Annotated in this window: 53 protein-coding genes and 3 pseudogenes (2 of these 56 cut by a window edge); 47 read left to right on the top strand and 9 right to left on the bottom strand. The window is 41.6% G+C overall.

Going from position 1 to position 57,671, the window contains the following annotated elements; all coding sequences use genetic code 11:
- The 7 genes in view from C6Y06_RS17105 to C6Y06_RS17075 are tightly spaced (at most 18 nt apart) and all read left to right on the top strand, a layout consistent with a single transcriptional unit that may run on beyond the window.
- A protein-coding gene (locus C6Y06_RS17105) for an AMP-binding protein (protein ID WP_106037288.1) crosses the window boundary here: on the top strand, positions 1 to 1,350 show its 3' portion. Its footprint begins 288 nt before the window's first position; the window shows 1,350 of its 1,638 coding nt (coding positions 289-1,638); its start codon lies off the left edge, out of view; it ends in the stop codon at positions 1,348 to 1,350.
- 8 nt (positions 1,351 to 1,358) lie between these two features.
- Entirely contained in the window at positions 1,359 to 2,708 is a 1,350-nt protein-coding gene (locus C6Y06_RS17100; protein WP_106037287.1) for an acetyl-CoA carboxylase biotin carboxylase subunit, read from the top strand.
- Complete coding sequence (locus C6Y06_RS17095; RefSeq protein ID WP_034660850.1) at positions 2,705 to 2,920, top strand: acetyl-CoA carboxylase biotin carboxyl carrier protein subunit; 216 nt, start codon at positions 2,705 to 2,707, stop codon at positions 2,918 to 2,920. Before C6Y06_RS17100 ends, C6Y06_RS17095 begins: the two co-directional genes overlap by 4 nt.
- 11 nt (positions 2,921 to 2,931) lie before the next feature.
- Positions 2,932 to 3,840 (top strand): hydroxymethylglutaryl-CoA lyase, encoded by a 909-nt coding sequence (locus tag C6Y06_RS17090; protein WP_106037286.1) that lies wholly within the window; start codon positions 2,932 to 2,934, stop codon positions 3,838 to 3,840.
- A 14-nt stretch (positions 3,841 to 3,854) separates the two neighbouring features.
- Positions 3,855 to 4,637 (top strand): enoyl-CoA hydratase, encoded by a 783-nt coding sequence (locus tag C6Y06_RS17085; RefSeq protein WP_034660848.1) that lies wholly within the window; start codon positions 3,855 to 3,857, stop codon positions 4,635 to 4,637.
- Positions 4,638 to 4,655: 18 nt separating this feature from the next.
- On the top strand, positions 4,656 to 6,179 hold the full coding sequence (locus C6Y06_RS17080; RefSeq protein WP_106037285.1) for an acyl-CoA carboxylase subunit beta: 1,524 nt from the start codon (positions 4,656 to 4,658) through the stop codon (positions 6,177 to 6,179).
- Positions 6,180 to 6,192: 13 nt separating this feature from the next.
- The gene (locus C6Y06_RS17075) at positions 6,193 to 8,127 is read left to right on the top strand and encodes an AMP-binding protein (RefSeq protein ID WP_106037284.1); all 1,935 of its coding nucleotides are present in this window, start codon (positions 6,193 to 6,195) and stop codon (positions 8,125 to 8,127) included.
- 30 nt (positions 8,128 to 8,157) lie between these two features.
- Here the strand turns inward: C6Y06_RS17075 and cysI are convergent, their stop codons facing one another.
- Positions 8,158 to 9,876, bottom strand: a complete 1,719-nt coding sequence (gene cysI, locus C6Y06_RS17070) for an assimilatory sulfite reductase (NADPH) hemoprotein subunit (protein WP_106037283.1) — start codon at positions 9,874 to 9,876, stop codon at positions 8,158 to 8,160.
- A 37-nt stretch (positions 9,877 to 9,913) separates the two neighbouring features.
- Positions 9,914 to 11,734 carry an assimilatory sulfite reductase (NADPH) flavoprotein subunit gene (locus C6Y06_RS17065; protein ID WP_106037282.1) on the bottom strand — a complete coding sequence of 607 codons (1,821 nt, stop codon included), beginning with the start codon at positions 11,732 to 11,734 and terminating at the stop codon, positions 9,914 to 9,916.
- A 180-nt stretch (positions 11,735 to 11,914) separates the two neighbouring features.
- Here C6Y06_RS17065 and C6Y06_RS17060 point away from each other — a divergent pair, with 180 nt between their 5' ends.
- Positions 11,915 to 12,589 carry a hypothetical protein gene (locus tag C6Y06_RS17060; protein ID WP_106037281.1) on the top strand — a complete coding sequence of 225 codons (675 nt, stop codon included), beginning with the start codon at positions 11,915 to 11,917 and terminating at the stop codon, positions 12,587 to 12,589.
- 173 nt (positions 12,590 to 12,762) lie between these two features.
- Here the strand turns inward: C6Y06_RS17060 and C6Y06_RS17055 are convergent, their stop codons facing one another.
- A complete protein-coding gene (locus C6Y06_RS17055) occupies positions 12,763 to 14,190 on the bottom strand; it encodes an aldehyde dehydrogenase family protein (RefSeq protein ID WP_106037280.1) in 1,428 nt (475 codons plus the stop codon).
- A 211-nt stretch (positions 14,191 to 14,401) separates the two neighbouring features.
- Between C6Y06_RS17055 and C6Y06_RS17050 the strand changes: the two genes are divergently transcribed.
- Genes C6Y06_RS17050 through C6Y06_RS17040 form a run of 3 tightly spaced genes read left to right on the top strand, consistent with a single transcriptional unit; the run spans position 14,402 to position 16,028 of the window.
- Complete coding sequence (locus C6Y06_RS17050; RefSeq protein ID WP_060596692.1) at positions 14,402 to 14,827, top strand: DMT family transporter; 426 nt, start codon at positions 14,402 to 14,404, stop codon at positions 14,825 to 14,827.
- 13 nt (positions 14,828 to 14,840) lie between these two features.
- Positions 14,841 to 15,521 (top strand): Crp/Fnr family transcriptional regulator, encoded by a 681-nt coding sequence (locus tag C6Y06_RS17045; protein ID WP_060596478.1) that lies wholly within the window; start codon positions 14,841 to 14,843, stop codon positions 15,519 to 15,521.
- 21 nt (positions 15,522 to 15,542) lie between these two features.
- Entirely contained in the window at positions 15,543 to 16,028 is a 486-nt protein-coding gene (locus C6Y06_RS17040; RefSeq protein ID WP_106037279.1) for a DMT family transporter, read from the top strand.
- A 10-nt stretch (positions 16,029 to 16,038) separates the two neighbouring features.
- On the opposite strand, the gene C6Y06_RS17035 is transcribed toward C6Y06_RS17040, so the two are convergent.
- Entirely contained in the window at positions 16,039 to 17,445 is a 1,407-nt protein-coding gene (locus C6Y06_RS17035; RefSeq protein WP_060596476.1) for a phospholipase D-like domain-containing protein, read from the bottom strand.
- 159 nt (positions 17,446 to 17,604) lie between these two features.
- On the opposite strand from C6Y06_RS17035, the gene C6Y06_RS17030 reads away from it, so the two are divergent.
- From C6Y06_RS17030 to C6Y06_RS17010, 5 genes are all read left to right on the top strand, one after another.
- Entirely contained in the window at positions 17,605 to 18,381 is a 777-nt protein-coding gene (locus C6Y06_RS17030; RefSeq protein WP_066030821.1) for a MurR/RpiR family transcriptional regulator, read from the top strand.
- A gap of 130 nt (positions 18,382 to 18,511) precedes the next feature.
- Positions 18,512 to 19,426 (top strand): 1-phosphofructokinase, encoded by a 915-nt coding sequence (pfkB, locus tag C6Y06_RS17025; RefSeq protein WP_106037278.1) that lies wholly within the window; start codon positions 18,512 to 18,514, stop codon positions 19,424 to 19,426.
- Positions 19,427 to 19,439: 13 nt separating this feature from the next.
- Entirely contained in the window at positions 19,440 to 20,855 is a 1,416-nt protein-coding gene (locus tag C6Y06_RS17020) for a PTS fructose transporter subunit IIC (protein WP_066030822.1), read from the top strand.
- A gap of 15 nt (positions 20,856 to 20,870) precedes the next feature.
- Positions 20,871 to 21,329: a PTS sugar transporter subunit IIA gene (locus C6Y06_RS17015; RefSeq protein WP_106037277.1), complete on the top strand. Its 459-nt coding sequence runs from the start codon at positions 20,871 to 20,873 to the stop codon at positions 21,327 to 21,329.
- A 2-nt stretch (positions 21,330 to 21,331) separates the two neighbouring features.
- Positions 21,332 to 22,201 (top strand): class II fructose-bisphosphate aldolase, encoded by an 870-nt coding sequence (locus C6Y06_RS17010; protein WP_034660835.1) that lies wholly within the window; start codon positions 21,332 to 21,334, stop codon positions 22,199 to 22,201.
- A gap of 43 nt (positions 22,202 to 22,244) precedes the next feature.
- Here C6Y06_RS17010 and C6Y06_RS17005 read toward each other — a convergent pair.
- Positions 22,245 to 23,763, bottom strand: a pseudogene (locus C6Y06_RS17005) (MDR family MFS transporter); the annotation flags it as partial.
- Positions 23,764 to 23,882: 119 nt separating this feature from the next.
- Here C6Y06_RS17005 and C6Y06_RS17000 point away from each other — a divergent pair.
- The 16 genes from C6Y06_RS17000 (at position 23,883) to C6Y06_RS16925 (ending at position 43,487) form a co-directional block, all read left to right on the top strand.
- Positions 23,883 to 24,353: a MarR family winged helix-turn-helix transcriptional regulator gene (locus tag C6Y06_RS17000; protein WP_034660833.1), complete on the top strand. Its 471-nt coding sequence runs from the start codon at positions 23,883 to 23,885 to the stop codon at positions 24,351 to 24,353.
- A gap of 303 nt (positions 24,354 to 24,656) precedes the next feature.
- Positions 24,657 to 25,718: a dimethylarginine dimethylaminohydrolase family protein gene (locus tag C6Y06_RS16995; RefSeq protein ID WP_223249853.1), complete on the top strand. Its 1,062-nt coding sequence runs from the start codon at positions 24,657 to 24,659 to the stop codon at positions 25,716 to 25,718.
- A 429-nt stretch (positions 25,719 to 26,147) separates the two neighbouring features.
- Positions 26,148 to 28,220 (top strand): BglG family transcription antiterminator, encoded by a 2,073-nt coding sequence (locus tag C6Y06_RS16990; RefSeq protein ID WP_223251478.1) that lies wholly within the window; start codon positions 26,148 to 26,150, stop codon positions 28,218 to 28,220.
- A gap of 15 nt (positions 28,221 to 28,235) precedes the next feature.
- A complete protein-coding gene (locus C6Y06_RS16985; RefSeq protein ID WP_034660831.1) occupies positions 28,236 to 28,502 on the top strand; it encodes a PTS sugar transporter subunit IIB in 267 nt (88 codons plus the stop codon).
- A 25-nt stretch (positions 28,503 to 28,527) separates the two neighbouring features.
- Positions 28,528 to 29,790, top strand: coding sequence for a PTS ascorbate transporter subunit IIC (ulaA, locus tag C6Y06_RS16980; protein ID WP_034660830.1), 1,263 nt, complete (start codon positions 28,528 to 28,530; stop codon positions 29,788 to 29,790).
- Between the two features lie 17 nt (positions 29,791 to 29,807).
- Positions 29,808 to 30,500 (top strand): D-allulose 6-phosphate 3-epimerase, encoded by a 693-nt coding sequence (gene alsE / locus C6Y06_RS16975; RefSeq protein WP_106037275.1) that lies wholly within the window; start codon positions 29,808 to 29,810, stop codon positions 30,498 to 30,500.
- A 182-nt stretch (positions 30,501 to 30,682) separates the two neighbouring features.
- Positions 30,683 to 31,723 carry a LacI family DNA-binding transcriptional regulator gene (locus C6Y06_RS16970; protein WP_106037274.1) on the top strand — a complete coding sequence of 347 codons (1,041 nt, stop codon included), beginning with the start codon at positions 30,683 to 30,685 and terminating at the stop codon, positions 31,721 to 31,723.
- A 217-nt stretch (positions 31,724 to 31,940) separates the two neighbouring features.
- The gene (locus C6Y06_RS16965; RefSeq protein WP_106037273.1) at positions 31,941 to 33,197 is read left to right on the top strand and encodes an ABC transporter substrate-binding protein; all 1,257 of its coding nucleotides are present in this window, start codon (positions 31,941 to 31,943) and stop codon (positions 33,195 to 33,197) included.
- A 30-nt stretch (positions 33,198 to 33,227) separates the two neighbouring features.
- Positions 33,228 to 34,160, top strand: coding sequence for a carbohydrate ABC transporter permease (locus C6Y06_RS16960; protein ID WP_060596464.1), 933 nt, complete (start codon positions 33,228 to 33,230; stop codon positions 34,158 to 34,160).
- Positions 34,160 to 34,990, top strand: a complete 831-nt coding sequence (locus C6Y06_RS16955; protein ID WP_060596463.1) for a carbohydrate ABC transporter permease — start codon at positions 34,160 to 34,162, stop codon at positions 34,988 to 34,990. The genes C6Y06_RS16960 and C6Y06_RS16955 overlap by 1 nt, the downstream gene beginning before the upstream one ends.
- Before the next feature lie 31 nt (positions 34,991 to 35,021).
- Positions 35,022 to 36,353 (top strand): alpha-glucosidase/alpha-galactosidase, encoded by a 1,332-nt coding sequence (melA, locus tag C6Y06_RS16950; RefSeq protein ID WP_106037272.1) that lies wholly within the window; start codon positions 35,022 to 35,024, stop codon positions 36,351 to 36,353.
- Positions 36,354 to 36,700: 347 nt separating this feature from the next.
- Positions 36,701 to 38,161 carry a CoA-acylating methylmalonate-semialdehyde dehydrogenase gene (locus C6Y06_RS16945; protein WP_106037271.1) on the top strand — a complete coding sequence of 487 codons (1,461 nt, stop codon included), beginning with the start codon at positions 36,701 to 36,703 and terminating at the stop codon, positions 38,159 to 38,161.
- 223 nt (positions 38,162 to 38,384) lie between these two features.
- Entirely contained in the window at positions 38,385 to 39,920 is a 1,536-nt protein-coding gene (locus tag C6Y06_RS16940; RefSeq protein WP_106037270.1) for a glycoside hydrolase family 43 protein, read from the top strand.
- Between the two features lie 53 nt (positions 39,921 to 39,973).
- Positions 39,974 to 41,242, top strand: a complete 1,269-nt coding sequence (gene xynC / locus C6Y06_RS16935; RefSeq protein WP_095285226.1) for a glucuronoarabinoxylan endo-1,4-beta-xylanase XynC — start codon at positions 39,974 to 39,976, stop codon at positions 41,240 to 41,242.
- A 131-nt stretch (positions 41,243 to 41,373) separates the two neighbouring features.
- Positions 41,374 to 42,081 (top strand): response regulator transcription factor, encoded by a 708-nt coding sequence (locus tag C6Y06_RS16930; RefSeq protein WP_034660819.1) that lies wholly within the window; start codon positions 41,374 to 41,376, stop codon positions 42,079 to 42,081.
- Between the two features lie 2 nt (positions 42,082 to 42,083).
- On the top strand, positions 42,084 to 43,487 hold the full coding sequence (locus tag C6Y06_RS16925; protein WP_106037269.1) for a HAMP domain-containing sensor histidine kinase: 1,404 nt from the start codon (positions 42,084 to 42,086) through the stop codon (positions 43,485 to 43,487).
- A 54-nt stretch (positions 43,488 to 43,541) separates the two neighbouring features.
- Here C6Y06_RS16925 and C6Y06_RS16920 read toward each other — a convergent pair whose 3' ends face one another.
- Positions 43,542 to 43,850 (bottom strand): magnetosome magnetite crystal formation protein family, encoded by a 309-nt coding sequence (locus C6Y06_RS16920; RefSeq protein ID WP_034660817.1) that lies wholly within the window; start codon positions 43,848 to 43,850, stop codon positions 43,542 to 43,544.
- A gap of 399 nt (positions 43,851 to 44,249) precedes the next feature.
- On the opposite strand from C6Y06_RS16920, the gene C6Y06_RS16910 reads away from it, so the two are divergent.
- On the top strand, positions 44,250 to 45,176 hold the full coding sequence (locus tag C6Y06_RS16910; protein ID WP_106037268.1) for an alpha/beta hydrolase fold domain-containing protein: 927 nt from the start codon (positions 44,250 to 44,252) through the stop codon (positions 45,174 to 45,176).
- A gap of 255 nt (positions 45,177 to 45,431) precedes the next feature.
- Here C6Y06_RS16910 and C6Y06_RS20370 read toward each other — a convergent pair whose 3' ends face one another.
- Complete coding sequence (locus C6Y06_RS20370; protein WP_223251117.1) at positions 45,432 to 45,587, bottom strand: pentapeptide repeat-containing protein; 156 nt, start codon at positions 45,585 to 45,587, stop codon at positions 45,432 to 45,434.
- 164 nt (positions 45,588 to 45,751) lie between these two features.
- Between C6Y06_RS20370 and C6Y06_RS16900 the strand changes: the two genes are divergently transcribed.
- The 3 genes and pseudogenes from C6Y06_RS16900 to C6Y06_RS16890 form a co-directional block, all read left to right on the top strand.
- On the top strand, positions 45,752 to 46,411 hold the full coding sequence (locus C6Y06_RS16900; RefSeq protein ID WP_106037267.1) for a TetR/AcrR family transcriptional regulator: 660 nt from the start codon (positions 45,752 to 45,754) through the stop codon (positions 46,409 to 46,411).
- A 108-nt stretch (positions 46,412 to 46,519) separates the two neighbouring features.
- Positions 46,520 to 47,665 (top strand): alpha/beta hydrolase, encoded by a 1,146-nt coding sequence (locus C6Y06_RS16895; protein WP_106037266.1) that lies wholly within the window; start codon positions 46,520 to 46,522, stop codon positions 47,663 to 47,665.
- Positions 47,666 to 48,062: 397 nt separating this feature from the next.
- Positions 48,063 to 48,155 (top strand): annotated as a pseudogene (locus C6Y06_RS16890) (arsenate reductase); the annotation flags it as partial.
- 248 nt (positions 48,156 to 48,403) lie between these two features.
- Here C6Y06_RS16890 and C6Y06_RS16885 read toward each other — a convergent pair.
- Positions 48,404 to 48,604, bottom strand: a complete 201-nt coding sequence (locus C6Y06_RS16885) for a hypothetical protein (RefSeq protein ID WP_106037265.1) — start codon at positions 48,602 to 48,604, stop codon at positions 48,404 to 48,406.
- Between the two features lie 267 nt (positions 48,605 to 48,871).
- Here C6Y06_RS16885 and C6Y06_RS16880 point away from each other — a divergent pair, with 267 nt between their 5' ends.
- The 11 genes and pseudogenes from C6Y06_RS16880 to C6Y06_RS16820 form a co-directional block, all read left to right on the top strand.
- On the top strand, positions 48,872 to 50,041 hold the full coding sequence (locus tag C6Y06_RS16880) for an FAD-dependent oxidoreductase (protein ID WP_034660800.1): 1,170 nt from the start codon (positions 48,872 to 48,874) through the stop codon (positions 50,039 to 50,041).
- A 42-nt stretch (positions 50,042 to 50,083) separates the two neighbouring features.
- Positions 50,084 to 50,764 (top strand): TetR/AcrR family transcriptional regulator, encoded by a 681-nt coding sequence (locus tag C6Y06_RS16875; protein WP_034660799.1) that lies wholly within the window; start codon positions 50,084 to 50,086, stop codon positions 50,762 to 50,764.
- Positions 50,765 to 50,928: 164 nt separating this feature from the next.
- Positions 50,929 to 51,579: a helix-turn-helix transcriptional regulator gene (locus tag C6Y06_RS16870; protein ID WP_034660798.1), complete on the top strand. Its 651-nt coding sequence runs from the start codon at positions 50,929 to 50,931 to the stop codon at positions 51,577 to 51,579.
- Positions 51,580 to 51,590: 11 nt separating this feature from the next.
- Positions 51,591 to 51,965, top strand: coding sequence for a RidA family protein (locus tag C6Y06_RS16865; RefSeq protein WP_034660797.1), 375 nt, complete (start codon positions 51,591 to 51,593; stop codon positions 51,963 to 51,965).
- A gap of 72 nt (positions 51,966 to 52,037) precedes the next feature.
- Positions 52,038 to 53,141: a threonine synthase gene (locus C6Y06_RS16860; RefSeq protein ID WP_034660795.1), complete on the top strand. Its 1,104-nt coding sequence runs from the start codon at positions 52,038 to 52,040 to the stop codon at positions 53,139 to 53,141.
- Between the two features lie 559 nt (positions 53,142 to 53,700).
- Positions 53,701 to 54,048 (top strand): ArsR/SmtB family transcription factor, encoded by a 348-nt coding sequence (locus tag C6Y06_RS16850; protein WP_034660794.1) that lies wholly within the window; start codon positions 53,701 to 53,703, stop codon positions 54,046 to 54,048.
- Between the two features lie 12 nt (positions 54,049 to 54,060).
- Positions 54,061 to 55,359, top strand: coding sequence for an arsenical efflux pump membrane protein ArsB (locus C6Y06_RS16845; protein WP_041109269.1), 1,299 nt, complete (start codon positions 54,061 to 54,063; stop codon positions 55,357 to 55,359).
- Between the two features lie 14 nt (positions 55,360 to 55,373).
- Positions 55,374 to 55,793, top strand: coding sequence for an arsenate reductase (thioredoxin) (gene arsC / locus C6Y06_RS16840; RefSeq protein ID WP_034660792.1), 420 nt, complete (start codon positions 55,374 to 55,376; stop codon positions 55,791 to 55,793).
- Positions 55,794 to 56,008: 215 nt separating this feature from the next.
- Positions 56,009 to 56,383 carry a ParB N-terminal domain-containing protein gene (locus C6Y06_RS16830; RefSeq protein ID WP_106037264.1) on the top strand — a complete coding sequence of 125 codons (375 nt, stop codon included), beginning with the start codon at positions 56,009 to 56,011 and terminating at the stop codon, positions 56,381 to 56,383.
- A gap of 39 nt (positions 56,384 to 56,422) precedes the next feature.
- Positions 56,423 to 57,004 carry a GNAT family N-acetyltransferase gene (locus tag C6Y06_RS16825; protein WP_034661951.1) on the top strand — a complete coding sequence of 194 codons (582 nt, stop codon included), beginning with the start codon at positions 56,423 to 56,425 and terminating at the stop codon, positions 57,002 to 57,004.
- 184 nt (positions 57,005 to 57,188) lie between these two features.
- Positions 57,189 to 57,437, top strand: a pseudogene (locus C6Y06_RS16820) (transposase); the annotation flags it as partial.
- 35 nt (positions 57,438 to 57,472) lie between these two features.
- Here C6Y06_RS16820 and C6Y06_RS16815 read toward each other — a convergent pair.
- Positions 57,473 to 57,671, bottom strand: the 3' portion of a protein-coding gene (locus C6Y06_RS16815) for a LysR family transcriptional regulator (protein WP_106037263.1). 656 nt of this gene lie beyond the right edge of the window; 199 of the gene's 855 nt are visible here — the last part of the coding sequence; the start codon falls outside the window, past its right edge; it ends in the stop codon at positions 57,473 to 57,475.

Here is a 57,671-nt window from a genome sequence, read left to right as displayed (position 1 = left end):
GAACTCGCTTACTTACTAAAGCACTCTGATAGCAGCATGCTGTTTATCGTTGACGGGTTTAAAGAGACATCATATGTCAGGATGCTTGAAAACCTCATTCCAGAGCTTCAAACAGCTCATCAAGACGAGATCACTTCATCATCATTTCCATATTTAAAAAGTGTTGTATATATTGGCGAGCACACGCCAAAGGGCATGCGCAGCTGGGACAGTATTCAAGCTGCTGCTAAAAGAATGGAGGATGATGCATGGGAGAAACGAATGGATGAGCTGGCGCCTGATGACGTTATTAATATGCAATATACCTCTGGCACAACCGGCTACCCAAAAGGCGTCATGCTCAGCCATACAAACATCGTCTGCAATGCCAGTCAGATCGCAGATTGCATGAAGCTCACCCATGAAGACCGCATGTGTATCCCCGTGCCGTTCTTTCATTGCTTTGGATCTGTTCTTGGCGTACTTGCTTGTCTCGCAAAAGGAGGCACGATCATTCCAATTGAATCTTTCCACCCAGAGCGAGTCCTTCAAACAGTGGAACAAGAGAAGTGCACTGTTCTTCACGGCGTCCCGACAATGTTCATTGCAGAGCTCGATCATCCGAATTTCCACCAATACGAACTGTCCACATTACGAACAGGCATTATGGCAGGATCTCTTTGCCCATCCCATGTGATGAAAGCAGTCATTGAACAAATGGGCCTGAAGGAGCTCACGATTGCCTACGGTCAGACCGAAAGCTCACCTGTCATTACCCAAACAAGAACAGATGATTCATTTGAAAGGCGGGTTCAAACAGTCGGTCGGGCACTTCCTCACATCGAGGTAAAAATCACCGCCCCAGGTACGCCGGATGAAGTACAAAGAGGAGAACAAGGCGAGCTGTGTACAAGAGGCTATCATGTGATGAAAGGCTACTATAAAAATGAAGAAGCCACAAATGAAGTCATTGATGAGGACGGGTGGCTTTATACAGGGGATTTAGCGGAGATGGATGAGGATGGCTATGTGAAAATCACAGGACGGCTGAAAGATATGATCATTAGAGGCGGGGAAAATGTTTATCCAAAAGAGATTGAAGACGTTCTTTACACGCATCCAGCCATTCTTGATGCACAGGTCGTTGGTATTCCTGACGAGACCTATGGAGAGGAAGCCGCCGCATTCATTCGGCTCAAACAAGGTCACACAGTGACGATTGAGTCATTAACCAGCTATTGTCAGTCACAAATGGCTCGCTACAAAATTCCAAAATATTTTTTCATCACAGACGAGTATCCGATGACCGCATCAGGGAAGATTCAAAAATTTCGTCTGAAAAAACAGGCGCTTGATCTAATAAAGGAGTGAGGGCAGCGATGTTCAAAAAAGTACTCATTGCGAATCGAGGCGAAATTGCTCGTAGAATTATTCGGACTTGTAAAAGGCTCGGGATCAACACCGTGGCTGTTTATTCAGAGGCAGATCAGCATGCGCTTCATGTGCAAGAAGCAGACAGCGCCTATCTCATTGGAGGCGCGAAAGTATCTGAAAGCTATTTAAACATGGAAGTGATCATCGAGGTTGCCAAGCAGACAAATACAGATGCCATCCACCCTGGATATGGCCTTTTATCAGAAAATGCGGGCTTTGCTGAACGCTGCCGCAGCGAAGGAATTATTTTTATTGGACCATCCGCACAGGTCATTCAGCGAATGGGGAATAAAATTGAAGCGAGAAAAACGATGGACCATGCGGGGATTCCCATTGTACCAGGCGTTTCAGCCCCGCTCCATGACGCAGAAGAAGGAGTCAGTAAAGCCCAGTCACTCGGTTATCCGATCATGCTCAAGGCATCAAGCGGAGGCGGGGGAATTGGCATGCAGCTTGTGCGAAATGACGAGGAGCTGCATAAAGCTTTTGAAGGAAATCAAAAAAGAGCGCAAAGTTTTTTCAACGACGGGACGCTTTATATGGAAAAGGTCATTGAAGACGCGCGGCACATTGAAATTCAAGTCCTCTTTGATTCCTTCGGCCATGGGGTTCACTTATTTGAGCGCGACTGTTCACTCCAAAGAAGACACCAGAAAATCATCGAAGAAGCACCAGCTGTCTGTCTCGATGAATCAGTGAGACAACAGATGGGACAGATGGCCGTCAAAGCAGCCAAAGCCATTGGCTATGAAAATGCAGGGACGATTGAATGTTTAGTCGATCAAAACCAACAATTTTATTTTCTAGAGATGAACACGAGATTACAAGTAGAGCACCCTGTCACAGAAGAAATTACAGGTATTGATCTTGTCGAGGAGCAGCTGAAAATCGCTGCATCAGAGCCGCTTTCCTTCATTCAGGAGGATATTCATCAAATTGGGCATGCCATCGAGGTCAGAATCTATGCGGAGGACCCCGTTACCTTTTATCCGTCACCAGGAACAATCACTCGGCTATTTATGCCAGAAGCTCCCTATATACGCCATGAATCAAGTGTGACAAGCGGGAGCGTCATTACCCCATATTACGATCCAATGATTGCGAAGATGATCGTTTACGGTGATACACGAAAACTTGCAATAGAACGATTAAAAAATGCGTTACAAGCATATGAAATAGAAGGGATCAAAACCAACTTACCGCTTTTAAGGGAAATGGCTGGATCTTCTGCTTTCTTACATGGCAGCATCACAACCGATTTTCTCATGAAAAAAAGGGAGGGGAACCGTTCATGAAAATGGTCACGATACAAATGGCCGGAAACTTATGGAAGCTTCTTGTGAAACAAGGCGATGAAGTGCAAAAAGGACAGGAGGTCGCTATCTTGGAATCAATGAAAATGGAGATTCCAATTGTTGCAGAAGAGGCTGGTGTCATCAGCAAAGTGTATAAGGCAGAGGGGGAATTTGTCGATGAAGGAGAGGTCCTTCTAGAGCTGACAGAATAGGAGGGAGCGAGATGGCATTACCAAAGCGTGTACTTATCAGAGAGGTCGGCCCGCGGGACGGACTGCAAAATGAATCCACTTGGCTGGACACAAGCGAGAAGCAAAGGTGGATTGAACTGCTCACAGCAGCCCGGCTCCCTTATATTGAAGTCACCTCATTTGTTCATCCTAAATGGGTCCCAGCCTTAAAAGACGCCAAAGAGTTAGCTCAATCCTTACACAAAAATGACAACATCACCTATGCAGCACTCATTCCTAATGAAAAAGGCTTGGCTCACTTTTTTGAAGCAAATCTTGACGCAGGCGCTATGTTTATCTCTTCGAGTGAAACACATAACAAAAAAAATATGAATCAATCCATCCACGAAACACTTCCTGTCATCAAACAAATGACAGCTGATTTAAAAGCAGCAGGAAAGATCACGCGCGTATATATTTCTACCGTGTTTGGCTGCCCTTATGAACATCAAGTGCCAATGGATCAAGTTCTGCGGTTAACGGATATTCTGCTCTCTTATGGCATTGATGAAATATCACTCGGCGACACCATTGGAGAAGCCCATCCGCTTCAAGTAGAAAGGCGATTAGACATTTTACTTGAACGTTTTCCTGCTGATAAAATCGCTCTACATTTTCACGATACGAAGGGGATGGGTCTTGCCAATATTTATACGGCATTAAAAGCGGGAATCACAACATTTGACTCCTCTAGCGGCGGGCTTGGTGGCTGCCCATATGCACCTGGCTCTAGCGGAAATGTCGCGACAGAAGATGTAGTGCATATGCTTCAAAAACTAGGAATTAAAACAAATATCGATTTTCCTGCATTGATAAAAGCGGCAGAATGGATCGAAACAAAAGTAGATCGAACCCTGCCTAGTCATTGTTTACGTGCTTTTCACTCTCATACTACTTCATAAAGGATGAATGTGACATGACATCATTGGTTAATTTTATGATACAAGATGAACGGATTGGGATCATGACCTTAAACAGGCCGAAACAAGCGAATTCCCTATCCGCTGCGATGCTTGAGGAGATCAATCAAATCATTCAAGAAATCAAACACGATGAAAGCATCCGCTGTCTGCTCATTACAGGAGCTGGTTCTAACGTCTTTTGCGCAGGAGCTGATTTAAAAGAGCGACGATTGATGACAGAAGAAGAAGCAAAAGCGGCGGTTCTGTCGATTCAGCAAACCTTTACAGAAATTGACTCCCTTCCTGTGCCTGTCATTGCCGTGATGAATGGACACGCACTCGGCGGAGGCCTTGAGCTCGCACTGGCTTGTGATCTCCGCATCGCACGAGCCGGAGCAAGATTCGGCCTGCCAGAAACTGGACTAGCCATCATACCAGGAGCCGGAGGAACCCAGCGGCTTCCGCGCCTGATTGGACTCGGTAAAGCAAAAGAACTGATTTTCACAGGTGGTTCATTACAAGCTGAAGAAGCCATTCAAATCGGGTTGATTGAGCACCTCTCTTTAGCAGATTCTCTTATGGATGACGCCATTTCTCTCGCAAAACAAATCGCCAAAAACGGTCCAATTGCTTTAAAAGAAGCGAAACAAGCGATTCAAATGAGCCTTGATCATGATTTACGTACAGGTCTGATGAAGGAATACGAAGCCTATGTACGGCTCATTGATACAGAAGATCGAATGGAGGGACTTCAAGCTTTCCAAGAAAAACGAACGCCTCATTACAGAGGCAACTAGCAAGAAAGGGGAATGGGCATGATCGAAGAATATGAAGTGAAAAAACAGCGGATTGTAAAAGGAGGAGCCGAACGATACCATCAAAAAAACAAAGAAAAAGGAAAATTGTTCGTCCGTGACCGGCTCCAGTTGTTATTAGATGAGGATTCTTTCATTGAGGATGCCATGTTTGCCGAGTGTAAAGATCAACATTTACCAGCAGATGGGGTTGTCACAGGGACGGGGCGGATGAATGGGCAAACGGTTTGCGTCATGGCGAATGACTCTACCGTCAAAGCTGGATCATGGGGCGTCAAAACGGTAGAAAAAATCATTAGAATCCAAGAAACAGCGGAAAAGCTCAACTGCCCGATGCTGTATTTAGTCGATTCTGCGGGTGCAAGAATCACCGATCAAATTGCCATGTTTCCAGGCAGAAGGGGCGCGGGGCGCATTTTTTATAACCAGGTGAAGCTGTCTGGACGTATCCCGCAAATTTGTTTACTATTTGGTCCTTCTGCAGCAGGAGGTGCTTACATTCCTGCTTTTTGTGACATCGTCGTTATGGTCGAAGGGAATGCCTCGATGTATTTAGGCTCTCCGAGAATGGCCGAAATGGTGATTGGAGAAAAAGTATCACTAGAAGAAATGGGCGGGGCAAACATGCATTGCAGCATATCAGGATGTGGTGATATTTTAGCCAAAACAGAGGAAGAAGCCATTCAAATCGCTCGCGACTATTTAACCTACATGCCTGCCAACTATACAGAGAAACCAAAACGGGCAGCAGCAAAAGCACCTCAGCCATCTGAGATGACCATCCAAGACCTTATCCCTAAGGGGCAGAATACCCCTTTTGATATGTATCAGCTCATTTATTTACTCATTGATGAAGGGTCATTTTTTGAAATCAAAAAACTGTTTGCCGCGGAGCTGATTACAGGCTTTGGCCGCATGAATGGTCAGCCTGTTGGTCTTATTGCCAACCAGCCTAGGGTGAAAGGCGGGGTGTTATTCCATGACTCAGCTGACAAAGCCGCCAAGTTTATTCAGCTATGTGACGCCTTTCATATCCCGCTCCTTTTTCTTGCGGATATACCGGGATTTATGATTGGAACAAAAGTGGAACAAGCTGGCATTATTAGACACGGGGCGAAAATGATCTCTGCTATGTCAGAGGCAACCGTTCCGAAAATATCGGTCATTGTGCGTAAAGCATACGGTGCAGGTTTATATGCAATGGCAGGGCCAGCGTTTGAACCAGACTGCTGTCTTGCTCTTCCATCAGCGCAAATTGCTGTCATGGGGCCAGAAGCGGCTGTGAATGCTGTCTATGCGAATAAAATTGCCGAGCTGCCTGCCGAAGAGAGAGCTGCATTTATACAAGAGAAACGTAAGGAATATCAGGAAGATATGAATATATATGAGCTTGCCTCTGAAATGATTGTCGATGGCGTCATCCCGTTTGACCACCTGCGAGCTGAGCTTTGTCATCGATTACAAGCCTATTCCTCAAAAGAGATGACATTTACAAGACGAAAACATCCGGTCTATCCGGTCTAAAGGGGGCATCCTTATGATGAACCTGAAACCAGCATGGGTACCGGAAGAGCAGAAGGTCAAACATACACGTCTTTACAAATGGATGCACTCACTTGGTTTCTCTACTTATGATGCATTCTACAAAGCTAGTATCGAGCGTACCGATTGGTTTTGGAGAGAAGCTGAAAAGGCGGTCGGCATCAAGTGGAAGATGCCGTATGAAGCCGCATTAGGTCAAAATTCATTCATGTGGCCGAAGTGGTATAAAGGCGGTCAACTAAACATAACCGAAACCGCCGTGGACAAATGGGCAGAGAACGAAGAGACCCAGCATCAGCCAGCCGTGATTTGGAGAAATGAAGTTGGGGCTGAGAGGAGATGGACGTATCTCAAACTTCAGGAAAAGGTTAATCGCCTCGCTGCTGGTTTTTTGAAGAATGGGCTTCAAAAAGGAGATGTGGCGGTCATTTATATGCCGATGCTTCCTGAAACGGTCGCTGTCATGCTAGCCTTTGCAAAAATTGGTGTCATCTTTAGCCCCGTCTTCTCCGGATATGGAAGCGAGCCTCTTGCCGTGCGTATTCGTGCGGCAGGTGCAACCATTGTCGTCACAGGCTCCGACATGACGCGACGCGGGAAGACGATCAATATGCGGGAATGTGCGGCAGATGCGATTCACAAAACAGACACTGTCAAAACCGTCATTGTACACACTCCCTCTCATACTGAATATGAAGGAGATATCAGGCTAAACGATTTGTTAAAAGAAGATCCGTTAAGTGAAACGACCTATCTCACAAATGAAGAGCCTCTCATGATCTTATACACTTCTGGAACAACTGGTACGCCAAAAGGAGCTGTCCATACACACGCAGGCTTCCCTGTAAAAGCTGCTTTTGACGCCGGTCTTTGTATGGACGTTGCAAAAGGAGACCGTTTGTTTTGGCTCACAGACATGGGCTGGATGATGGGGCCATTTCTCGTCTTTGGCGGCTTGATCAATGGAGCTGCAATCGTTTTATATGACGGTGCACCCGATTATCCAGATGAACAGCACCTCTGGTCATTCATCCACAAGCAAAAAGTCACCCATTTTGGACTTTCACCTACTTTTGTTCGGTCTGCGATGCAGCAAAACCTTGCAGGTACAAAGCTGCCACATGTCAAAGCCATCATTTCTACAGGTGAGCCGTGGAATGAAGCACCATGGCAATGGCTTTTTGACAAAATCGGTCAAAAGCACATTCCGATCCTAAATTATTCAGGGGGAACAGAGGTCTCTGGCGGAATTGTAGGAAGTACGCTGCTTCGCCCAATTAAGCCAGTCCTTTTTAATGCGGCGATCTTAGGAATGGCGGCAGATGTGTATAATGAAGCAGGTCAGAGCGTCATAAATGAAGTAGGAGAACTTGTTTTGAAAAAGCCATGGGTCGGCATGACATGTGGTTTTTGGAAAGATCCGGGGCGATATGAAGACACGTATTTCAGACGATTTGATGGGGTGTGGACACATGGGGATTGGGTGATGCAATCAGCGGATGGCACATTCCATATCACGGGCAGATCGGATGATGTCATTAATTCAGCAGGAAAACGTGTCGGTCCAGCAGAAATTGAATCCATTCTTGTCGGACATCCAGCCGTACACGAGGCAGCTGTAATTGGGGTAAAGGATGAGGTGAAAGGGGAGGCACTCGTGTGCTTCATCGTGACTAGCTCACAATCTTGTGACGAAGCAAAACTGATTCGAGAGCTCAAAACACATGTTGGTTCACACGCGGGAAAAGCTCTCATGCCAAAGGAAATTCATCTCATTTCAACTTTACCGAAAACAAGAAACGGAAAAATCGTCCGGCGTTTATTAAAAGGAGCCTATGAACAGCAGCCTTCACTAGATCTTTCTTCTTTAGAAAACCCTCATGTGTACAAAAGCATTTGCGAATACTTGAAACGGAAACAGAATCCATAAAAAAAAGACAGGAGAGTGTCCTGTCTTTTTCTATTGCACATGAAAATTCGTGCCATCTGTTGTTTCTTTGACAATCCCTGCCCGAACGACAAAATCACCGAAATGTTCTTGGTCTTCTCGTTCTTTTGCATAGCGAGGGAGCAGAGAGCCAAGCTCGTTTAAAATGTCTTCCTCACCAACATTTTCACGGTACAGCTTACTTAATCTGCTGCCATCAAACGCAGCGCCAAGATACATGTTGTATTTGCCAGGTGATTTGCCGATAAAGCCAATTTCACCTAGCGCATGGCGGGCACATCCATTTGGACATCCAGTCATTCGAATCGTGATTTCTTTATCACTTAAGCCGTTTTCTTCGACAATCTCTTCAATTTTGTCAATCAAGCGTGGAAGGTAGCGTTCTGCTTCTGCCATCGCTAAGCCGCATGTTGGAAGAGAAACACAGGCCATTGAACTGCGGCGCAGTGCAGAGTGCTGCTGGCCAGCTGATAAACCGAACTCCTGAATGAGCTGCTCGATTTGTTTCTTTTTATGAGAAGTGACATTTCCAATGATCAAATTTTGATTCGCTGTTAAGCGGAAGTCTCCTGTATGAATCTTTGCAATTTCCCGAATACCTGTCATCAGCGGGTAGTCATCGTAATCCGTGATGCGGCCGCCTTCTACAAACATCGTATAATGCCATCTGCCATTGATGCCTTTTACCCAGCCATAGCGGTCTCCGTTATGATCAAAGCGATAATCTCTTGCGTCTAAAAGGGCAAATCCTAGGCGGCGTTCCAGCTCTTCTTTTACATTCTCAAGACCAAGGCGGTCCACTGTATATTTAAAGCGGGCGTTTTTTCGCACCGAACGGTTTCCATAGTCACGCTGAATGGTAATCACTTGTTTCGCAATCTCTACAACTTGTTCCGGTGTACAAAAGCCAATCACTTTTGCAAGCTGAGGATAGGTCGCTGTATCACCATGGGTCATGCCCATTCCACCGCCAATTGCGACATTAAAGCCGATCAATTGCTCATTTTCGATGATCGCAATGAAGCCTAAATCCTGCGAAAAGACATCAATATCGTTAGCAGGAGGGACCGCCACACCAATTTTGAATTTTCTTGGCAAATAAAGCGGACCATACATCGGCTCAACCTCTGTATCAGGCGTTGCCGCTATCTTTTCCTCATCAAGCCAAATTTCATGATACGCTCTCGTTTGCGGAAGCAGGTCATCACTTAATTTTTTGGCCAGCTCATATACATCATGGTGCACTTCTGATTGATAGGGGTTTGATGTACACATCACATTCCGGTTCACGTCGCCGCAAGCAGCGATCGTATCAAGCATAGTGGAATGAATGTCTTGAATGGTCTTTTTCATATTCCATTTTAAAATACCGTGAAGCTGAAAGGTTTCACGAGTAGTCAGCTTTAACGTACCGTTTCCGTATTTGTGAGCAAGCTCATCCATCACTAGCCACTGTTTGGATGTGGCTATTCCGCCAGGCAGGCGTACGCGCAGCATAAATTGATAGGCTGGCTCAAGCTTTTGTTTTTGCCGTTCATTTCTGAGGTCTCGATCATCCTGTAAATAGCTGCCGTGATGCTTCATCAGGCGGTTGTCATCATCAGGAATTCCCGCTGAAATCGGATCAAGCATCACTTCTTTTAACGTACCCCGTAAATAATCACTTTTTTCTTTGATTTCCTCTACGTCGCTCGGAGGTCCATCCGGCGCTGTTAATGCTGTCTTCACCATGTAAGTAAAAGCTCCTTTCTTTCAAGCATCAAATCAATCAATATACGTCACGCTGATAGCGTTTTTGCTGCTGCAAATTGGCTAAATAACTTTCTGCTTTCTCCTTGCTCATCGCACCTTCTTCTTGGATGATCAATAGAAGGGTACCATGAACATCATGCGCCATATGTTTTTCATCTCCGCAGACATATACATAGGCACCTTGCTCCAGCCATTCGAATAATTCTTTACTTTGTTTCTTCATTTGGTGCTGGACATATACCTTTTCCTCTGAATCTCTTGAAAAAGCCACGTCCATTTTCGTTAAGACACCATCTTTTAACCACTTTTGCCATTCGGTTTGATATAAGAAGTCCGTCACAAAGTGCTGATCACCGAAGAATAGCCATGACTTTCCGTTTGCACCGATTTCTTCTCGTTCCTGCATAAACGAACGGAAAGGAGCGATACCTGTGCCTGGTCCCACCATAATGATCGGTGCATCAGGGTTTTCAGGAAGCTTAAAGTTTTGGTTGTGCTGGATATAAACAGGCAGTGTATCACCTGGCTCTAAGCGCTCCGCACATAAGATGGAGCAGACACCTTGGCGTTCTCTCCCGTGGGCATCATATCTCACAGCACCTATTGTCAAATGAACTTCTTCTTCATTGGCTTTCAAGCTGCTTGCAATCGAATAAAGGCGTGCAGGGATTTTTCTTAAAATAGCGGTGAAATCTGCGGCTGTTCCTTCAAAAGGACCAAAATCGCGCGCAGCATCTACTAGATCTCTTCCTGCTATATACGCTTTTAACTTTTCTTCATTCTCTTCTTCTAAAAGGGCATGGAGGGCTTCACTTTTTGTAAAGTCCGCCATCTTTTGAAGAAGGGGTTTTGTTAATACTGTAATCTCAAAGTGCGAGGTGAGTGCTTCTTTCAAAAGAAGAGTGTCGCCATTTTTATGCACGGTTACGGCTTCCTCTGCATTCCATCCGCATGTCGTGAGCAGTTCATCAACAAGCGCAGGATCATTTGTTGGATAAATACCAAGGCTGTCACCCGGCTCATAAACAAGTCCTGATCCTTCAAGAGAGAGCTCCAAATGGCGGGTTTCTTTGTTAGAGCCGCGGCCATTTAGGTTGATATTTTCAAGAACTTCCGCATAAAAAGGATTCTTTCTTGAGTATTCAGAAGCTGCTGTTTGGTTGGTTGCTCCTGCTGATTCTTGCGGGAATGCTGCGGCTTCACCTTCGCTAAGTGCCGATGTCACCCCTTGAAGCCATTCAGAAAACGGCTCATCATAATCAAGGTCACAATCCACTCGGCCTATAAGACGCGTTCCGCCAAGTTCTTTGAGGCGCTCATCAAATTCTTTTCCAGTCTGACAGAAGAATTCGTAAGAGCTGTCGCCAAGCGAAAGAACAGAAAAGCTTAAATGATCGAGCTTTGGCGCACGTCTACCATGGACATATTCATGGAAAGAAAGGGCATTATCAGGCGGATCTCCCTCGCCATGTGTGCTGACGATCATCAGTAAATTGTGTATTTTTTTCAGATTATTTGGTTTAAAATCTGACATAGAAGAGAGCGTCACTTGAAAACCTTTCTCCTCGAGATGCTGCGCTGTCTTTTTCGCTAATCCTTCAGAATTGCCTGTTTGCGAGCCATAAAGTACGGTCACATCTTTACTGACAGGCTGCGCAGGGGCTGCGGCAGAAGGAGTAGGGGCCAGAGCGGCCGTTTCTGATCCGGCTAGAGCTGCCTGTGCTGATAAATAACCGGTAAGCCAAATTTTTTGTTGATCTGTTAAAGTCGGAAGCAGCTGATTGAGCAAGTCTGCCTGCTGCTGACTAAAAGGACTGTTCAATACATGAAGTTGCAACGATATCCACCTCACAAGAAATATAAACATAGATTAATTCGATAGGAATTATATATATAGGTTCAATTTGAACTTTACCGAAAGTTTGCCATTAAGTAAAATATATAATATTGATTGTCATGATTAAGATTTCTAATACCTATACATGGTGAAATTAATTTATTTGGTCAAGGAGGTAATATGAGTATTATTAGAGATTTGGAAGATCCAAAAGTTAAGTTTAAATTAGTAAAGAATGTGTCTATCCATAGAAAGGAATTAGAAAAATTAAATCTGAGTCAAGTTGCAGATCTTCGCATTTATGCGAAAGATAAATACGAAAGAGCTGCCAATTTTTCTACAAAAGCTTCAATTATTACAATAACAATTGTGCCATTATTTTTATTTTTGAACTCTTACTTTAATTCATATTTTAACTTTGGATTAAATTTTATTTCTAGAAAATACAACGTTAACGATTCGAAATTACTAGATAACTCACATGAGCAGCAAAATGATTTTGATAAACTTTCGATCAATATATTTGATACTTATATTTATTTTGCTTCAAGTGTTTTAATAGTTGTTTTTATTGTTTTTCTCATTAGAAGAGTTGATGTTTCCAAAACAAATAAACTTTTTAATTTAATTGATGAAATATATGACATGAAATTAAAACGAGAGGAACAATTTCAAGAAGATTATAAACAATTGCAAAAGATACGAGCTATGAATTGGCAATTAATCTCTTGTGTTCATTATTCTAATCGTTTAGAGATTTTAATGAAATCTCCAAATCGAAAAGAAGCTGAATTTTTTATGTTCTATGAATTAGATCATATTAAAGAAGTTGAAGTAATTTTGGGAATTAGTTAAAAATTGAGTTCACGATTATTCATTAAATACTCCTCTTTTTATTGATACATGATCTCATCATTATGGATAAGGATAAATAGGGGAGTAGTAAGCAGTTCTTAAAATTCGAAATGGGTTCTTATTAATTAAATAAAAAGGGGAGAAAAACCCTAGAGTTTTTCTCCCTTCTCAATTTATGCCGTTGGAAGTCCCATCACAGCTTTCACTTCTAAATATTCCTCGATGCCGAAGTCTCCCCATTCTCTTCCGATACCAGATTGCTTAAAGCCGCCAAATGGGGCAAAGTAATCTGTTTCGGCATTGTTAATGGTGATTTGGCCAGCACGGATATGTTCAGCTACATATTTTGAAGTTTTTTCATCTTTTCCAACAACATACCCGGCAAGGCCATAAACCGTATCATTGGCGATGTCAAGGGCATGATCTAGGTCCTGATACGTAATCACACTCATGACCGGTCCGAAGATTTCTTCTTGCGCAATGGTCATATCATTTTTCACATTGGTGAAAATGGTATGCTTGGCGAAATATCCTTTATCGATTCCGTCCGGCTTTCCAGTTCCCCCTGCAAGCAGAGTAGCACCTTCATCAATTCCTTTTTCAATATAAGATTGCACGGTATCCCATTGTTTCTTGGAGACAAGCGGGCCTGTGGTGTGATCTTCTCTCGGATCACCAACTGTAAACTTCGGCAGGGCATTCAGCAGCGCTTTTTCAAACTTGTCTTTCATTGATTCTGGAATAAGCACACGCGTAGCTGCAGAACACACTTGACCTGTATTCATCGCAATATGATGAATGGCGGTTTCTGCTGCCTCATCCACATCTGCATCATCTAAAACAATAAGAGGGGATTTCCCGCCAAGCTCAAGAGCCACTTTCTTCACATTGTCCGCCGCGTTTTCCATAATTTTCGAGCCGACAGCACCTGATCCAGTAAATGAAACAAAGTCAATATCAGGATGTGAGCTAATACCGTCACCAATCACGTCACCAGTTCCGTTTACTAAGTTGAAGACTCCTTTCGGTACGCCTGCTTCATCAATGATTTCTGCAAGAATCATCGCAGCAAAAGGTGTAATTTCTGCTGGCTTTAAGACAACTGGTGAGCCTGCCGCAATGGCACCCGCAATTTTAAGAGAAGTTTGATTCGTTGGGAAGTTCCACGGTGTAATCAATCCGCTGACGCCAATCGCTTCTTTTATAATGGTATGTCCGCCGCGGTCCTCGGTAAATGTATAAGATTTAAGTGCTTCCGCTGCTTTAGAAAAATGTTCATAGCCCATTGTGTAATGAACTTCTTCTGATACTTTCAGCGGTGCACCGAGCTCTTGTGTCATCACTTCTACAAGTTCATCCTTGCGTTTTTCGTAGCCGCGCACAATGTTTTCCAGCATCTTCACGCGTTCATTTCGAGTTGTTTTCGAGAAAGAAGGGAAGGCGGCACGAGCTGCTTTCACTGCCTTATCTAAATCTTCTTTTGTTCCTAAGCTAATGGTGCCAATGACTTCTTCTGTCGCAGGGTTGATGACCTCTGTCTTTTCGTTTCCTGTTGAAGCAATCCATTCTCCATTAATAAAATGTTTCTCTTGATTTCTCATTCTGACATGTCTCCTTTTTATATGTGATTCAATCAATATTCTGTTTTCAGCTGATATAAAACTGTACCCACTGTGAAAAATCTAAAACGAAGAAACTGCAAAAGAAAAAGTTTCTGATATAATACGCAAAGTGGGACATATGTCCTTTTCAATAGATGGGCATGTATCATTTAATGGAACTAGACTGAAAAAAGAAGGAGCATTTGAACGAATGAAAGGTGTTATTTTCGCTTTATTAGGAGGCGCTTGCATTACACTGCAAGGCGTGGCCAACGCAAGAATCAGCCAGGATATCGGCACATGGCAGGCAGCAACTATCACACAGCTAACCGGTTTTATCATCTCGCTTGTCATCTTACTGATCGTTCGAGACGGGCACTTCAGGGAATATCAAAAGGTGCGGCCACTTTATTTAATAGGCGGCGCATTTGCAGCCATTATTATTTTTAATGAAGTCACCGCGATTCAAATGATCGGTGTCACACTCACCATCGCAGCGTTACTTATTGCACAGCTTGCTTTTACCTTTGCAATCGATGCAAAAGGATGGTTTGGTGTACAGAAGAAGAAAATGAAATGGCCTCATTATGCAGGAATTTTACTGATGGTCGCAGGCGTGATCATTTTAAAGCTATAAAGGAGGGCGTCAGATGGAGGAGCTTTATGATGAACCTCTTTTTGCCTCATATATGAAGGCACATCAATTAGAAAACGTCTTTCATCAAAAGCTCATATCACACGTGAGCTTGTGGCGCTATGAGCAGGGTGAGCTCGTTTGTTCAAAAGGGGATAAGAGGGAGTACCTGTACTTGTTAGTGAAAGGAAAATTAAAGATTTTCACGACCACAAAGGAAGGGAAGACCTTTATTCTTAGCTTTAAACATCCCCTTGAAGCGATTGGAGATATTGAATACGTTCAGCAGACGGATATGGTCAATACAGTCGAAGCTGTCACAGAAGTACATATGCTAAGGGTTTCTCATCAAGCGCTCATGCGCCATGCGAAGGATGACCCACGCGTGTTAACCTTTCTGCTAAAAGGCATCACAAACAAATTTTATACAAAATCAAACGATTTGAGTTTCCACCTTTTATATCCTGTGGAGGTCAGGCTTGCAAGCTACTTATTGTCTGTTGTGACAAATGATGACAGCGCGAGCGCCCTTCGTCTCACTGATGCGGCAAGCTTAATCGGTACAAGCTATCGTCATATTAACCGGGTCATTCAGCAATTCTGTGAAAAAGGGCTGATAGAGAGGCGTAGAGGAGAGATTACGATTTGTGACCGGAAAGGGCTCCTAGAAATAGCAGAGCACAATATTTATGAATAGAAGAAATGAAGGGATTTATATATGATCATAGGAATACTATTAGCTATCACTGCTGGCGCACTCGTCAGCTTACAAACCATTTTTAACAGTAAGGTCAATGAGCATACAGGCTCTTGGTCAACTACAACCCTCGTTCTTGGAATGGGCTTTATTGCTTCACTCCTGATGGGTCTCTTACTAGAGGGAACTGGCATGTTTCAATTAAGACATATGGAAGCTTGGTACTGGATCAGCGGAGCCATTGGGGTAGGAGTGGTCATTTGTCTTGTTCAGAGTATCAAACGTCTTGGAACGACTTATGGCATCTCGATTGTCCTCACGTCACAGCTGGGCTGCGCTCTTTTGTTTGATTCGCTTGGCTGGCTTGGGTTAGAAAAAGTGGCATTTTCTTTTACAAAACTATTAGGTGTCATTGTGATTGTTGCTGGGATCTTAGTGTTTAAATTGACCAAATTGGAGTCAGCAGAAAAAGATCCATCGCAAGAAAAAGGGCTGCCACAAGAGTAGCCGCCCTTTTTTAAATCAATCGCCGCCATAATACCGTTATCGCGGATAATCCATTTAAAAGGAGCCTTTTCATCAAAGGCTTTTTTTTCTGCCCATATGCGCTCGCATGATAGGCTGTTCGGTCTTTAGCAACGAGATTACTGTAGGCGATTTTTCGTTCGATTGCCTGTGTAAGTGATAACGCAAACGGGGCACTGTCAATCACCAAAATCGACTCTGTGTTTAAAAAACTAGACCTCGCATCTAAGTTATATGTCCCAATAATACTCAAGTAATCATCAATCACCATTGATTTCCCATGAATGGAATAGGGGCCTTCATATTCATACAAATGAACGCCTGTTTTCATCAGTTCCTTTTTCGTGCTTAAATATCCAGCAAAGGCTAACGGATTTGGTGTCGCTGTAAGAGAATTCGTGACCATTGTCGTTTGAATCTCACTACCTAAGGGGGTGAGTCCGGCTTTCATTGGGCGTGTTGGGATGACATAAGGCGTTTGTATAAGCACAGAACGCTTTGCCCGGTGCGCAAGATCGTTCAGTTTTTTCAGCACAAGCGGCCGCTTATTGAAGCGTTCCACAGGATTTGTGAAAAAGGCAATCTGTTTCACTGAAGTGGCATCTGCTGCCCAATCAAAGGAGGACATCACAAAAGGTTCTTTTGTGCGCACTGCTTCTTGATAGGATCTGAGCAGCTGTTTTCTAAGCTTTAACCCTTTTTTCGCTTTTGGCTTGGAGAACACATCTTTTGTTCTTTTCGTAAAATCATGATTCCATAGATAAACGAAATATTGCTCCATTTCATCTAATACTTTTCCCTTTTTGGCGTTATAGAGCAGCACATCGCGGTCAAAAGCAAAGTCTTTCGGGGGCTGATCTGCAAAGTATTTATCACCGATATTTCTTCCGCCCATCACAGCCACTCGGCCATCTGCTAGTAGCAGCTTATCGTGAAGCCGATTATGCCACGTCCATGGCTTGAACAAACGAAAGGGCTCATAAAAACGAATCGACATGTTCGGATGATTTGCCACCGCATAGCGCAAATGCTTCAGCGGCCCGCGCAAACTGTGACAAATGCCATCTAACAACACCTGGACTTTCACACCTCGATCAGCTGCTTCAATTAAAGCACCTAGTACCCATTCGGCTGTTTTTCCCTTTTGAATGGAATAGTAACTGAGACGGATCACCTTCTTTGCCTCACGAATCATTTGGATTCTAACCTGACCAGATTCAAACCCATCGTCAAGAAGCATCACTTGATTTGTCCCCTGATCGTCTCCTGAGATAGAAGAGGCTTTATAAATACAATGTTCTTTGCATGTTTTTCGTATCGGTAAATAAAACAAAACAAATGCGGTCAAAAATACATAGACGACATAGAGAAGGATGAGAAAAAACAAGAGATGAAGCATAGGTATCAGCTCCTTTCACACAGACACAACTTTTCCTTAGTGTATGTCAAAAATCAAATTTCACTCATTTTGGCTTTCCATCAAAATATATGACAAAAGAATCACCTTGTTTTTATTGGGTATTTAATTATAGTATGAAATGAGTAAGGGGGAATCGAATTGAATGAACCACTATTTAACATTCCAAGCGATGTGTATCAAACGTTAAGTGAAACAGAACGTTATTTACTCCATTATATTCACCAGCATCTAGAGGATATCTCCACCTTATCCATCGTCACATTAAGTGAAAGAGCGAATGTGTCGACAGCCACAATTGTCAGATTGATGAAAAAAATTGGTTACAACGGCTATACTTCCTTTAAGTATCGATTGAAACAAGAAAAGAAAATGACCGATGCAAGTGATCAGCTAAAAAATATCGATGAAGACATCAAACTAGCGATTCGGAAAAATGAAGAAGAGGTTTTAAAGACGATTCAGCTGCAAAGTATTGGGCAAATTGAAGATGCCGTTCAAAAAATACATAATGCGGACAAAATTTATATTTTCGGCAGAGGGTTCTCAGAGATGATTGCTAAAGAAATGACCATCAAATTACAGCTCATCGGAAAAACATGCGAAGTACACGACGACCCGAATATCATTCGGCTGAAATCACGAGATATTGGTAAAAATGAACTTGCGATCTTTGTTTCATTAAATGGCGAAACAGCAGAGCTCGTTGAAGCGTGTCAAAATCTCAGCATGAAGCAAGTCACAACCATTACCGTCACGACAAGAATAGATTCTACATTAAGCAAAATATCAGATATGACTCTAGTCGGATATAAAGGCGAACAATCTTTCTTCCCAGATTATGAAGTCAGATCGCGCCTGTCTCTTCATGTCATTGCCCGCATTTTACTAGATGCCTATGTGATCCGAATGAAATAACCGCTTAAGAAGCCTTCGAGACTTTGATCTGGAAGGCTTTTTATCATGAAAACCTTTACACAATCTGAAAACATTTTCACTCCATCGTATGAGATACTTTCTTTAGAGAAAAGAAAGAAGGTGAAACCAATTGATTTATACCTGCACCTTAAATCCTGCTATTGACCTATATATTGCATTAAAAGAAATGAGGGCAAATGCAGTCAACCGCACAGAAGATGAAGATTATCAGCCGAATGGCAAAGGAGTCAATGTCTCCATTATGCTAAAGAAATATGGATTCCCCAGCACTGCATTAGGATTTATTGCTGGGTTTTCAGGCTCTTATATTGAACAATCCTTAAAGGACCTTTCCATTCAAACCGATTTTATCTCGGTTGAAGGAATTACACGTATTAATGTTTTTATTAATACGACAGAAGAATACAAGCTCGTGAACCAAGGACCTGCGATTGAAGCAAAAGCGCTTCACGCCTTTCGTGAAAAAATAGCGGCCATCCCGCAGGGGGACATCCTTATCATGTCAGGCAGCCTGCCAAAGGGCGTACCCGCCAGCATTTTTTCAGAAGTAGCAGCTATTTGTCATCAGCACAACGTCAAGTTTATTTTAGACACAAGCTCCGCAGCAGTTCTTGAGACGCTTCAATACAAGCCGTATTTATTAAAACCGAATGAAGAAGAAATCGCTGCTTTTTTCGGCAAAATACATCCTATGTCAGAAAAAGAACTCATTCAATCAGGAGAAAAACTCATTGAGATGGGTGCAGAGCAAGTGCTTATTTCCCGCGGAGGAGAAGGGGCTTTGTTCATTACGAAAGACGTCATCTTAAAAGGAAACGCACCGACAGGCACTGTGGTAAACACAGCTTGTTCTGGAGATGCAATGCTCGCAGCCTTTCTTAGTAAACAGCTTGAAGGTCATTCACCTGAAGAATGCTTACGTTACGGCATTGCAACGGGCGCATCTACTGCATTTTCTAAAGGCTTAAGTGATTTACATGACATTCATTCATTAATTGAGCAAGTACACATTCACAAGATATAAGGGGGAATCAGATATGAGCCGTAAAAAAATTGTCGCTGCAACTGGCTGTCCAACAGGCATTGCACACACGTTTATGGCAGCTGAGGCATTAAAAATAGCTGCTGAGCAATTAGGGGTCGACATCAAAGTCGAAACGCATGGTCAAGTAGGAATTGAAAACGCTTTAACCGATCAAGACATTCTGGAGGCCGATGGGGTCATTGTCGCAGCTGACAAAGATGTGAATACAGATCGTTTTCACGGCAAACCACTGATTGAAGTGCCTGTAGCGAAAGGCATCCGCACGCCAGAAGAACTGATCCAAGGCATTATCAATGGAGATGCACCCGTTCATCAAGTGAAAGGAAGGGCTCCTGGGACGGAGAAAACATCTGCTCCTTCATCCTCTCAACAAAAGACGACGAATAAATGGATACACACGATCTACAAACATTTAATGAACGGTGTATCACACATGCTTCCATTTGTCGTTGGAGGCGGAGTCTTAATTGCTATTTCTTTTCTATTCGGTATTTACTCAGCTGATCCTCAGCATGAAACGTATCATCCGTTTGCTGCCTATTTAAAAAGCATTGGTGGACTCGGCTTTAGCTTAATGGTGCCTATTTTAGCAGCATTTATCGCTGATTCAATCGCCAGACGCCCAGGGATGGTTGTCGGATTTATCGGCGGCCTGCTTGCAAACGACGGTGGCGCTGGATTCTTAGGTGGTATTATCGCAGGTTTTGCAGCAGGATATATCATCGTATTCCTTCAATTCCTGCTTCAAAAATTACCTGCATCACTTGACGGTTTAAAATCAATCTTCATCTATCCTGTTATCGGTATTTTCTTGATTGGAGCTGTGATGACACCACTATTAGTTCCGATCACAGGCCTAAATAATTCATTAATGGATTTTCTCTCAGCTGTTCAATCCACGAACCCGCTGCTCTTAGGTTTAATTGTTGGAGCGATGTGTGGATTTGATATGGGAGGTCCTTTTAACAAAGCAGCCTATGTCACAGGAACGGCTTTACTTGCACAAGGCAACCTTTACTTCATGGCAGGTGTGTCCGCAGCATGTATCACGCCACCACTTATCATTGCGATTGCCACAACGATTTTCAGAAAACATTTCACACCGCAGGAACGAAATGCAGGGGCAATCAACTATATTCTAGGGGCGACACATATTACAGAAGGTGCCATCCCATTTGCGGCAAAAAACCCGATCGTTGTCCTGCCAATTATCATGTTTGGCTCAGCCATCTCTGCTATATTGACGTATCTATTTGGCGTACAGGTTCCAGCTCCACATGGTGGATTCCTTGTCCTTCCAGTCGTCACAGGTGCATTTCAGTGGGTACTATCCATACTGATCGGATCACTTGTAGGTGCCATTCTATACGGACTTTACCGTAAAAAAATAGACAAACCCGCAGTTTAATAGGGAGGAAGAGAAATGATGGAACATATCTATATGAATCTTCATGAAACAGCTTCTTCACAGGCTGGCGTTTTCACAGCCATTGCTGACATTGCCTACAAAGCAGGTATTTGTACATCAGCAGAGGATGTCAAAAAAGGCTTAGCTGAAAGGGAAGCACTGAGCACGACTGGATTTCAAGATGGATTTGCCATTCCACATACACAAACAGAAGCCATCACAAAACCAGCACTCGTGATCGTCCGCACGGAAACAGGCATTGAATGGGACGCTTTTGATGGGAAGCCATGCTTTTTCTTCTTATCCTTACTGATCCCCAAAAATGAAGCGGGCACCACTCATCTAAAGGCTCTTTCTGCCCTTTCACGAGGATTAATGGATGAAGCGAAACGACAAAAGCTACTGGAAACAAGAACAAATGAAGACATGCTTACTGTTTTAGAAACAGATATTTTAACGAGAGAGGATGTTTGATTATGCCTTTACTTTCAACAACACCGATGCTTGAGGCTGCGAAAAAAGAAAAATACGGAATAGTTGCATTCAATGTACATTCCTTTGACAGTATTTATTGGGTGCTCGAAACGGCCGCAGAATTAAAATCACCTGTCATTTTGCAAACAACGGTTGGAACGGTTCAATCACTTGGAGCAAAAGCGATTGCAGATACAGTCAAAGCGGCGGCTGATCAATATCAAATCCCAATCGGTCTGCACCTCGATCACTGCACGGACTTTGATGTGATTCTCACCTGTATCAGGGCAGGATATACATCCGTCATGATTGATGCATCCATGCATTCATATGAAGAAAATGTACGCCGCACAAAAGAAGTCGTAGACCTCGCATTAAAAGTAGGGGTGAATGTCGAAGCAGAATTAGGCAAGGTAGGCGGTGTAGAGGATGATATCGTCGTCGATGAAAAGGATGCTGAAAAAGCCATTCCATCAGAATGCCGTCAATTTGTAGAAGAAACTGGGGTACCTACTTTAGCGCCTGCGATCGGTACCGCTCACGGCATTTATAAAGGAGTACCGGATATTGACTTTGACCGTATTGAACAAATTGCAGCGCTGGTCGATGTTCCCCTTGTGCTGCACGGTGGTTCCGCTGTTCCGGATGAAGACGTCAGACGATGTGTGGCACTTGGTATGGCAAAGGTCAATGTCTCTACTGAATTGAAAAATGCGTACTCTGAAGCCATCCGTGATCATTTCTCAAACGAACCTGAAAGCTTAGATCCACGTATGTATTTACAAAAAGCAAAGCAAGCAGCAAAAGACATGGTCACATCGAAAATACGTATCGTTGGCAGTGAGGGCAAAGCCCATCCTCTATATCAGTGAAACGAAAAAAAGCAGAGCCGCTAACGCTCTGCTTTTTCACATTATTCGCTTTCTTTCATTTCATTTGATGTGCGTACTCGTGCATTTCCCATAAATAGGACCGTAATCGCTGCAAGGGCAATAGGGAATAACGCAATCAAAAATACGTACGTAATGCTTTGTGACATCGCATCGATGACTTTATTTAAAATATCAGGCGGAATTTGTGAACGGGCACCTTCTTGGAATATGGCTTGTGGATTGCCTATTTGAGAAGGGGCTCCTTTCATTCCGCTAAAGGCTTCTGCTAAGCGATTCGATAGGACATTGGTTTGAATCGTCCCAAAAATCGTGACACCAAGTGTCATCCCAAGTGATCTCATAAATGAATTGGTTGAGTTTGCACTGCCTCGGTAACGAGGGGCAAGATCATTCATTGAAGCTGACGGCAGAAGGGAGAAGCTGAAGCCGACACCAAAGCCTGATATCATCATAAAGATTGTGAGCCAAAGTCTAGCTGTATCTGGTGACATATTGGCAAGAAGCAGCATCCCAGCAAAAAATGAAATAACAGAGATCGTCATAAGACGTCTGAAAGGAACTTTCGTCTGCATCGTTCCGCCAATCATACTGCCAATGACAGACCCAATCATCATCGGTGTTAAAATGAATCCTGCACTTGTCGCAGATTCACCGTACACCGCCTGAACGAAAATAGGAATGAAGACGGCAAGAATAATAAATGTTCCGCCATATAAAAATGCCAAAATTTGAGATGTCGCAAATAAACGATTTTTAAACATCCAAAATGAAATAATCGGTTCCTCCGCTTTACGCTCAACAATAAAGAAGATGGTACCAAACACAAGAAACACGGCAAAAAGTGTGAGGATTTGCACCGAATCCCACGCATAAGATTTACCGCCAAGCTCAAGTGCGAACATTAAGCTCACAACTGCCACGACAAGTGTAATAGCACCTGACCAGTCAATTTTTTGCTTGCGATGTTCTAGCGATTCATGATAGTATCTGGCGATCAAGAACACACTAACAATACCGATTGGCACGTTAATATAGAAAACCCAATGCCAGCCGATCGAATCTGTAATAATAGCTCCTAACAGTGGTCCTAGTACACTCGATAAACCAAATACTGCACCAAACATACCGGACATTTTTCCGCGCTTTTCAGGCGGGAAGATATCAAAGATGATCGTAAACGCGATCGGAAGAAGGGCACCGCCTCCAAGCCCTTGAATGGCCCGGTAAATAATGAGCTGATCCATCGTTTGTGCAATACCGCACAGCGCTGATCCAATTAAAAAGAAAATAAGTCCAAACAGAAAAAAACGCTTTCGACCATACATATCAGAAAGCTTTCCGTAAATCGGCATTCCGGCCATTACTGCCACCATATAAGAAGCCGTCACCCAAGCAAATTTATCAAAACTGCCCAAATCTGCTACGATGCTTCCCATCGCTGTTGCAACAATGGTATTGTCCATCGCTGCCATAAAAATCCCTAACAGCAAACCGATGACAACAAAGCGAGTGGATGCCTTGCCTTTATCCACATGATTCATTTCATTTACCTCCTGCTTACGTTCTCTTCTTATTTTTGCTATGATCAACTTAAATATAAAGGAAGAGAACATTTATCTTGATGATCAAGATAAATTGATTTTAAAGGGAGGAGAACAAGTTGTCAATAAAGAACGACGCAGAAGACAGAGCAGACCTGATCATACATACACTGAGGCGCCTCGCGACACGAACGGTTTTATTCCATCAAGCGGCCGCGCAATCGCTCGGCCTTTTCCCAACAGATCTCAAATCAGCCGATTTATTAAACGAACTCGGCCCCCTCACAGCAGGGGAATTAAGTGAAAAAACAGGTCTTAGCTCAGGTGCGGTCACAGCTCTTATTGACCGTCTTGAAAAAGCTGGCTACGTCAAAAGAGAAAAGGACCCAAAAGACAAGCGAAGAGTCATCATCGTTCCATTAACGGCTGGGAAATCACAAGTAAAAGAACTCTTTCAATCTTTATCGGCATCAACTAAACAGCTCACAAACGAATACAAACGAGAAGAATTAGACTTAATCATTCAATTTATTAACGAAGCAGCAGATATTATGGAGCAAGAGCTGCGATTGTTTAAGTCTAAATCGTAAGAAAGCGCACTGTTGGAGGTGTGCTTTTTCTAATGAAAAAATTAACCTGCATCGGATGAAGAATTTTAGATTCCTTTGGATCTGATATACAGAAGATGAATTCGCTGAACTAGCCCTTTTTACTATTTTTAATAGATTCAAAGGTTTAGAGATGAAAAAGGATTGTTATAATCTGAAAAAGCAAGCAACATGTAATCTTTCCACTTTAAAAATAAAAAAAGCCTAAAAGTTAATAAATATTTAAGATTTAATAGTTACTATTTTTATTAACCACAAAATAAATAAAATGGAGGGTTAATTGGAATGAAAAGAAAATTTATTAATTTAGTTGGCTTTGCTGCGGTATTGACCGTTATTGTAACAGGCTGCTCGCAGTCAAAAAGCTCAGATAGTGTGAAAGCAGAAAAAGTCTCAGCTGAAAACGAAAAAAATAAAGGAAATGTGTATGTAGAAAGTGAATTTGCTCCATTAAAACGTGTCGTTTTGTCTCAGTCTGAAGTTTATTTTCCCGAGGGAGATAGCGGCTCAAACATGATGGAAGATATGAAAGATATTCAAATCAAAATGGAAAAAGAACGTGAAGAGTTTAAAAAAGTACTTCAGAAATACGATGTAGACACCCAAATGCCACGCCTTTTAACAGAGAATGAAAAGAAATTAGGTTTAGCTGAAAATGGTATAACTGGTGGAGCAGGGGCTACGAATTTCTTTGTTAGAGATCCATTCTTTACAATAGGAAATCACATAATCGAAGGATCGTTCTTTTCAAGCTACCGCAGACTAGAAGTTTTCCCAGCAAGACATATCCTTTTAAAAGAGGTAAGAGCGAACAAAAATCCATATGTTGCTGTTCCACAGCCGGATGTTTCAAAAGGCATAAATTCTAAGACTGGTCCATTTCTAGAGGGTGGAGATATTCTTGTGTACGGGAAAACAATTTTTGTTGGGAACTCTGGTCAAGCATCTAATAAAGAAGGAATCGATTGGCTCCGTAATTATTTAACACCAGATGGTTATAAAGTAGTTGAAGTGAAACTCGAGAAAAATACTCTTCATCTTGATTGTGCCATTAGTTTTGTGCGAGATGGTCTGATGATTGTGAATGAAGACTCACTACCAAACGGAGTTCCAGATGAATTAAGAGATTGGGATAAAATAAAAGTAAGCTACAAAGAAGCGCAAAATTTAGCTATTAATGGGTTACCGATTAATGAAAAAGTATATGTAACGGATATAGCATATCAAAATACAATTGGAAAAGAATTAGAAAAAAGAAATATCAAGGTGGAATATGTTGATTTTAAAATAACAAGAAGCTATGGTGGCGCTTTCCGATGCACGACTCAGCCATTACTTCGTAAATAAAAAAACAGAAAAGCATCCTGATTAAGAGCATCTTTTTTCTATGTGGATCATCGTATAATAGAGACTAGCAAAAAACGATTATTTTGTCCAGAAAGAAGAACCTGCAGACGCTGATCATTAGGCACTTAAGTGCCTTGATTGGTGTCCGCTTTCTTTATCGGCAATGAAGCCCAGTACATATGTGTGAATCAAGAATGCCAAAAGAATTGTAAAAAATCAAAAAAAGGCATTCAAAAAAATTTCTATCACGTAAAAGAAGACAAATGATTCTTTGTATACAAGTCTAAAGCACACTCATGCGGGTGTGCTTTTTCTTATAGCAAAATAGCACCCAAAAGCTGCACTGCATTTGCTGAAGACATTTGGGCTTCTTTGATGCATGTGAGTTGATTAAACTTATAACCAAAGGAAAGAAGGGAGGAATTCCAACTGTATTTAACCAAAAGGGGCACGACTTTACTATCAATGCTGATTCACACGACATCTTATTTATCAATTGAAGATTTACAGAATCGACTGAATGTCTCTACTCGAACCGTCTACTCTGAAATCAAACGCATGAATAGCTGGCTGGAAACTCAGCAGCTGAGTGGTATTCAGCGAAAAGATCAACTTGGCTACTACTTACACCCACATGAAAAAGAAGTCATTATTCAAAAAGCGAACACCATTCTCGTTGGCCATGATTATGAACCATGCGTAAAGGAAAGAAGAGCCATCCTGCTCTTATCCATTGCATGCAGTGAGAAACGCCTAAGAATTGATGATTTTATGAAGATGATCAAAGTGAGCCGGAATACATTGCTTGAAGATATGAAACAGCTAAAAGAAGCACTTTCAAAGCAGCAGCTCACGCTTCACTATCAGACAGCCTGCGGCTATTTGATTTCAGGAGAAGAAAGAGCGATTCGATTGGCGCTGAAACCTTATATTCATTCCATTCGCACAATGATAAAAAACGAAAAAGCGTTTCCATCTTTTTGGTTAAAGGGGCCCATTTCATATAAGCGGTTAAAGCATCTCCTCGAGAAGTCAGAACAAGAGCTTAAGCTCGAGTTTGCAGATGACATGCTGGATCAGCTGTCTTTGGATCTCTTTTTCTACTTCAAGCGGATGAAGCTAGGACGTGCTGTACACCTTTCAAACGAAGAAAAGCGTACATTGCAGGAAACAGATGAATGCTTGGCGGCTATTCGTTTCATGGCACAAATTCAAAGGGAAACAGGTCTTCAAGTTCATGATGATGAAATCTATTTTCTTAGCACTCTATGGCTCAGCGCCAAGAAACAAAAGCTTCCATCAAGTAAAAAGCCAGAAGAGCATCTCATTCGCACCATTGCCAGACAAATGATTTTTGATTTTCAGCGGTATGCTTGTATTTCCTTTCAAGAGTACGAAGCCTTGGAGCAAAACTTGACCATGCATCTCATCCCGGCCTATTACAGACTCATCTATCACATTGATATCAACAATGAATTAACAGAATCTATTAAAAAAGCACAGCCAGAGGTGTTTAACATCACTCAAAAGGTCGTATGCCATTTAGAAAAGGCGACTTGCTCAAAGATCAGCGACCATGAAATTGCATATGTGGCGATGCATTTTGGTGGTTGGATGAGAAGAGAAGGGATTTCACCAATTGTGCGGCGTTCTGTATACATTGTCTGCGGCGAAGGAATTGGCACAAGTCACATGCTGAAAACACAGCTTATCGAATTAATCGGTTATATCGAAGTACGTGAACTATTATCAAAGCGTTCATATGAAGAAATGTCATCCATTGATGTTGACTTTGTTGTGTCAACAACACCTATTTCGTTTAAAGGAAAACCCGTTCACCTCGTTCATCCCATCCTCACTGCCTATGAGAAAAAAACCTTGCTTCAATATGGAGAAGGTGCAGAAATCAGGCTTGATGAGAAAAATGTGGACGCTTTATTCAACATCATTCAGCAGCATACCATCGTACAAAATGAAAAAGCACTGCTTCGTGATCTTAAAGAGCTACTTCATCCCGCATATGTATCCCATCAGAAAGGGTGGAAACCAGTGTTAAACGATTTATTAACAGAAAAAACCATTCATCTCCAGCAAACAGCAGATACTTGGCAAGAGGCCATCACAAAAGCAGCGCAGCCTTTACTCGATCAAAATGCCATTCAGAGAGGTTATGTGGAGGCCATGATTCAGTCTGTGCATCAAAATGGACCTTATATTGTGATTGCACCACAAGTAGCCATTCCGCACGCCAGACCAGAGGACGGCGTGAACAAATTAAGCATGTCACTCATGTCATTTGAACCGCCCGTTTTTTTCTCTAAAGATGGAAAAAAACAGGTTCGTCTCATCATTGTGCTAGCAGCCATTGACAGTATGACCCACTTGAAAGCACTCAAACAGCTGACCATGCTGTTAAGTGATGAAAAACGGAGAAAACAACTGGTTGAAGCAAAGGAATTAGCATCGGTGCAAAAACTAGTTGATCAATTTTCACAACTATAAAGGAGGAAAAAGAGAATGAAAAAAATTCTTGTTGTGTGCGGAAACGGATTAGGAAGCAGCTTTATCGTAGAAATGAATGTCAAAAAAGCATTAGAAGAGTTAGGACTTGTAGCTGAAGTGGATCATACCGATCTCAGCACAAGTAAAAATGAACAGGCCGATCTATATATCGGAGCAACAGACATTATCGATCAGCTGGATGACGGCACAAGAAAGGTCGCTGGATTAAATAACTTGTTAGACCAGGAAGCCATTAAAGACGTCCTTCGTAAACACATATAAGCCACAAAAAAGGGGGATTCACATCATGATAGAACTGATCATGAACGATATATTGGGCACACCGGCAATTCTCATCGGTTTGTTTGCACTGGCCGGTTTACTTTTGCAGAAAAAATCAGCCGCAGATACCGTGTCAGGCACCTTGAAAACAACCATGGGTTTTTTAATATTAGGAGCGGGCGCCACGGTCGTGTCTGATTCACTTGGAGTTTTTCGAAAAATGTTTGAAGCAGCCTTTCACATTCAAGGGGTAGTCCCAAATACAGATGCCATGGCGGCCATTGCCCAAAAGGAATTCGGTACACAGACGGCTCTCATTATGATTTTTGGCATGCTGGTCAATTTGTTATTGGCAAAATTCACGCCCTTTAAATACGTCTTTTTAACAGGGCACCATACCTTGTATATGGCTGCAATGCTCGCAGTCGTTCTCTCGACAGCCGGAATGCAAGGAGGATTTCTTGTGACCACCGGTTCGATTATATTAGGAACAGCTATGGTCATTGCACCCGCTATCCTTCAGCCATTCACAAGGAAAGTCACCGGAAGCGATGATCTCGCGCTCGGACACTTCAGTACCTTCGGTTATTTTACAGCGGGAATGATCGGCAAATGGATCGGTCGTCCAGAGAAATCAACGGAAACCATTCAAGTGCCTAAATCACTCGGCTTTCTAAGAGATACATCTGTGGCCATTTCGATCACGATGGCTTTGCTGTTCTTTGCGATTGCACCGTTTGCAGGGATTCCCTTTATAGAACAAATTAGCGGGGGCACGAACTTCGCTGTCTTCATTCTCATTCAGGCTATTACCTTTGCCGCTGGTGTATACATTATTTTAGCCGGGGTGAGGATGGCAATCGGTGAAATCGTGCCTGCTTTTAAAGGGATTGCCGATCGTTTTGTGAAAGGGGCAAAGCCGGCACTTGACGCGCCAACCGTTTTTCCATTTGCTCCAAATGCAGTCATTATCGGTTTTTTATGCAGCTTTGCAGGAGGCATCGTATCCATTTTTCTTTTACCTTTGTTTGGTTTAACTGTCATTGTCCCTGGTCTTGTCCCGCACTTTTTTTGCGGCGCTACAGCAGGAGTGTATGGCAATGCAACAGGAGGGGTGAGAGGTGCTGTCGCTGGGGCCTTTGTGAATGGATTGCTTCTTTCCTTTTTACCTGCTTGTTTATTACCTGTGTTAGGGACCCTTGGCTTTGAAGGGACAACTTTTGGAGATACAGACTTTGGTATCATCGGAATCTTAATTGGATTGATCAAGCTTTTATTTCAACTTTAAAAAAGAGGAGCCTGAGAATGAAAGCCATTTTTTCACCTTCACTAATGTGCATGGATTTAACGCACTTCCGCGAACAAATTCATATTCTCAACACGAGAGCAGATCGATATCATGTCGACGTCATGGATGGTCATTACGTGAAAAATATCACCTTATCGCCCTTTTTCATTGAACAGCTTCGAAAACTAACAGATAGACCAATTGATGTTCACCTTATGGCGGAATACCCCCAAGAATTTTTAATCGATGCCTGCATTGATGCAGGCGCAAGCATGATCTGCTTACACCCAGAGGTCGTGCAAAGAGACGTTTTTAGAATCATTCGGCATATCCATCAAAGAGACTGCAAGGTTGGCTTTGTCTTAAATCCCGCCACACCAATTGAGGCGTTAGATTCCTTTATACATTTAATAGACCGAGTGACGATCATGACGATCGATCCAGGCTTTGCTGGACAGCCTTTTATTAAAGAAATGCTTCTGAAAATTAAACAAGTGAAAAATGTAAAAGAGAAGGGAGGATACACGTTTTCAATTGAAGTAGACGGCTCTTGTAATGAGAGCACGTTCCGGCTGCTTGCTGAGGCTGGAAATGAGATCTATATCATCGGCAACTCAGGTTTATTTGGACTTCACAATCAACTCGATAAAGCTTGGGAGACAATGAAGCAATTGTTTGCAAAAGAAACAGCCTCAATTGAATCACGTTAGTAAAAGAGGATGTAATCCATCCTCTTTTTTACGCAATTTTACTAAAACACCACAATCTCACCAAAACATACCCAAATATAAAATAAAAAATTACAAATCCACAATTGAAAGCGCTTTACTTATATGTTATCCTTCAAATATCTTTAGTAAATATTTAGTCAAAATCTAAGAGGAGTTTGCCTATGACCACACTCAAAGATATTGCCCATGATGCAAAAGTGTCCGTATCCACTGTATCCCGTGTGTTAAATGGCGATCAAACACTTGCCGTTTCACACGCAACAAGACAAAACATCCTCGACATTGCAAAGAAGCTAAACTATACCCCAGTGAGAGCAAGAAAAGCCGATCAAGCAGAAGAAAAACCTCCATCTGAATCCCCAGTCATCGGTATCGTTGTCGCTCAATCCATTGACGAAGAATTAAATGATCCCTTTTTTTCATCGATTCGAAAAGGAATTGAAAAAGAATATGCCAAACAAGGGCTGTCTACCCTCCATACCTTTCGCCTGAGAAGCATGGACAAAGGGGCGATGCTAAAGGATATTGACGGTTTGATTGTCATTGGACGAATCAGCCCTGATACGGTTGAAAAAATGACAAATCGAATGGAGCACATTGTTTTTATTAATCATTATGCGGATGAGGATTTGTATGATTGTGTGCATGTGGATTTTGTAAGAGCGGCAGATCGAGCAATTCGCCATCTGCAATCGCTTGGCTGTACACATCTAGGCTATATTGGCGGAAAGGAGCGGGAGCATTATTTCGAAGGAAATGCTGTGATTGAGGACGAAAGACAAACGACGTTTATGAGAAGAATGCAGGAGGCGGGAGGTCTTCATCTGGATGATATCCACATTGGGGAATACTCCATGCAAGAAGGCTATACGCTTATGCAGCAAGCCATTAAAAAAGGAAACCTTCCACAAGCCTTTTTTATCGGAAGTGATTCAATGGCGATCGGTGCAATGCGCGCGCTCAACGAAGCCGGTCTGCGTGTTCCTTTCGATGTATCCATTGTTGGGTTTAATGACATTGAAGCTGCTTCATTTTCAAGTCCGCCGCTTACAAGCGTAAAAGTATACACAGAAGAAATGGGGGAAGTCGGCTTGAAGCTTTTGCTTGAGCGAATAAACGGAAGAAAGCTCCCTCTAAAAGTCGTCGTGCCAACAAAACTCATCGAACGGGGCAGCACATGTCTCATCCATGAAAGGGGGTGAACCAAGATCTCAGCAAACAAAAAAGAGACAAAAAAGCAGAAAGCAAGCTGCTTCACATGATGGCCAGATCATGCGAAGAACAAGGCAGCCTACCGGTATGCTCTCTTATCTCTTTGAAAAGAATAGAATTCCAGTATAATGGACTTCTTTTGTTTCCGCAACTGCATGAATTCTACCGATTATCGTCTGAATTTTCAGTGATCAAAAGGAGGAAACCATGAATAAAAAAATCATGCTGCTCACTGCGGCCTTTGTCTTGACCATTTTTTTGTCTGCTTGCAGCAATAACGGTACGTCTGAAGCAAACGGAAAGGTCACCTTGACTCTCTTTTCGACAATGAGCAACAGCGGGGAAAGAAAAGCGTTTGAAGAAGTGATTCGTGAGTTTGAAAAAGAGCATCCACATCTTCGAATCGATGCCAACTTCCCAGGCAACAGCTATGAAGATACGATTCGTGTCAAAATGGGGGCAAACGATATGCCGGATCTGTTTGACACACACGGCTGGGCCAAACTCCGCTATAGCGAGTATGTCGCTGATCTAAAAGAGATGAATTGGGTGAAACAACTTGATCCATCACTCGATCAGATTTTAAAGGACCAAGATGGCAAAGTATACGCGTATCCGCTGAATCAAGCAAAAGACGGGCTTAGCTTTAATGCCAATCTATTAAAGGACTATGACATTGAGGTACCTAGAACACTTGATGAATTCCAATCGGCTTTGCTGACAGTGAAGGAAAAGAGCAAAGGAGAGGTTGTGCCGCTCTGGATACCAGGAGGAGACAACTCAAATATCGCCCAAGTCTTTGATGAACTAGCCACACCTTTATTAATCACCGATCCAAAACATCAATACGGAAAAGAACTTGAAAACGGATCTTTTGATTGGTCTCACTATACACCGCTTGCACAGTTCATGAAGGAGCTGAAGGATCAAGATCTTTTAAACAAAGATGTCCTGACAGCGAAACTATCTCAAGCACCTGAACTGATGGCACAAAACAAAATAGCCTTCACCTTTGTCGGAGGTTCTTTAGGACCTGAAGCGTCAGAACTCAATCAATCGATCAAAGTAGGCACGATACCTGTTCCTGCCATTCATGAAGGAGATGAGCAAAGCTGGATTGGGGGAGAACGATTTACTGTCGCTGCCTGGAAGGACTCCAAGCATCTAAAAGAAGCAAAACAATTCATCGATTTTCTCGCAAAGCCTGAAAATGCGGAAAAAATCGCAGAAGGCACATCCTCTGAAGCAGCCTTAACGCATGTAAAAGTGAAAAACTATTACTCTACGTTTTACGATCAATACGAACAGGTGAAGATTGAACCTTACTTCGATCGAAAATACTTACCAAGCGGAATGTGGGCTGTCATGGCAACGACGGGTCAAGAATTATTAGCAGGCTCCATCACACCAGAACAATTATCGAAGAAGATGGAAGAGGAATATAAGCGTCTGAAAAAACAATAGCAGGCCCATGCTGAAACAGGAGTGAAGCCAATGAATGACATCACAAAAGCAAAGCAGCCAGCCGCATTTACCTCTTTACCAAAACAAAAGATGCAAAAAAGCCGGAATTCATCACTTTGGTGGATGTACATGCCAGCTGTACTCGTCGTCAGTACCTTTATCATTTATCCTTTTTTGAACGGCATTCAGCTATCTTTTACGAATTGGAACGGGTTCTCACAAACTTATGAATGGATTGGGCTTGATCAATATAAACGTCTGCTTCAAGACCCAACGACATGGCTTGTTGTCAAAAACACGCTTCTCTACGGAATTGGGAGTACAATCTTACAAAATATCATTGGACTTGGATATGCTCTCTTATTAAACCAAAGTTTAAAGATAAGAGGCATCACAAGGACGGTGATCTATCTACCTGTCATGATCAGTCCGATTGCCATGGGCTATATTTGGTATTTTGTGTTTGCTTACCAAGGCGGTGCCTTAAACGATGTGGTGACGTTTTTTGGATTTGACCAAATGAATGCGCTTGGCAATCCGCAATTAAACACATGGATCATTGTGCTTGTCAACACCTATCAATTCGTCGGAATTGCGATGATCATTTATTTAGCAGGCCTTCAAAGTATTCCTAAGGATTATTATGAGGCGGCACAATTAGACGGCGCATCAAGCCTCCAGCAATTCAGACGGATCACATTGCCGCTGCTTATGCCGTCTATCACCATTAATGTTGTGCTTAACGTCATTGGCGGGCTGAAACTTTTTGATGTCATTGTGGCACTAACAGGCGGCGGACCTGGAGATTCCTCGCAATCGATGTCGACCTTTATGTATGATCTGTATTTCAAACGTCAGGATGCAGGCTATGCAGCAACGCAAGGAGTCTTCATGGCGGTCATCATCCTTGTCATTAGTGTCGCAGCACTGATTTATTTCAAACGAAAGGAGACCGAGGTGTGATGGATAACGCCTTTAAACGCAAAAAGAGATGGTACACCTTCCTCGCACTTTTGGTGACATTGCTTCACCTCATTCCATTTTATATCTTGGTGACGACATCATTAAAGGGGATAGGAGATTTCAGTTCAAAATGGCTGTTTCCGAAAGCGCTCCATCTTGAAAACTTTCGCACGGCATGGACAGAGGCTCAGCTTGGCCAGTCCTTTTTGAATACAGTGATGATTACGTTTAGCTCCGCTGTATTACTCATCATACTTGGATCTCTTGCAGCCTATCCGCTCGCAAGAAGAAACACAAAGCTAAATAAAGCAGTTTATGTTTTATTCATCACCATTATGGTCATTCCACCGCTCACAGCCCTTGTCCCGCTCTATAAAATGGTCGTTCAAATCGGGATGATGAACACCTATCAAATCGCTATTTTAAATAATGTCGCTGCTTTTTTGCCGCTAACCATTTTCTTATACGCAGGCTTTATCCGGTCGACCATTCCAAAGGAGCTTGAAGAAGCAGCCCGTATTGATGGAGCGGGGACACTCAGAGTTTTTTTCACTGTCGTTTTTCCTCTTCTGAAGCCCATTACCGCTTCTGTCTTAATCATTGCCTGTGTGTATATTTGGAACGACTATCAATTTGCCATCTTCTTTTTGCAAGATAAAGAGATGCATACACTCACAGTCGCCTTATCCCATTTTTTTGGTCAAAATCAGCATCAGCTCCAGCTCGTTGGTGCCGCTGCGCTCATTGCGATGCTGCCAATGGTTACGATGTTTTTACTGTTGCAAAAATATTTTATCGCAGGGCTTTCACAAGGCTCTGTCAAAGGGTAGTTCAATATGGATGTAAAAAGGAGAGTCGTCAATGTCTAAAATTACATTTATCGGTGCAGGGAGTACCGTGTTTGCTAAAAATATATTAGGAGATTGTTTGTTCGTCCCTGCACTTAGCGGCTTTGAATTCGCATTATATGATATCGACCACAACCGGCTGAATGAATCAGACACGATGCTTCGGCATTTAAAAGAGAACTACGGTGCAAATGTGACCATTAAGCCCTATCACAACCGAAAAGAAGCCTTAAAGGATGCGAAATATGTCATCAATGCCATCCAGGTTGGAGGCTATCGGCCAAGCACTGTGATTGATTTTGAGATTCCGAAAAAATACGGATTAAGACAAACGATTGCGGATACGGTTGGCATCGGCGGCATCTTCCGCTTCCTTCGAACAATTCCTGTGATGTTTGATTTTGCAAAGGAGATGGAAGAGGTTTGTCCAAATGCTTTATTATTAAATTACACAAATCCAATGGCCACACTGACAGGTGCGATGCTGCGCTATACACCGATTCAAACGGTGGGTCTTTGTCATAGTGTGCAGGTGTGTACAAAGGATCTATTTGAATCACTTGAAATGGATCATGAAGGCATTGAAGAAAAAATTGCCGGCATCAACCATATGGCATGGTTATTAGAGGTGAAACGGGACGGAAAAGATTTGTACCCAGACATCAAAAGAAGAGCGAAAGAAAAGCAGCAAGCGCGGCATCATGATATGGTACGTTTTGAGCTGATGGATAAATTCGGCTACTATGTCACAGAATCCTCAGAGCACAATGCCGAATACCATCCTTATTTTATCAAATCACGCTATTCAGAACTGATCGGTCAATTTAACATTCCGCTCGATGAATACCCGAGACGCTGCGAGGAACAAATCAACAACTGGAATACAATGAAGCATGACCTTGTGGGCAATACACAGATCACACATACTCGCTCAAAAGAATATGGTTCTCGTATCATTGAAGCGATCGAAACGAACGTTCCCTTTAAATTTGGCGGGAATGTGCTGAACACAGGAGGACTCATTCACAATCTGCCTGAAAAAGCGTGTGTCGAAGTACCATGTGTTGCAGATCGCAGCGGCATCATGCCTTGCTATGTCGGAGAGATCCCTGAACAATTGGCTGGACTCAACCGGACCAATATCAGCTCACAGCTCATGACAATCGAAGCAGCAATTAGCGGCAAAAAAGAGCACATTTATCAAGCGGCATTACTTGATCCACACACAAGCGCTGAACTATCCATTGATGACATCATCAAATTATGCGATGAACTCATTGAAGCACATGGTGAGATGCTCCCGCATTTTGCAGAACCGAATCAATATGCTGCATCAACTAAATAAAAGAAAAGAACCAGCCTCTACCTGATGCAACGCGCATCAGGTTTTTCTTATGTTGCAAAAAGAGGATTGACTGAAAGCGTTTTTAATATTATGATTTTTCTACAGTTACCCAATAGTTTATCAAAAATACACCATGAATAAATCACATTCCGGAATCATTTCTCACAAACAAAGGGATAGGGCGTCAACCTTTCACACGTTAGAGCAAGCTTTTATCACAACGTAAACCAAAACGACAATTACATTTGACAAAGAGTGTATACAGATGGGCGCCCATTAGATGAGACAATGACAACCATACACATCCTATAAGCATGACATTCTTTCATAAAAAGGAGAGAGGGAACATGACCAAAACAGATGTACAAATGTTGAAAAATTATATTGGCGGACAATGGATTGAGGCAGAAACAAGTCAAACAGAGGCAGTATATAACCCAGCTACTGGAGAGATCATCGCAGAAGTGCCGCTTTCAACAAAAAAAGATGTCGAACGTGCGGTACAGGCAGCACAAGAAGCATTTACCACTTGGTCGAAAACACCCGTTCCCCGCCGTGCACGCATTTTATTTAAATATCAGCAGTTACTCGTTGAAAAATGGGATGAACTGGCTGAACTCGTAACGCTTGAAAACGGAAAAAGCATAACAGAAGCAAAAGGAGAAGTGCAGCGAGGGATTGAATGTGTCGAATTTGCCGCTGGTGCACCAACCTTAATGATGGGAAAACAATTACCAGATATCGCATCTGGACTCGAATCTGGCATGTACCGCTATCCAATAGGCGTCATCGGGGGGATTACACCATTTAACTTTCCGATGATGGTCCCTTGCTGGATGTTTCCGCTTGCCATTGCCTGCGGAAATACGTTTGTTTTAAAACCTTCAGAGCGCACGCCGATTCTTGCCGCACGATTAGCCGAATTATTTGAAGAAGCTGGTCTTCCAAAAGGGGTTCTCAACATTGTCAATGGAGCTCATGATGTCGTCAATGGTCTGCTTGAACACCAAAAGGTCAAAGCCATTTCATTTGTCGGCTCTCAGCCAGTCGCAGAATACGTCTATAAAAAAGGCACAGAGCATGGCAAACGTGTCCAAGCACTTGCAGGTGCAAAGAATCACTCCATTGTCCTCAAAGATGCAGATTTAGATGCGGCAACGAAACAAATCATTGGTGCTGCCTTTGGATCAGCGGGAGAGCGCTGCATGGCCGCGGCTGTTGTCGCGGTGGAAGAAGAAGTGGCAGATGAGTTCATTCAAAAATTAGTTGATGAATCGAACGAGCTCGTCATTGGAAATGGAATAAATGAAGATGTCTTTCTTGGTCCAGTCATTCGAAAGGAACATAAAGAACGAACGCTTCAATATATCCAGTCAGGGATTGAAGAAGGAGCAAGCCTCATTCGTGATGGTAGGAATGACCTTGAAACAAATGGAAAAGGGTATTTCGTTGGACCGACGATTTTTGACCATGTCACAAATCAAATGAAAATTTGGCAGGACGAGATTTTCGCCCCAGTCTTATCAGTTGTCCGTGTCTCTTCACTAACAGAAGCGATCGACCTGTCCAATCAATCAAAATTTGCGAACGGCGCCTGCCTTTACACGGACAGCGCATCAAGCATCAGAGAATTTCGCGAAAACATCGAAGCAGGTATGCTCGGCGTGAATATCGGTGTGCCCGCACCAATGGCATTTTTCCCGTTTTCCGGCTGGAAGGATTCTTTCTACGGGGACTTACATGCGAACGGAACAGACGGAGTAGAGTTTTACACAAGAAAGAAAATGGTGACCGCTCGTTATATGTAATCTACATTCATTGAATAAGAAGAAAAAATGCAGTTCCAAAGTGGAGGACTGCATTTTTTATTGTCTCCTAGTCAAAAAGTAAGGGTTTTCATGATGATTTTAGCAGTGATTTCCCCTAGAAATCATCCTTTGTATTCATTCTTCATCAGCGCATATCAACATAATTTGAAATTGGGCGTAAACCCCAATATTAGGAAGATGAAAACAGGAGGAAAATGACACGATGAGGAAGAGGATGAAGTGCGGTGTAGGTTTTTTGATTCTTGCTTTGGTGCTGAGCTGTATACCGGTATATGATGCGAGTGCAACAAGTACCCCCATTGCAAAACGAGTAGGAAATGCAAATCCACTCATAGACCATCACCTGGGGGCGGATCCGTTTGCGCTCACCTATAACGGCAGAGTGTACATTTATATGTCGAGTGATGACTATGAATATCACAGCAATGGAACGATTAAGGATAATTCTTTTGCGAATTTGAATAGGGTCTTTGTCATCTCTTCGGCGGATATGGTGAACTGGACAGATCACGGAGCGATTCCAGTAGCTGGCGCAAATGGGGCCAATGGCGGGAGAGGGATTGCCAAATGGGCAGGCGCTTCCTGGGCTCCATCCGCTGCGGTGAAAAAGATCAATGGGAAGGATAAATTTTTCCTTTATTTTGCTAATAGCGGCGGAGGGATTGGCGTCTTGACAGCAGACAGCCCGATTGGACCTTGGAAAGATCCTATCGGAAAAGCGCTCGTCACGCCAAATACCCCAGGGATGTCCGGTGTTGTATGGCTGTTTGATCCAGCCGTATTTGTAGATGATGACGGGACCGGTTATTTATATGCCGGAGGAGGCGTTCCAGGCGGTTCAAATCCAACGCAGGGACAATGGGCCAATCCTAAAACAGCAAGAGTTCTGAAACTAGGACCTGACATGACTAGTGTGGTTGGCAGCGCATCAACCATTGATGCTCCTTTTATGTTTGAAGATTCGGGTATGCATAAGTATAACGGTACCTATTACTATTCTTATTGCATCAATTTTGGCGGCTCCCACCCAGCAGATAAACCACCTGGTGAGATCGGTTATATGACGAGCTCAAGTCCAATGGGCCCCTTTACGTATAAAGGACACTTCCTGAAAAATCCGGGTGCATTTTTCGGCGGCGGCGGTAACAACCATCATGCTGTGTTCCATTTTAAAAACGAGTGGTATGTCGTGTATCACACGCAAACGGTGAGCTCTGCCTTATATGGAGCAGGGAAAGGCTACAGATCTCCACACATTAATAAGCTTGTGCATAATGCTGACGGCTCCCTTCGAGAGGTCGCAGCCAATTTTGAAGGAGTCAAACAGCTTTCCAACCTGAATCCTTATCAACGGATAGAAGCTGAAACATTCGCTTGGAATGGACGCATTTTAACAGAGGCCTCCTCAGCACCAGGTGGACCAGTCAATAACCAGCATGTCACAAACATTCAAAACGGTGATTGGGTGGCTGTCAGTAATGTCGATTTCGGATCGAGCGGTGCCAGAACCTTTAAAACCAATGTAGCATCCGCTTCAGGCGGACAAATAGAAGTACGTCTTGGCAGTCCAGACGGCAGAATTGCCGGAACACTCAATGTCCCTTCCACAGGCGGAAACTGGCGAGAAATAGAAACGGCAGTGAACGGAGCAGCAGGAGTGCACAACGTATTTTTTGTCTTCAAAGGAAATGGTGCCAACCTATTCCAATTTGATTCCTGGCAGTTTACTCAAAGGTAAACAAAATCAGATGCTGCGGCATCGATCACTGGTTGATGGGAGAGTGGGAAAATTTGATGTCCATAATCAAAAAACCAATTTGTACTTTATTGGTCTGCTGCACTATGCTGTCTGTCATGTTCATAGGGCCTGGGGTAACTGAGGTTTCAGCAGCAAGTGATGCGAATATTAATGTCAATGCGGAAAGACAAGTGATTCGCGGCTTTGGCGGAATGAACCACCCGGCTTGGATTGGTGATTTAACCGCCCCTCAAAGGGAAACCGCCTTTGGCAATGGGCAGAATCAATTAGGATTCTCCATTCTACGAATTAATGTAGACGAGAACAGAAATAATTGGCACAGAGAAGTTGCTACCGCCAAAAGAGCAATAGATCATGGCGCTTTAGTGATCGCTTCGCCTTGGAATCCTCCAAGCCATATGGTGGAGACTTTCAACCGTAATGGTGCGTCTGCAAAGCGGTTGAGATACAATCAATACGCCGCATATGCTCAGCATCTGAATGATTTTGTGACATACATGAAAAATAATGGTGTCAACCTCTATGCCATTTCTGTACAAAACGAGCCTGATTATGCACACGAATGGACATGGTGGACGCCTCAGGAAATCCTGCGATTCATGAGAGAAAATGCCGGCTCCATTAATGCACGCGTGATTGCACCAGAATCTTTTCAATACCTTAAAAATATATCAGATCCTATCTTAAACGATCCGCAGGCGCTTAGAAATATGGACATTCTCGGTGCCCATCTGTATGGAACCCAGATCAGCCAGCTTCCGTATCCTCTTTTTAAACAAAAAGGAGCGGGGAAAGAGCTGTGGATGACAGAGGTATATTACCCGAATAGTGATAACAATTCAGCGGACCGCTGGCCTGAGGCATTAGGGGTGTCAGAGCATATTCACCATTCGATGGTGGAAGGTGATTTTCAGGCGTATGTTTGGTGGTACATCCGCAGATCATACGGTCCTATGAAGGAAGATGGAATGATTAGCAAACGTGGCTACAACATGGCGCATTTCTCCAAGTTTGTGCGTCCAGGGTACGTCAGAATTGATGCAACGAAAAGCCCTGAACCGAATGTTTTCGTCTCAGCCTATAAAGGGGACAATAAGGTCGTCATTGTAGCGATTAATAAAAACAATACAGGCGTCAATCAACACTTTGTCATGCAAAATGGAACCGCTTCACAAGCGTCAAGATGGATTACGAGTAGTAACAGCAACCTTCAGCCTGGAACTGACTTAAATATATCAGGTAATCAATTTTGGGCTCATCTCCCGGCTCAAAGTGTGACAACATTTGTGGTCAAACGCTAAAAAAACACCAAAAGCCAATTTTCTCATTAAAAAAGAAAATTGGCTTTTTTCTGTGCAAATAGAAAGTTGATTTTTCACGATGTCTACACTTTGGGTATAATAATAACAATGACTTCAGGAGAGTGATCATAATGCCAAAGCTTCAAAGCAAAGTATTGATTATAGATGACGAAAAAGAAATTTTGGAATTAATCCATACAGTATTAACAAGAGAAGGCATTGACCGGGTGATAACAGCTTCAACTGCCCGTGATGGGCTCACGCAATTCCATCAAGAACATCCCGATCTCGTCATACTGGATATTATGCTGCCAGATGGTGAAGGCTACGATATTTGTAAACAAATCAGAGACGTCTCGCATGTTCCGATTATCTTTTTATCAGCAAAGGGAGAGGAATCAGACAAAATTGTAGGACTTGCCATTGGCGGCGATGATTACATTACAAAACCTTTCAGCCCAAAGGAAGTCGCCTACCGGGTAAAAGCCCAGCTGAGACGGTCATCATACTTACAGCCTTCTCAAGCTGATCCCGTGATCAAAAAAGGGCCATTTGAGTTAAACGAGCAGCAAGCCGAACTGACGAAAAATGGAGCGGTGATTGAGCTCACACCGAAAGAACTTATGCTGATGACCTATTTCTTGCAGCATCCGAATCGAGTGATCAGTAAAGAAACGCTTTATCAAACCGTTTGGGGAGAAGATTTCTTCGGTTCTGACAATACGGTGATGGTTCATATACGAAGACTTCGGGAGAAAATAGAGAATTCCCCATCTACACCAGAGTTTCTCGTGACGGTCAAAGGGCTGGGCTATAAATTTGTTGTAAAGGATGCGTAAGGATGAAATGGCGATTAACAGGCAGATATATGGTCTCTGTCATTATCGTGACCATTATCACGGTCTTTATTAACTTATTTGGATTCATGATCTGGCTTGTACTACAAGCAAGCAGCCAGCAAAACGAAGAAAATACGCCCGAAACCTTCACAAGAACATTTGAACAATACATAACCTTTTCCGATCAAGGCATCACTGTGAACAAAGAAGGACAGCAAGCCTTAAAACAACAAAATGCGTGGATTCAAATATTAGACGAAAATGGACAAGACGTCTATCATGCACACGCACCTAAAGGAATAAAGAGCAAATATACACCTATAGAAATCGTGAACATACATAAATATAAAGATAAGCAATTGCTATCGACCATTTATGCCGGCGGAAAAAAAGGAAAGGGTAAGGAATACAGCTACTTTATCGGGTTTAAGGACCCTTCCATCGGAAAATATTTATTTTCGTTCGACACGAAGGACTTAATATCAAGATTCAATATCGGGACGATGATTTTACTATCGATCGATGCCATCATTGCCTTATTCATTGGATACTTATTCAGCCGGCAGCTCATCAAACCGCTCGGCCGTGCCATTCATGGAATCCAGCGGCTCGCAAACGGAGATTATACGACAAAGCTGCCAACTAAGGGAATATATAAAGATGTCTTCTATAATGTCAATCACTTATCAGAGCAGCTCGCTTCAAGCCAAAAAGAAAAAGACAAATTAGAGCAAATGCGGGAAGAGTGGATCAGTCATATTTCTCATGATATTAAAACACCATTATCCTCTATTCAAGGCTATGCAGAAATCATCAAAGATCCAAATTATCCTCTTTCAGATCAAGACATCAGACATTATGCCAGCATCATAGAGAATAAATCACTGTACATCAAAGATGTCATGGAGGATCTAAATTTAACAACAAGGCTGAAAAATAACGACGTGATGCTGCATAAAGAGCTAGTGAACATTGTGCCGTTGCTGCGGAAAACGTTAATTGATCTCCTAAACGATTCGAGATATGCAGAACAGACGATTGAGCTGCAAACGAATGTAGACAAGCTCATGCTAAATATTGATACGATCCTCATACGAAGAGCGGTCACCAATCTCATTTTAAATGCCCTTGTTCACAATGATTCTGATGTGAAAATCATTGTACAGCTGGAACAAAAAGAAAATACCCACATCACGATTAAAGATAACGGCAAAGGAATCGAAGAGGCAGAGCTAGAAAAAGTGTTTGACCGCTACTATAGAGGGACGAATACAGGAGGGACACATGCAGGCTCTGGTCTCGGAATGGCCATTGCAAAGGATATTATCCAAAAGCACGGCGGGGATATTACGATACGCAGTATAATAGGGGAAGGAACAACGATTGATATCCAATTACCCGCATGAATGGACATACAAAAAAACGGTTCTGATCAATCACAGAACCGTTTTTCCCATCTATTATTCTGAAAACACTTTAATGCCTTTGACAATGTTCCAAATAAAGAAGTAGATCGCCACAAGGAATGTCACAGCATACGTTGCAATTAAGAACGGACCAGCATGTCTGATATCGTTCATGCCAAGTAAACCTGAACCAAGGATGCCAATGCCAAAAATCAAATAAGGAATAAAATGTGTCCATAGCGATTTTTTCGCATGATATTTCACTTCGTCCTTCCCTAAGAAATAGACGATAATCGGAAACAAAAATGGCGCAAAAAAGATACTGAAGTAACATAATGAAGACAAAATTTTATTTTCTCTCAAACCTTTTCACCTCTATGATTGATTTAGAAGGGGGGAGAATCATTCGACTCATCCCTCACTTCCTTACAAACCCATTGTACAACCTCAACCTTAACCTGTATTAATCCGAACCTTACAGCAACCTTAAAAATGTTAAACGATCGAACGATACATGAAAGATAAAGGAAATACAAGTTATGGAACTGCTGAGTCAAGACATAGAACCTGATACTTTAAGAAGGATTGTCCATCACAAACACGAAGAAATTGAAAGGAAAATCAAACGCTTCAGTCAAATTCAAGACCTTTTATCTAACTTGTTAAAGACCTCTGATAAACAAATACAAGTCTACCTCGAATCATTTCGTGTGATACATCAGGATGAACAATAACACAATTGACTTAAAGGAGAGAAAACAAATGAGTGTGGAAATTGTTAATGGAGAACGTTCTGAAGAAAGTATTCAATTTGAAAAATTATTCGCTTCCCAAAGTAATAAAGAGAGTTTTTCTAGTATTGAAAACACAAAAAAATTTCTTGATCAAAAAGGAATAGAAAATACTAAGCCTTATGCCATTGAGGATGATGTGAAGTTAATTAGTGAGATAAAAGAGCAGACATTCGAAGGCATGCAAGTTTTCACTTTGAATGACCAAACGTCACAAAAACAAAAAGTCATTCTATATATACATGGCGGCGCGTGGACAAATCAGCCTTTGAATTTCCATTGGTGGTTCATGGATAAGATGGCGCAATCACTCAATGCGAAAGTGGTGGCTCCTATTTATCCAAAAGTGCCTCATTATAGCTGCCAGGATACCTATCCGAAAATCCTAAACCTATATAAAGACCTTCTGAAAACTGTTGAAAGTGCCAATCAATTGACGATCATGGGAGATTCAGCTGGCGGGAATATCTCACTTGGTCTGGCGCACCTTTTAAAGAAGGAAGGTCTGCCGCAGCCGAAGGATATTATTTTATTATCTGCATGTGTTGACATGAGCTTAAGCAATCCTCTAATGTTTGAATATGCAAAAAAGGACCCGATTCTAGGTCCTGAAGGAATGGAAGTCATTGCAAAGATTTGGACAGCTGACAAAAATGTAACTGACCCATTGATCAGTCCCATTTACGGTGACTTTAAAGGACTTGGGAAGATTACTCATTTTATTGGAACACATGATATGTTATATCCAGATGCCATAAAGCTTGATGAAAAACTAACAGAACAAGGAATTGACATAAAAACCCTTGTTTATCCTGAAATGCTTCATGTATTTGTTGTCATGCCAATCCCTGAGGCACAAGATGCTCAGGAGAAAATCATTCAGGTAATCAATCGTTAGGGGTTGAGTTCACACAAAAAGATGCAGAATGATTTGATTGAAATAGTCGAAAGTTTAGTGAATGGGCTGCTTACTGGAAAGCAGCCTTTTTCAATTCAACATGAAATACATTCAGATAGTCAATTCACTTCGGGTTAAGTAATCCTTAAATTCCAATTTTTGTTTAAAACATACATATTTCCTATTAATATAATGAATGTTCACTTCTTCACTGGAGTTGACGAAGTGTCACCACTCCCTCAAACGTTATTTCAACTAGCTGATATTCGCTGCCTGTAAAACGCGGTCATTGAATCTACATTGATAAAAAGTACAATCGATAAACATAGCATTCTCCAATGTCATTCCTCTCATATCGCAGGAGGAGAATTCGCAATTGGTGAAAACGGCTTCGATTTTGGCAATGCCCACAGAGCGCAAGTCGGAACGAATAAAGGTACAATGATCAATCGTACTACCGTTGGGGTGAAATCCGTCCGAGCAAAGAGCGGGTATCTATTTCAATACAGCTTGACATGTGAATCAATTATCGATATGGTGTGAATGAGTTCACATTTTACATAAAGGAGTCATTTATGCCAAAAAATACTTTTTTTCGATTAAATGAAGCAAGGCGTGAGGACATATGTAATCGTGCTATGCATCTTTTTGTTGATCATCTTTACGAGGATATAACGATGAAGATGGTTTTGGATCGTTTGTCCATGCATCCCGGAACTTTTTATCGGTATTTTGAAGACAAAGATGACCTTTATTGTCTCTTAATACGACATGTGACCAAGAAAAGAGCTGCGTATTTTCATAACAACAATGAAGATTCTCTTTTTCAATTTTTCCTTACTGGCTTATTTGACAACACTAATGGCATTGCGACTGAGCCATTGAATGAACTGGAAATCAAACTCGTTGAAACATTTTTACACATTCCAGAGAACACCTTACTAAAAGTATATTTGAATGTGCTAAAGGGCGAGTCATTCCCCTTAATCAAGGACATGTTACGCCGCATGAGGGTTGATGGATATCTACGACCTGATATTGATGACGACCTCATTTCTTTTATGTTTGAATCTATGCAGTTTAATTTAGTCATGTTTTTTAGGGAATTCGATATTAAGGATTCTAACCTGCAGCATAAGATGAGCAAGTACTTTGCTGACTTTATGGGTCATGGGCTGCTTAGAGATGATAAATATGCTGAAGTTGTTAGCGATCTCAAGAAAGCCAAGGAATAAGGATGATGAACTGAAGATTGGATGTAACCATTTTACAGTTTTGAAAGCACTTATATCGCCATGTGTATTTCACATTCGCACTTTCATTTATTAAGGGGGAACAAAAGGATGAAAAGGTATGACACATTCCCAGAACCAATCGGCAGCTATACCGCCGCTCGTACCCAGATGGATTTTGAGTACACAGCATCAGATGACTCAAAAAGAGAATTGACCGCGTTTGTGTACTATCCGTCCGATAGCAGCGAAGGGAAGACTCCATCAACGTACATGTTTCCTGAAGTCTACGAAATGCTTCATGAGCAGCCACTTGTCACTGAGTATCTGAAAGAGAAGAATTTTTTCTCTATCGATATCAAGACTCATTGTTACGACGACCTTGCTCTTTCTGGGAAGAAAAAGCGCTATCCAGTGTTATTTTATGTTTGCGGCGGGGGCGGTTCACCGGAATGGGGGACAGCCATCTGTACAGACCTGGCAAGCCTGGGTTATGTTGTCGTCAGTATCGGCCATCAGAATAGCACAATGTATAAACGGAAAGATGGGAAGCTGTTGAATGTATCAAAGGATTTTTCGGATGTCATTATGGCGTTTTCTGAAGATCCGGAGATGATGGAGCTGGCTGGCAAGATGAAGATGCGGCCTGATGATGAAACGGCCATTGAGATGTGCCGTAACGTCCTGGCTCTGCCAATCATTAATCAGTTAACATTATATAGTGAACGACAGGCAGAAGATGTAAGGTACGTAGCCGATCATCTTCACAAACTAAACTCTGAAGAATTGGATTCTATCTTTCATGACAGACTGATGCTTGACGTCGGCATGGGCATCGTCGGACACTCTTATGGAGGACCTACGGCAGCGGTTGTTTGCAGGGATGACGACCGGTTTGCCTGCGGGATTGGCTTGGATAGCGGGGCATTCGGCCTTCTCGACAGCGACCTCAATAAACCCTTTTTGCTACTGTTTTCTGAACCGAACTATCATATGAATGCGATCATTGGCGCTAACAACAGCATGGTAACCTATTATTTCTCCGTTGATCGTGCTGCACATTTAGATTACTGTGACATCGTGTTTACCGGCGTAGATGAGCAACTGAGAGGCACAAGGGAGGCGGTAGAGATGCGAAATCTTGTGACGGACTATACGAAGACCTTTTTTGATCATTACATCCTGCAAAAGGCTGCACGTGTGGAAAGCCTGTCATATGATGGCGTGGACTTAATCAAGAAAACGAGCAACAAGTAATAACGGAGAAGCTGCTGATCAAAGCCTTTTCAAGAATCAGCTTAAAGTTGAATATCTCAGCTTTTCCGTTAAATACCGAATGCTGATTGTTTGGAAAAGAAGAGACCGTACTAAAAGATCTATATTCCAAACAGCTTGTAGTGAATGAAGAGAAAAAAATGTAAAGTGGATCAATCCATCATCTTGATGATTAAATTAAAAGGGAACCAATTCAATCATTGCTCATATTAGCCTACAAATACTTCTCCCTCCGGATAACGTATTGGGCTTTTGGTTCGTTTCATAAAGATAAATACAATGGTCAGAGAACCTACTCTGCCAATAAACATCAGAATCGAAAGAATCACCTTACCTAAAAACGTTAACTCCGGTGTTAAACCCATAGGTCAAATGAGTGCATTGGCGCTTTGATGATCCAGCAAAAGCAGAAGGAACAGAAGAAGAGAAATGGGCATTTTCCCAAAGGGTGAGAGATGAAATTGGGGGCTGATTACAGCAGTTTGCTGTGACTGAAAAATATAGTTTTACATGATAAGCCATATTGAATCAATGGCTTATTTTTGTTTCGATCAATTGAAGACGTTCAGGCAGCTAGACTTTAAAAGACTTGATATTTAGTAATAGCACATTTACAGCCATCTTGAATGAAACAGGAAGATGATAGCAGCAGACAAGATAAAAACATTTGATCCAACTCAAAAAGATATCTAGTGAATAAACGCCGCAAAAAACGATTTTTCATTGTTCTAATGAGCGATTGAATTGTTTTCGAAAAACTAGGCATGAGACAGCAAATACTGCGAATGCGCCTGCTGATCCAGCAGCAAACATCAGCTCAAATTGTTCTGATTTGGATTTGAATAACAAAGGGACAGAAAGAATGAGAGCAGCACCACTAAAGCTCAATCCTAATATCAACATTGCCAATAATTTATTCATAGAAACACCTCGCAGACTCAGCATTGAAACATTAGGAACCGACTGATCTAAGAATCATGTTATGATTTGAAATCCTTTAAAATCCCTAAATCGAAGTGTCCAATTTATATCCTATGGGTGTCGGATGATTGGGTTCATTACAATTAAAGCACACATTCATGAAATAAACCATTTTAAACGAACACTGTTCTTTACGAACTATGTTCGTTATAATATAAATGAGATGTGGTTTTACACTACTTCCATAAAGAAGAGGAGATGCATACGATGCAGGCATTATCTAAAAAACAAAAGCAAATCGCTATCATTGGAGGAGGACCAGGAGGGCTAACACTCGCCTTAATTCTGCAAAATTACGGTATACAAACAACCATCTATGAACGGGAGATGCATGACAAGAGTCTTGAAAGAGGAGGCTCACTGGATATTCACGAAGAAACAGGTCAAAAAGCCTTAAAGGAAGCAGGAGTTTATGAGAAATTTCAAAAGAACGCTCGCTATGAAGGAGAAGATTTCCGGTTATTTGATAAAGCAGGAAGAATTTATCTAGACGAAGAAACTGAATCACATGAAAAAGGCACTCGGCCAGAAATTGATCGTGGTGTTTTGTGTGAAATGCTGTTAGATCAAATTGATGCTGAAAACATCAAATACGGATATAAACTAGATAGATGTGTTTCAGTAGAAAACGGCATGACAGAACTTCATTTTGAAAACGGGGTTGTCGAGACGGTTGACCTTTTGATTGGGGCAGATGGTGCATTTTCTCGTGTACGTCCGCTGTTAACAGATATTGATATTGAATACTCCGGGCTCACAATGCTGGAACTGAATGTCCTCAACGTAGAGGTGAACCACCCTGATTTAGCTGAATTTAATAAACGTGGTAAGATGTTTGCTTTAGCAGATCACAAAGGAATTATTGGTCAGTTAAACGGAGATGGACGAATAAAAGTGTATGCAAGCCTTATGGTAGAACGCAGCTGGATCGAGACTTGTGGCATTCCATTTAATCAAGCGAATGAAGCGAAAGAACCATTATTAGAGTTATTTAGTGATTGGGATGATCAGCTGAAAAATTATATTCGTTATGCAGAAGATGTCATCATTCCAAGACGTATTTATACGCTTCCTGTCGGTTTTAAATGGAACCGTCATAAAGGAGTAACGCTTATCGGTGATGCAGCCCATGTCATGACACCATTCGCAGGTGAGGGTGTAAACATGGCGATGTTTGATGCAATGGAGCTTGCACTTGCTATTGTCCGAAATCCTAATGATATTGAAAAGGCTATTGAAGAGTACGAAGAAATGATGTATGAATATTCATCGGAAAAGGCTCAGGAATCGGAGAATAGTTTAAAACTGTGTTTTTCAAAAGACGCTGCGGTCAAGCTTGCAGATATGATGAATTCTTTTCAAGTAAACGGTGATTGATGCTCAATTTACTATTTTACTTTGACATGTTATAAAGAGAGTATGAACAATTCAAATCGTCATATTATAAGTCGCCGGTCTCGGCCGGCTAAAGAGCCCTTAAGCCGTGAGCTTATTGTTAAAACTGCCTATTCGCTTCTTAAGGAGCAAGGGATAGAGGGCATGAGTATGCGTAAGGTGGCTAAAGCATTGGATACGGGACCTGCATCCTTGTATGTCTACGTGAACAATTTTCAAGAACTAAGTGCTTACGTATTGGATTATGGTCTCGGCCAAATGGTTTATCCAGATTCAGTGGATGGCACATGGAAAGAAAAGTTATGTGAAATATTGCATACTTATTTCCTGCTGCTATTAGAAAAACCTGGTCTTGCTGAAATTTCTCTTTCCACCATTCCACAAGGAACGAACTTTCTTCAGTTGACCGAACATATTCTCGCTGCATTGCATGAAGGCGGGATCAAATCTACATCCGCTGCATGGGGAGTAGACCTGTTACTGTTATACGTATCTTCCGTAGCTTACGAAAAGGTCTCTTGGAAGAAACAAGGCTCTTCGCAGATTTCAGACACAAAAAAAGCATTTCATGATGCAGACAAAACGCGTTTTCCTTTCATTCATAGTGTAAAAGAAGAAATGTTTGCAGGTGATCCCGTATCAATGGAACGGTTCCGATGGGGAATTGACGTCATTTTGTATGGAATCCAGAAAGAAAGCAATTAGAAAGGAGCACAAGCAAAAAGCAGTCAATGGCTGCTTTTTTTATATGGTTATTTTCACATTTGTGATCTTGTGAGCATCATGATATATAAATAAATCTATATATATTGCCTTTGTATATAAAAAATTATATAATTTAATGGAATAAAAAAATGAGGTGCTTAGGCATGGAACATATGAAGAATTTATTAGAGAGTTATATTCCTTTAGCAAAATCTACTGCAAAAATGTTTGGACCAAATTGCGAAGTGGTTATTCATGATTTAACGAACCCTCAAGCATCTGTCATGTTTACAGTAAATAACCATGTGACAGGAAGAGAAATCGGCCAATCATTTGATCATCTAGTAAAGACTGTATTACAATCAGAAGATTTTAAAGAAGATTATCTGGCTGGTTATACATTTGTAACAGAAGGTAAGCGTACGATTCGTTCTTCGACTTCATTAATACGTGATTCAAAGCAAAAGGTGATTGGTGCTTTCTGTATCAATTTTGATGTTGAAGCACTAAATCAAATGCAGCAATTTATGGATACTTTTCTTTCTACACAAGTGGAAGCTCAAGAGAAAGAAACAACATCAAATGATGATCTTGAAAATGTGGAAGAAATAGTAGATCAATTGATTCAACAAATCATTCAAAACAGTGTTCATCCAGTCATGAAACGTCATGAAAAAATTGAACTAATTAAATTTATGGATGAAAAGGGCATCTTTTTAATGAAAGGATCTGTTGAGAAGGTCGCATCTATGTTAGGCATTTCCAAAGTAACCGTCTATAGCTATTTGGATGAAATCAAAAATAAATCGAGGTAAGGAGTGTCAAAATGAAAAGCATACTCGAGGTAGGAAATCTAAAATCAAACGGACACTATGCATTCGCAACCATTCATCAAAACACGGTCTATGTTTCAGGACAATTTGCCATCAATCCCGAAACGAGAGAAAAAGAGTTCGGCCCCATTGAAGAAGAGACATTACAAGCGCTTAAGAATGTAGAGATGATTGTAGAGGCTGCTGGAAGTAAAAAAGAGAAGATCTTGCGCATGACATTATACATTTCGAATATTCATTTATGGGACAAAGTAGATGCTGTTTATACTAATTTTTTCGGTGAACATAAACCAGCACGTACTATTGTACCAACGAATGAATTACATTTTGGTTTCAAAATTGAAATTGATGCCATTGCATATATTTAAGATATTTTTTTGCCTACTCTATATAAAAAATTATATTTCATATAAAAAAATATTCGAAGGGGTAGATGATTGATGAATCAATTGATTTGTAACCATTGCGGGAAAAAGTATGAGATGACACCAACTCTATGGAAATGTGATTGTGGTGGAGTATTAAATCTGGTGAAAGATACTCCGAAAATAGATGTTGCAGCTTGGGATCACTATCCAAACTCATTATGGCGTTATGTTGAAACCATGCCATTTTCAAAAGGTTCTAAGACTTGGGAAACTGTCACAATGGGGGAGGGTCAATCACCTTTAATCGTTCTAGATCCTAATGAGCCAAACACTTATGTAAAAGTTGATTATATGATGCCGACCTTATCCTTTAAAGACCGAGGAGCCGCTGTTTTGATGACAAAAGCTAAGGAACTCGGGGTATCAAAAGTGATTGCTGATAGTAGCGGGAATGCAGGAACGGCGATTGCAGCTTATGCAGCACGTTGTGGTATTGCCTGTGACATCTATCTAAGCGATGAAACTTCGCCTAAAAAGGTCGCTCAAATAAAAGCACATGGAGCAACGATTAAAGAAATTCGCGGTACACGAGAGGACATTGCAGCTGCGGCACAAAAGGCAGTAGACAATGAAAACGTTTTTTATGCAAGCCATGTGTATAATCCTTATTTTTTTGAAGGAACAAAAACATATGCCTACGAAATCTATGAGCAACTAAAAGGAGCACCTGATACTTTAATCATTCCGGTTGGAAACGGTACTCTCCTCCTAGGTGCATATTATGGCTTTAAAGAGTTATTTGAAAATGGTCTCATTCATAAAATACCGAAAATCGTTGCCGTACAAGCGAAAAACTGTGCACCCCTTGTGAAAGCTTATCAAAATGAAGAGGAATCAGCATCACCTGTGACGAATAAAGGGACCTTAGCAGAAGGGATAGCAATTGCTGCCCCAGCTCGCTCCAAACAAATTTTAGAAGCTGTACAAGATACCAATGGTTCGTTTATTGATATTGAAGAAGAAGAGATTCTAAATGCACGCTCTAAACTAAGTGAGAAAGGATTTTATGTGGAAGTGACATCTGCAGTTAATTTTGCTGGCTACATGAAATATCAAAAGGAATCAGAAGAAACCATTGTCATACCTCTTTGTGGTGCAGGGATTAAATCAAAATAACCCTATTAGAATTGTCTCTCTTTGAAAATATGGAAATCCGCCATTGCGAAGCAGATTGGTCTTACACCGACTTCCATTTGAAAAACTATCAAGATGACATCATTCCATTGCTGGATCTTTAGGATTCTGATAGTTACTTAATGCCAGATGTGTGTAAGACCGTTGCAGTTAGATTGCGTCAACTAATCCGCACTTGGCCTGATGATGATATAGATAAAAAGAACGCTCTCTATTTGGTAGGAGGAATGGAGCTAGCGCATCAACAAAATGAGCCATTGGGATTTATATAAGAATAGGAATTGTCATATGACAGACCATTGAAAGAAATGTAGATCCATTTTATGCTTTATAAACAATAGTCAAATAAGGATTCTACAATAATCAATTTTTTTGATGAATAAAAAATAAAAGAAAAAAACATTAATCAATAATTTTAACGCGAATAAATTTTTGTTCAAATCATATAATCAATTGATTATATAAGTATTCAGTTATATAATATTGGAGGAGTTGATAACAGGGACCGTCACCAATATTTGAAAAGAGGGAGGGAATCATTGTGACTTCAGATGTTTCAATTGGTTTGTTACATATGTCGAATTGTTTAAAAATACTCAGTGATCAAACAAGACTCATTATGATGAAATTGTTTTTGGAGAAGGAATATTGTGTTTGTGAACTGGTAGATATGTTCGAAATGAGTCAACCAGCGATTAGTCAGCATTTACGAAAATTAAAAAAAGCTGGATTTGTTCATGAGAACAGAAAAGGGCAGTGGCGTTATTATTCAATCAATACACTGTCTCCAGAATTTGAGACGATTCGTATCATCTTAAATCAAATTGATAAAGAAGATGACCTTTTAAAAAGTATACAACATAAAGCAACAAACATTTCTTGTTCGTAAGGAGGGATGGGTTTGAGTTTTGCCGTTTTATCATTACTCATATTTTTGTTAACTTTGGTATTGGTTATTTGGCAGCCAAAAAATTTATCCATAGGGTGGTCCGCATGTGGAGGGGCCGTTTTAGCATTAATCGTAGGTGTTGTGAATGTTGACGATGTGATCACCGTGACAGGCATCGTTTGGAATGCGACTTTAGCTTTTGTTGCCATTATCGTCATTTCACTCATACTTGATCGAATCGGCTTTTTTGAATGGGCAGCATTGCATATGGCAAAGGCTGCAAAAGGCAGTGGGCTGCGTATGTTTGTGTATGTGACCATCCTTGGTGCAATCGTCGCTGCTTTATTTGCAAACGATGGTGCAGCACTTATTTTGACACCCATTGTTTTAGCCATGGTCAGAGCATTACACTTCAATGAAAAAATTGTATTCCCTTTTATTATCGCGAGTGGGTTTATTGCAGATACAACTTCGCTTCCCCTTGTCGTAAGTAATTTGGTGAACATTGTAACAGCCGACTATTTCAACATTACGTTTATTGAATATGCATCCAGAATGGTCGTTCCAAACCTTTTTTCATTGCTAGCGAGTATCACTGTACTGTACCTTTTCTTTAGAAAGAGTATACCTAAACGCTATGATCTGACTGAGTTAAAGCACCCTAGTGAAGCAATAAAAGATCCAAAGATGTTTAGATTATCTTGGTATATATTAGCTTTTTTATTGATTGGTTATTTTGCAAGCGAGTTTTTATCTATACCTGTATCGGTCATAGCTGGTGTGATTGCCATTTTATTCTTGGTCATTGCACAAAAAAGCCCTGCTGTTCAAACAAAAAGCGTTCTAAAAGAAGCACCATGGGCGATCGTATTCTTTTCCATAGGTATGTACGTTGTTGTCTATGGCATGCGGAATGCAGGGCTCACTGATGCTCTTTCAAGCGTGATCCAAGCTGTAGCAGATCAAGGTTTATTGGCAGGGACTCTTGGTATGGGATTTATCGCAGCAATTCTTTCATCTGTCATGAATAATATGCCGACGGTCATGATCGATGCATTAGCCATATCCGGTACCGATACACAAGGAATGATGAGAGAAGCGTTAATTTACGCAAATGTCATTGGTTCAGATTTAGGACCAAAAATTACGCCCATTGGCTCCTTAGCAACACTACTGTGGCTCCACGTCCTTTCTCAAAAAGGTGTGAAGATTTCCTGGGGGACATATTTCAAAATAGGAGTCATTTTAACTGTACCAACACTATTCATCACACTTTTAGCTTTGTATTTCTGGCTATTGATTATACATTAAAGGAGACGATCAACATGTCAAAGAAAACAATTTACTTTTTATGTACCGGTAATTCTTGCCGCAGTCAAATGGCTGAAGGTTGGGCTAAAAAACATCTTGGAGATGAGTGGAAGGTCTATAGCGCTGGTATTGAAGCTCATGGATTAAACCCGAATGCTGTAAAAGCAATGAAAGAAATAGGGATTGATATATCTAATCAAACGTCTGATCTGATTGATCAGAACATATTGCAAAATGCTGACTTAGTCGTCACACTATGCGGTGATGCAGCTGATAAATGCCCGATGACTCCACCTCATGTCGAACGTGTCCATTGGGGCTTTGATGATCCAGCAAAAGCAGAAGGAACAGAAGAAGAGAAGTGGTCATTTTTCCAAAGGGTAAGAGATGAAATTGGAGATCGATTGAAACAATTTGCTGAGACTGGAGAATAATATCTTTTATATTGTGAAAGGAGACATCAATTCAGTGGATTGCGATGATCGAGTATGCAAAAATTCTATGGGATTGGCTAATAAGTCAAGCAAAGGAAAATGAGTGTGAACAATTTCATTTAGATTCTGGTTTTCATAGGCATGATGCACATAGATTCTACCTTAAAGTTGGATTAGATATTACTTGTCACCATTTTCAAATGTCTCTTTAACAAATGGAAGGTCAGCATCGATTAGGTGGAATTAAGTTATATTTAGAAGAAACAAATGCATTCATTAATGTGCCATTTTTAGCTTTTCATTATTTGGAAGATGAAGAAGAGATCAGTTTATTTGATACTATCAACACTAAAGCTAAAGGTATAGGGTCTTCTTTAAGCCAATATCTAAAAATGGACTCAGAAGATTTGAGTTGGGTGGCAGCACAACTTTTTATCCAACCAGACAGTCCATTTCATGAATTAGGAACAATTGTAGGTCTGAGAACAACTTCTAAACGGGTTACTTTACAAAACATTTATAATACTCTCGTCTATTTAACAAAACAGAACAAACTATATGAGTTGTCAAAAGAAAAATTACTTAGTTGATATAATCATACCAAAGAAGAAAAGGAGAGAAGAAGAATTATGGAGATAACGCCTGTAGTATTAATAGGAGATAGAGTAAAGATACAACCTATGGAAGATTATCACGTACAGGAATTATTTGATGCGGGAAACAATCCAGATATATGGGCACACATGCCAATGAGGGTTCAATCGATTGAAGATATGAAGTCCCTTGTGAATGGAGCACTTCAAGCGAGAGAGCAAGGAAGCGAATTTCCTTTTGTTATCTTCGATAAGAATTCGGGGAAAATTGTGGGAAGCACTCGTTTTCTTAATATATCCATACCAAATCGTAACTTGGAAATTGGTTGGACATGGCTGTCTCCAACTGTTTGGCGAACTAGAATAAATACAGAATGTAAGTATCTTCTTTTGAAACACTGCTTTGAAACACTTGGGACAATTCGTGTTCAGTTGAAAACAGATAGCAGAAATGTGCGGTCTCAGCAGGCAATTGAACGGTTGGGTTTGGTAAAAGAAGGGGTGCTTCGGAATCATATGGTTATGCCTGACGGTTATTTAAGAGACTCTGTGTATTACAGTGTAATCGACCAAGAATGGGTGCTAGTGAAGGACAAATTGGAGAGTATGCTACAATAATCTCGTATTTTCGAAGTGTTGCTTATAAAACTAAAGGGTGCTTTGACTTAACAAAGGAGGTAGCTGCGGCACCTCCTTTTCTTATTGAACAAACGGAGCAACTAACTTTACTTGAACAATTATGACCCTAAAAAATATACATATAATAATAAAGGGTAATAACACAATTCTGTGGGGAATGAACATGTTATCGAAACGTGAAGAAGAAAGACGAAACCAATTAGAAGTAGTGGCTTTAGATGAATTAGTGCCTGAAGATCATCATGTGGACCCCGTTGTTCTCATTAAAATGGTTTTGATCCAATATCTATTTGGCATTCGCTCCATGCGTCAAACCATTAAAGAAATTGAAACCAATGTTGCTTATCGTTGGTTTATTGGGTATGGGTTTTCCGAGAAAATTCCGCACTTTTCTACCTTCGGTAAAAACTACGGTCTGAAAGGCGCTTTATAAAGCACCTTCTATACTTATTCCCAAGTTTTTGCATGTTTCTGAACTAGTTCAATCATGCTAGTAATAGAGGGTGATAGCCATTTATCTTTGTGATATGTCAAGTAAGTAGATAGGGAATTTTGTTGATTTGAAACTTTCTCTCCCTTAAATAGGCCATTTTTTAGTTCTTCTTTTACAGAAAAGAAGGGAACAAGAGATACCCCTAGTCCATTT

The organism is Bacillus sp. MZGC1 (assembly GCF_002998605.1).
In the GTDB taxonomy this organism is placed as follows: domain Bacteria; phylum Bacillota; class Bacilli; order Bacillales; family Bacillaceae; genus Bacillus.
Note: the sequence above shows the minus strand (reverse complement) of the source record. Positions and strands in the feature narration are given on the sequence as shown.

Excerpts from the sequence above, each read along its gene's own strand:
- C6Y06_RS17100 (WP_106037287.1), top strand. The coding sequence starts at position 1,359 with ATGTTCAAAAAAGTACTCATTGCGAATCGAGGCGAAATTGCTCGTAGA.
- C6Y06_RS17095 (WP_034660850.1), top strand. The coding sequence starts at position 2,705 with ATGAAAATGGTCACGATACAAATGGCCGGAAACTTATGGAAGCTTCTT.
- C6Y06_RS17090 (WP_106037286.1), top strand. The coding sequence starts at position 2,932 with ATGGCATTACCAAAGCGTGTACTTATCAGAGAGGTCGGCCCGCGGGAC.
- C6Y06_RS17085 (WP_034660848.1), top strand. The coding sequence starts at position 3,855 with ATGACATCATTGGTTAATTTTATGATACAAGATGAACGGATTGGGATC.
- C6Y06_RS17080 (WP_106037285.1), top strand. The coding sequence starts at position 4,656 with ATGATCGAAGAATATGAAGTGAAAAAACAGCGGATTGTAAAAGGAGGA.
- C6Y06_RS17075 (WP_106037284.1), top strand. The coding sequence starts at position 6,193 with ATGATGAACCTGAAACCAGCATGGGTACCGGAAGAGCAGAAGGTCAAA.
- cysI (WP_106037283.1), bottom strand. The coding sequence starts at position 9,876 with ATGGTGAAGACAGCATTAACAGCGCCGGATGGACCTCCGAGCGACGTA.
- C6Y06_RS17060 (WP_106037281.1), top strand. The coding sequence starts at position 11,915 with ATGAGTATTATTAGAGATTTGGAAGATCCAAAAGTTAAGTTTAAATTA.
- C6Y06_RS17055 (WP_106037280.1), bottom strand. The coding sequence starts at position 14,190 with ATGAGAAATCAAGAGAAACATTTTATTAATGGAGAATGGATTGCTTCA.
- C6Y06_RS17050 (WP_060596692.1), top strand. The coding sequence starts at position 14,402 with ATGAAAGGTGTTATTTTCGCTTTATTAGGAGGCGCTTGCATTACACTG.
- C6Y06_RS17045 (WP_060596478.1), top strand. The coding sequence starts at position 14,841 with ATGGAGGAGCTTTATGATGAACCTCTTTTTGCCTCATATATGAAGGCA.
- C6Y06_RS17040 (WP_106037279.1), top strand. The coding sequence starts at position 15,543 with ATGATCATAGGAATACTATTAGCTATCACTGCTGGCGCACTCGTCAGC.
- C6Y06_RS17035 (WP_060596476.1), bottom strand. The coding sequence starts at position 17,445 with ATGCTTCATCTCTTGTTTTTTCTCATCCTTCTCTATGTCGTCTATGTA.
- C6Y06_RS17020 (WP_066030822.1), top strand. The coding sequence starts at position 19,440 with ATGAGCCGTAAAAAAATTGTCGCTGCAACTGGCTGTCCAACAGGCATT.
- C6Y06_RS17015 (WP_106037277.1), top strand. The coding sequence starts at position 20,871 with ATGATGGAACATATCTATATGAATCTTCATGAAACAGCTTCTTCACAG.
- C6Y06_RS17010 (WP_034660835.1), top strand. The coding sequence starts at position 21,332 with ATGCCTTTACTTTCAACAACACCGATGCTTGAGGCTGCGAAAAAAGAA.
- C6Y06_RS16995 (WP_223249853.1), top strand. The coding sequence starts at position 24,657 with ATGAAAAGAAAATTTATTAATTTAGTTGGCTTTGCTGCGGTATTGACC.
- C6Y06_RS16985 (WP_034660831.1), top strand. The coding sequence starts at position 28,236 with ATGAAAAAAATTCTTGTTGTGTGCGGAAACGGATTAGGAAGCAGCTTT.
- ulaA (WP_034660830.1), top strand. The coding sequence starts at position 28,528 with ATGATAGAACTGATCATGAACGATATATTGGGCACACCGGCAATTCTC.
- alsE (WP_106037275.1), top strand. The coding sequence starts at position 29,808 with ATGAAAGCCATTTTTTCACCTTCACTAATGTGCATGGATTTAACGCAC.
- C6Y06_RS16970 (WP_106037274.1), top strand. The coding sequence starts at position 30,683 with ATGACCACACTCAAAGATATTGCCCATGATGCAAAAGTGTCCGTATCC.
- C6Y06_RS16965 (WP_106037273.1), top strand. The coding sequence starts at position 31,941 with ATGAATAAAAAAATCATGCTGCTCACTGCGGCCTTTGTCTTGACCATT.
- C6Y06_RS16960 (WP_060596464.1), top strand. The coding sequence starts at position 33,228 with ATGAATGACATCACAAAAGCAAAGCAGCCAGCCGCATTTACCTCTTTA.
- C6Y06_RS16955 (WP_060596463.1), top strand. The coding sequence starts at position 34,160 with ATGGATAACGCCTTTAAACGCAAAAAGAGATGGTACACCTTCCTCGCA.
- melA (WP_106037272.1), top strand. The coding sequence starts at position 35,022 with ATGTCTAAAATTACATTTATCGGTGCAGGGAGTACCGTGTTTGCTAAA.
- C6Y06_RS16945 (WP_106037271.1), top strand. The coding sequence starts at position 36,701 with ATGACCAAAACAGATGTACAAATGTTGAAAAATTATATTGGCGGACAA.
- C6Y06_RS16940 (WP_106037270.1), top strand. The coding sequence starts at position 38,385 with ATGAGGAAGAGGATGAAGTGCGGTGTAGGTTTTTTGATTCTTGCTTTG.
- C6Y06_RS16930 (WP_034660819.1), top strand. The coding sequence starts at position 41,374 with ATGCCAAAGCTTCAAAGCAAAGTATTGATTATAGATGACGAAAAAGAA.
- C6Y06_RS16925 (WP_106037269.1), top strand. The coding sequence starts at position 42,084 with ATGAAATGGCGATTAACAGGCAGATATATGGTCTCTGTCATTATCGTG.
- C6Y06_RS16910 (WP_106037268.1), top strand. The coding sequence starts at position 44,250 with ATGAGTGTGGAAATTGTTAATGGAGAACGTTCTGAAGAAAGTATTCAA.
- C6Y06_RS16900 (WP_106037267.1), top strand. The coding sequence starts at position 45,752 with ATGCCAAAAAATACTTTTTTTCGATTAAATGAAGCAAGGCGTGAGGAC.
- C6Y06_RS16895 (WP_106037266.1), top strand. The coding sequence starts at position 46,520 with ATGAAAAGGTATGACACATTCCCAGAACCAATCGGCAGCTATACCGCC.
- C6Y06_RS16885 (WP_106037265.1), bottom strand. The coding sequence starts at position 48,604 with ATGAATAAATTATTGGCAATGTTGATATTAGGATTGAGCTTTAGTGGT.
- C6Y06_RS16880 (WP_034660800.1), top strand. The coding sequence starts at position 48,872 with ATGCAGGCATTATCTAAAAAACAAAAGCAAATCGCTATCATTGGAGGA.
- C6Y06_RS16875 (WP_034660799.1), top strand. The coding sequence starts at position 50,084 with ATGAACAATTCAAATCGTCATATTATAAGTCGCCGGTCTCGGCCGGCT.
- C6Y06_RS16870 (WP_034660798.1), top strand. The coding sequence starts at position 50,929 with ATGGAACATATGAAGAATTTATTAGAGAGTTATATTCCTTTAGCAAAA.
- C6Y06_RS16865 (WP_034660797.1), top strand. The coding sequence starts at position 51,591 with ATGAAAAGCATACTCGAGGTAGGAAATCTAAAATCAAACGGACACTAT.
- C6Y06_RS16860 (WP_034660795.1), top strand. The coding sequence starts at position 52,038 with ATGAATCAATTGATTTGTAACCATTGCGGGAAAAAGTATGAGATGACA.
- arsC (WP_034660792.1), top strand. The coding sequence starts at position 55,374 with ATGTCAAAGAAAACAATTTACTTTTTATGTACCGGTAATTCTTGCCGC.
- C6Y06_RS16830 (WP_106037264.1), top strand. The coding sequence starts at position 56,009 with ATGGAAGGTCAGCATCGATTAGGTGGAATTAAGTTATATTTAGAAGAA.
- C6Y06_RS16825 (WP_034661951.1), top strand. The coding sequence starts at position 56,423 with ATGGAGATAACGCCTGTAGTATTAATAGGAGATAGAGTAAAGATACAA.